Origin of the sequence: Arthrobacter sp. ov118, from assembly GCF_900116495.1 — a bacterium.
In the GTDB taxonomy this organism is placed as follows: Bacteria; Actinomycetota; Actinomycetes; order Actinomycetales; family Micrococcaceae; genus Arthrobacter.
In genome coordinates, this window is sequence record NZ_FPAY01000008.1 from 172,333 (window position 1) to 216,383 (window position 44,051).

Annotated in this window: 33 protein-coding genes, 1 rRNA gene and 2 pseudogenes (1 of these 36 running past the window's edge); 25 read left to right on the plus strand and 11 right to left on the minus strand. The window is 67.5% G+C overall.

Going from position 1 to position 44,051, the window contains the following annotated elements:
* Positions 1–453, plus strand: partial view of a PucR family transcriptional regulator gene (locus BM372_RS15210; protein WP_090956285.1) — the final stretch only. It extends 1,269 nt beyond the left edge of the window; only the last 453 of its 1,722 coding nucleotides appear in the window; the start codon falls outside the window, past its left edge; it ends in the stop codon at positions 451–453.
* On the opposite strand, the gene BM372_RS15215 is transcribed toward BM372_RS15210, so the two are convergent.
* Positions 432–1,253, minus strand: a complete 822-nt coding sequence (locus BM372_RS15215) for a nitrilase-related carbon-nitrogen hydrolase (protein WP_090956286.1) — start codon at positions 1,251–1,253, stop codon at positions 432–434. The two genes, BM372_RS15210 and BM372_RS15215, sit on opposite strands and share 22 nt — an antisense overlap.
* A gap of 239 nt (positions 1,254–1,492) precedes the next feature.
* Between BM372_RS15215 and BM372_RS15220 the strand changes: the two genes are divergently transcribed.
* The 10 genes from BM372_RS15220 (at position 1,493) to BM372_RS15265 (ending at position 14,225) form a co-directional block, all read left to right on the plus strand.
* A complete protein-coding gene (locus tag BM372_RS15220; protein WP_090956287.1) occupies positions 1,493–2,683 on the plus strand; it encodes an ROK family transcriptional regulator in 1,191 nt (396 codons plus the stop codon).
* 130 nt (positions 2,684–2,813) lie between these two features.
* Entirely contained in the window at positions 2,814–4,394 is a 1,581-nt protein-coding gene (mmsA, locus tag BM372_RS15225; protein WP_090956288.1) for a multiple monosaccharide ABC transporter ATP-binding protein, read from the plus strand.
* Between the two features lie 30 nt (positions 4,395–4,424).
* Entirely contained in the window at positions 4,425–5,693 is a 1,269-nt protein-coding gene (mmsB, locus tag BM372_RS15230; protein WP_090956289.1) for a multiple monosaccharide ABC transporter permease, read from the plus strand.
* 65 nt (positions 5,694–5,758) lie between these two features.
* The gene (locus BM372_RS15235) at positions 5,759–6,862 is read left to right on the plus strand and encodes a substrate-binding domain-containing protein (RefSeq protein ID WP_090956290.1); all 1,104 of its coding nucleotides are present in this window, start codon (positions 5,759–5,761) and stop codon (positions 6,860–6,862) included.
* Between the two features lie 234 nt (positions 6,863–7,096).
* Positions 7,097–8,521, plus strand: coding sequence for an ABC transporter permease (locus BM372_RS15240; protein ID WP_090956291.1), 1,425 nt, complete (start codon positions 7,097–7,099; stop codon positions 8,519–8,521).
* Between the two features lie 2 nt (positions 8,522–8,523).
* A complete protein-coding gene (locus BM372_RS15245) occupies positions 8,524–9,225 on the plus strand; it encodes an ABC transporter ATP-binding protein (RefSeq protein WP_090956292.1) in 702 nt (233 codons plus the stop codon).
* Between the two features lie 102 nt (positions 9,226–9,327).
* Entirely contained in the window at positions 9,328–10,398 is a 1,071-nt protein-coding gene (locus BM372_RS15250) for a Gfo/Idh/MocA family protein (protein WP_090956293.1), read from the plus strand.
* A 138-nt stretch (positions 10,399–10,536) separates the two neighbouring features.
* A complete protein-coding gene (locus BM372_RS15255) occupies positions 10,537–11,937 on the plus strand; it encodes a hypothetical protein (RefSeq protein ID WP_090956294.1) in 1,401 nt (466 codons plus the stop codon).
* Positions 11,938–12,384: 447 nt separating this feature from the next.
* Positions 12,385–13,674: a serine/threonine-protein kinase gene (locus tag BM372_RS15260; protein ID WP_090956295.1), complete on the plus strand. Its 1,290-nt coding sequence runs from the start codon at positions 12,385–12,387 to the stop codon at positions 13,672–13,674.
* The gene (locus BM372_RS15265; RefSeq protein ID WP_090956296.1) at positions 13,671–14,225 is read left to right on the plus strand and encodes a mucin-associated surface protein; all 555 of its coding nucleotides are present in this window, start codon (positions 13,671–13,673) and stop codon (positions 14,223–14,225) included. Before BM372_RS15260 ends, BM372_RS15265 begins: the two co-directional genes overlap by 4 nt.
* A 183-nt stretch (positions 14,226–14,408) precedes the next feature.
* On the opposite strand, the gene BM372_RS15270 is transcribed toward BM372_RS15265, so the two are convergent.
* On the minus strand, positions 14,409–16,622 hold the full coding sequence (locus BM372_RS15270) for a catalase (protein ID WP_090956297.1): 2,214 nt from the start codon (positions 16,620–16,622) through the stop codon (positions 14,409–14,411).
* A gap of 287 nt (positions 16,623–16,909) precedes the next feature.
* Between BM372_RS15270 and BM372_RS15275 the strand changes: the two genes are divergently transcribed.
* Complete coding sequence (locus tag BM372_RS15275) at positions 16,910–17,542, plus strand: SRPBCC family protein (RefSeq protein ID WP_090956298.1); 633 nt, start codon at positions 16,910–16,912, stop codon at positions 17,540–17,542.
* 151 nt (positions 17,543–17,693) lie between these two features.
* Here the strand turns inward: BM372_RS15275 and BM372_RS15280 are convergent, their stop codons facing one another.
* Positions 17,694–19,916 carry an NADP-dependent isocitrate dehydrogenase gene (locus BM372_RS15280; RefSeq protein WP_090956299.1) on the minus strand — a complete coding sequence of 741 codons (2,223 nt, stop codon included), beginning with the start codon at positions 19,914–19,916 and terminating at the stop codon, positions 17,694–17,696.
* A 246-nt stretch (positions 19,917–20,162) separates the two neighbouring features.
* On the opposite strand from BM372_RS15280, the gene BM372_RS15285 reads away from it, so the two are divergent.
* Complete coding sequence (locus tag BM372_RS15285; RefSeq protein ID WP_090956300.1) at positions 20,163–21,188, plus strand: trypsin-like serine peptidase; 1,026 nt, start codon at positions 20,163–20,165, stop codon at positions 21,186–21,188.
* Positions 21,189–21,852: 664 nt separating this feature from the next.
* On the opposite strand, the gene purH is transcribed toward BM372_RS15285, so the two are convergent.
* Entirely contained in the window at positions 21,853–23,550 is a 1,698-nt protein-coding gene (gene purH, locus BM372_RS15290; RefSeq protein WP_090956301.1) for a bifunctional phosphoribosylaminoimidazolecarboxamide formyltransferase/IMP cyclohydrolase, read from the minus strand.
* Positions 23,551–23,700: 150 nt separating this feature from the next.
* Here purH and BM372_RS15295 point away from each other — a divergent pair, with 150 nt between their 5' ends.
* Positions 23,701–25,053 (plus strand): MFS transporter, encoded by a 1,353-nt coding sequence (locus tag BM372_RS15295; RefSeq protein ID WP_090956302.1) that lies wholly within the window; start codon positions 23,701–23,703, stop codon positions 25,051–25,053.
* An 81-nt stretch (positions 25,054–25,134) separates the two neighbouring features.
* On the opposite strand, the gene purN is transcribed toward BM372_RS15295, so the two are convergent.
* Positions 25,135–25,719 (minus strand): phosphoribosylglycinamide formyltransferase, encoded by a 585-nt coding sequence (gene purN / locus BM372_RS15300; RefSeq protein WP_090956303.1) that lies wholly within the window; start codon positions 25,717–25,719, stop codon positions 25,135–25,137.
* Between the two features lie 39 nt (positions 25,720–25,758).
* On the opposite strand from purN, the gene BM372_RS15305 reads away from it, so the two are divergent.
* Positions 25,759–26,190 carry a hypothetical protein gene (locus BM372_RS15305; RefSeq protein ID WP_090956304.1) on the plus strand — a complete coding sequence of 144 codons (432 nt, stop codon included), beginning with the start codon at positions 25,759–25,761 and terminating at the stop codon, positions 26,188–26,190.
* A gap of 30 nt (positions 26,191–26,220) precedes the next feature.
* On the opposite strand, the gene BM372_RS15310 is transcribed toward BM372_RS15305, so the two are convergent.
* Positions 26,221–27,543, minus strand: a complete 1,323-nt coding sequence (locus BM372_RS15310) for a cell division protein PerM (RefSeq protein WP_090956305.1) — start codon at positions 27,541–27,543, stop codon at positions 26,221–26,223.
* A 248-nt stretch (positions 27,544–27,791) separates the two neighbouring features.
* Here BM372_RS15310 and BM372_RS15315 point away from each other — a divergent pair, with 248 nt between their 5' ends.
* From BM372_RS15315 to BM372_RS15325, 3 genes are all read left to right on the plus strand, one after another.
* Entirely contained in the window at positions 27,792–28,208 is a 417-nt protein-coding gene (locus BM372_RS15315) for a DUF4383 domain-containing protein (RefSeq protein ID WP_256214299.1), read from the plus strand.
* A gap of 167 nt (positions 28,209–28,375) precedes the next feature.
* On the plus strand, positions 28,376–28,693 hold the full coding sequence (fdxA, locus tag BM372_RS15320) for a ferredoxin (protein ID WP_090956307.1): 318 nt from the start codon (positions 28,376–28,378) through the stop codon (positions 28,691–28,693).
* A 140-nt stretch (positions 28,694–28,833) separates the two neighbouring features.
* Positions 28,834–30,042 carry a serine hydrolase domain-containing protein gene (locus tag BM372_RS15325; RefSeq protein ID WP_090956338.1) on the plus strand — a complete coding sequence of 403 codons (1,209 nt, stop codon included), beginning with the start codon at positions 28,834–28,836 and terminating at the stop codon, positions 30,040–30,042.
* Between the two features lie 12 nt (positions 30,043–30,054).
* Here BM372_RS15325 and BM372_RS15330 read toward each other — a convergent pair whose 3' ends face one another.
* On the minus strand, positions 30,055–30,243 hold the full coding sequence (locus BM372_RS15330; RefSeq protein ID WP_090956308.1) for a hypothetical protein: 189 nt from the start codon (positions 30,241–30,243) through the stop codon (positions 30,055–30,057).
* 158 nt (positions 30,244–30,401) lie between these two features.
* Between BM372_RS15330 and BM372_RS15335 the strand changes: the two genes are divergently transcribed.
* Positions 30,402–31,418 (plus strand): HNH endonuclease, encoded by a 1,017-nt coding sequence (locus tag BM372_RS15335; protein WP_090956309.1) that lies wholly within the window; start codon positions 30,402–30,404, stop codon positions 31,416–31,418.
* A gap of 58 nt (positions 31,419–31,476) precedes the next feature.
* Here the strand turns inward: BM372_RS15335 and BM372_RS15340 are convergent, their stop codons facing one another.
* Positions 31,477–32,892, minus strand: coding sequence for a phenylacetate--CoA ligase family protein (locus tag BM372_RS15340; protein ID WP_256214300.1), 1,416 nt, complete (start codon positions 32,890–32,892; stop codon positions 31,477–31,479).
* A gap of 410 nt (positions 32,893–33,302) precedes the next feature.
* Between BM372_RS15340 and BM372_RS15345 the strand changes: the two genes are divergently transcribed.
* From BM372_RS15345 to BM372_RS15370, 6 genes and pseudogenes are all read left to right on the plus strand, one after another.
* Positions 33,303–34,736, plus strand: a complete 1,434-nt coding sequence (locus BM372_RS15345) for a flotillin family protein (RefSeq protein WP_090956311.1) — start codon at positions 33,303–33,305, stop codon at positions 34,734–34,736.
* A 64-nt stretch (positions 34,737–34,800) separates the two neighbouring features.
* Positions 34,801–35,040 carry a hypothetical protein gene (locus BM372_RS15350; RefSeq protein ID WP_090956312.1) on the plus strand — a complete coding sequence of 80 codons (240 nt, stop codon included), beginning with the start codon at positions 34,801–34,803 and terminating at the stop codon, positions 35,038–35,040.
* Between the two features lie 460 nt (positions 35,041–35,500).
* Positions 35,501–35,686: pseudogene (locus BM372_RS21095) on the plus strand (alpha-mannosyltransferase); the annotation flags it as partial.
* 141 nt (positions 35,687–35,827) lie between these two features.
* Entirely contained in the window at positions 35,828–38,068 is a 2,241-nt protein-coding gene (locus BM372_RS15360) for an EAL domain-containing protein (protein WP_371261752.1), read from the plus strand.
* 133 nt (positions 38,069–38,201) lie between these two features.
* The gene (locus BM372_RS15365; RefSeq protein ID WP_256214301.1) at positions 38,202–40,304 is read left to right on the plus strand and encodes a putative bifunctional diguanylate cyclase/phosphodiesterase; all 2,103 of its coding nucleotides are present in this window, start codon (positions 38,202–38,204) and stop codon (positions 40,302–40,304) included.
* A gap of 182 nt (positions 40,305–40,486) precedes the next feature.
* Entirely contained in the window at positions 40,487–42,418 is a 1,932-nt protein-coding gene (locus tag BM372_RS15370; RefSeq protein WP_090956315.1) for a putative bifunctional diguanylate cyclase/phosphodiesterase, read from the plus strand.
* A gap of 176 nt (positions 42,419–42,594) precedes the next feature.
* On the opposite strand, the pseudogene BM372_RS21100 reads toward BM372_RS15370, so the two are convergent.
* The 3 genes and pseudogenes from BM372_RS21100 to rrf all read right to left on the minus strand — a co-directional run.
* Positions 42,595–42,639, minus strand: a pseudogene (locus BM372_RS21100) (excalibur calcium-binding domain-containing protein); the annotation flags it as partial.
* An 82-nt stretch (positions 42,640–42,721) separates the two neighbouring features.
* Positions 42,722–43,570, minus strand: coding sequence for an SDR family NAD(P)-dependent oxidoreductase (locus BM372_RS15380; protein WP_090956316.1), 849 nt, complete (start codon positions 43,568–43,570; stop codon positions 42,722–42,724).
* Between the two features lie 176 nt (positions 43,571–43,746).
* A 5S ribosomal RNA gene (gene rrf, locus BM372_RS15385) occupies positions 43,747–43,863 on the minus strand.
* Positions 43,864–44,051: the final 188 nt, after the last annotated feature.

Here is a 44,051-nt window from a genome sequence, read left to right on the forward strand (position 1 = left end):
TACCAACTCGCCTCCTCGCTGCGCAACCGCGTAATGACCAGCCGCCGGAGCGTCCGGGAAGAGGACATCACTTGGTCCGTGGCGGGCCTGCTGGGTTCCGAGGCCGGTACGATGCTGGCGGGCCGCCTGCTGGCGCCTTTGCTCGCTCTCGAGCCGGAGCGCCGCGATAACTCGCTGGGGATCCTACGGGCCTGGCTTGGCGAGAACGGCAGCTGGGACGCCACGTCGAAGGCCACGGGCCTGCATCGCAACAGCGTCCGCCGGCAGATCGGCGTCATCGCTGAACTGCTGGGCCAGGACCTCAATCAGGCCCAGGCCCGCGCGGAGCTTTGGATTGCGCTGCAGTACATCACCCTGCACGATCAGGGAGGCCCTGACATGCCCGGCGCTGCGGCGGCCGTTGCTTCACCGGAGACCGCGGCTCCCGCGGGTCAAATGCCCCAGGAACGGTAGACGTCCGGGCGGCGGTCCCGCAGGTAGGCCACGGCCTCGTCCGCGCTGGCAGCCCTGTCCGTCGCATCCGCGGCGTCCAGAGTCCGGCCCAGTTCGGCATAGAGCAATTCTGTCCCGGTCCCGCCCACGGCCAGCACCGAGCCCTCCGGGCCGGCAACAATGCTGCCGCCGAGAAAATCGTAGCCTTCCTCACCGCCGGTGTGGTTGGCGTACGCTACCGTCAGCTGGTTCTCCAGCGCCCTGGCCCGGACCAGCACCTGGGGCACAGCCTCGAACCCGCCGGCGAGTGCCGTCGGCACCAGCAGCAGTTCGGCGCCGCGCACGGCGGCGGCCCGCGCGGACTCGGGAAACTCTATGTCGTAGCAAATGACCAGCGCCGTCTTGATCCCTTGGAACTCAACGACACGGGGGGCCTCCGCGGCCGGCGCAAAGGCCCCGCGTTCCTCAGGGCCGAACAGGTGGACCTTGTCATAAGTGAGAAGTTCCCCGCCGGAGGCGTCAACCAGGGTGGCGGAGATATGCCAGTCCCCCGCGGGCGTCAGAGCTGGGAGACTGTAGACCAGTCCGATGTTGTGGCGCCGGGCGATACCCGCGAGGGTCTCCCGGAGTGCAGGCAGCGTTCCGGGATCGAATGTTGACCGCAGCCGGCGTGGGGCGTAGCCGACGGGGAAAAGCTCGGGCGTCAGAAGCAGCTGCGCTCCCGCGTCGGACGCCTTGGACGCCGCTTCCTCCACGGCGGCGCAGTTGGCCTTCACGTCTAGCACGACCGCACTCGCCTGCATCAGGGCCAGCAGCACCATTACCACCTCACGACTCGCCGGGTATCCGCACGGGCAACGCGGACTCTCAGGGTCCACAGTAGCCACCGCCCGGGAGGCCGAGGCTGGTGCATTTCCGCCCGTCTGCCCACCGAGCGGGGCAGAATATCCCGCTCAGGGAGAGGGAAGCGACCATCCCGGTACAGCCCGGGAACCGGCACGGCCGTTACCAATGCGTTAACTTCTTGACTACAAGGCCGGGATGAGTCACGCTTCATAGCATGCCCTCACCAACGAGCTCAACGAGGAGCCGAACCAAAAACCCCGGATCGCAGTCAGCCCTCCGGCATCTGAACCAGCAGCGGATCATCGAATGCCTCCTGACAGGTCCTTCCACCCAGGCGGAGCTGGCCCGCCAGACCGGTCTTTCGACGGCCACGGTCTCCAATATCGTCCGGATCATGCTGGCGGCCGGGCTGGCCTCGACCGAGCCGATCACCAGCTCCGGGCGGCGCGCCCTGAACGTCCGGCTCAACAGCAACGGAGCCGTCGCCGTCGGGATCGACTTCGGCCGCCGACACCTGCGCGTCGTGCTTGCCTCGCTGAGTTATCACGTGATCGCCGAGGACTCGGTCCTGCTTCCCCTGGGCCATCGGGCAGAGGAAGGCATCCAGGCCGCCGTCGGGGTGCTGGACCGGCTGCTGGCGGACAGCGGCGTGGAGCGCACCGCCCTGGTGGGTGCCGGCGTCGGGATTCCCGGCCCCATCGACCGGCGCACGGGAACGGTGGCGCAGGGCGCGATCCTGCCCGAATGGGTCGGCATCAATATCCTCACACGCCTCGAACAAGCGCTTGATCTGCCCGTCTTCGTTGACAATGACGCCAACCTGGGCGCCCTGTCCGAAGTCACGTGGGGGCCACACAGCGGCATCGACAACTTAATGTTCCTCAAGATCGGTTCGGGCATCGGCGCCGGGCTGATCCTCAATGGGGTCCCGTACTACGGCAACGTCGGCATCACCGGCGAAATCGGCCATGCCACCATCCACGAGCACGGGCTGATCTGCCGGTGCGGGAACCGGGGATGCCTGGAAACGATCGCCTCCACCACCACAATGATCGAACTTTTGAGCCGCGGCGAGGACCGTCCGCTATCGCCCGGCGACATCGTCCGCAAAACCCTGGAGCGCGACTCGGCAACCCTGCGCGTTGTGGACGACGCCGGCCTCGCCGTCGGACGCGCCCTGGGCAACGTGGCGAACTTGATCAATCCGGAAGTGATCGTGGTGGGCGGCCCGCTGGCCGGGCTCGGTGAGCTGCTTTTGGACCCCATCCGGCGCGGCTTGATCCGCCATGCCGTTCCGGTGATCGGCGAGACGACCACCCTCACGATGTCGTCCCTGGGCGACCGCGCGGAAGCCCTCGGGGCCACGGCGCTGGTGTTCCAGCATGCCGGGATCCGGCGAAATTGAGCATTCGTTATCGGGCCGTTGCGTTAAAGACTTGACGACAATGGCTGTGAGCTAGTTTACTTTTCCATCAGACGGCCCTGCGGTTTGCAGGGGCGGACAACGAAGTCATGCATTGGAGGCGTAAGGGCAGATGACGTCCCTCAACACGCACAGCGATCCGCTAATCCTCGAGATGCGCTCCATCACCAAGGAATTCCCCGGCGTTAAAGCTTTGGCCGATGTGAGCCTGCGGGTGAAGGCCGGCGAGATCCACGCCATCTGCGGTGAGAACGGCGCCGGGAAATCGACCCTGATGAAGGTGCTCTCGGGGGTCTACCCCTACGGCACCTACACCGGGGACATCGTTTACCAGAACGAGATCCAGCAGTTCAAGGACATCCGGGCCAGCGAGCACGCCGGGATCGTGATCATCCACCAAGAACTGGCACTCATTCCCGAACTGTCCATCACCGAGAACATCTTCCTGGGTAACGAACCCACCAAGCGCGGTGTGATCGACTGGGCCGAAGCCCGCACCAGAACCACCGAACTGCTGGCCCGGGTGGGGCTGCGGGAGGACCCGGACACCCCCATCAAGGAGATCGGCGTCGGCAAGCAGCAGCTCGTCGAGATTGCCAAGGCCCTGAACAAGTCGGTGAAGCTCCTGATCCTGGACGAGCCCACGGCGGCGCTGAACGAGTCCGATTCCCAGCACCTGCTGGACCTCATGCTGGGCCTGAAGGGCCGCGGCATCACCTCGATCATCATTTCGCACAAGCTCAACGAGATCGAGCAGATCGCGGATGAAATCACGATCATCCGCGACGGGAAGTCGATCGAGACGCTGAACGTCAAGGCCGACGGCGTCGACGAGGACCGCATCATCAAGGGCATGGTGGGCCGGACGCTGGAATCCCGGTTCCCGGACCACGAGCCGAAGATCGGCGAGGTGCTCTTCGAGGTGAAGAACTGGAACGTCGGCCACCCGCAGATCCAGGACCGCCTGGTGTGCAAGAACTCCAGCTTCTTCGTCCGCCGGGGCGAGATCGTCGGATTCGCCGGGCTGATGGGAGCCGGGCGTACCGAGCTGGCCCGGTCCGTGTTCGGGCGCTCCTACGGCCGCTTCATCTCGGGCCATGTCTACAAAGACGGCAAGGAGCTGCAGCTCAAAAGCGTCCGCCAGGCGATCGACGCCGGGCTGGGCTACGTCACGGAGGACCGCAAGTCCTTGGGCCTGAACCTGCTCGATGACATCAAGGCCACCACGGTCTCGGCCAACCTGCGCAAAATCAGCAGGCACTTCGTGGTGGACGCGAACAAGGAATACGCCGTCGCGGAGGAATACCGGAAGTCGCTGCGGACCAAGACGCCCTCCGTGGAGGAAGGTGTCGCGAAGCTCTCCGGCGGCAACCAGCAGAAGGTCGTGCTGGCGAAGTGGATGTTCACGGACCCGGACGTGCTGATCCTGGACGAGCCGACCCGCGGGATCGACGTCGGGGCCAAGTATGAGATCTACGGCATCATCCAGAAACTGGCCAACGAGGGCAAGGCCGTGATCGTCATCTCCTCGGAACTGCCCGAACTGCTGGGCCTCTCGGACCGCATCTACACGATCTTCGAAGGCGCCATCACCGGCGTGCTGAACAAGGACGAAGCCAGCCAGGAAAGCCTCATGAGGCTCATGACGTCCGCCCGCAAGACCGCCTCGCCCTCTGGGACGATCCAGAACTAGCCGAACTACCCGGAAACAAGGACTGAAACAATGAACGCGCTCAAGAAGCTCTTTGGCGGCAATACCCGCCAATTCGGCATGATCTTCGCCCTGGTGGCGCTGATCGTGTTCTTCGAGATTTTCACGGAGGGCCGCACGCTCACATCGGGCAACGTCATCAACCTCTTCAACGGCAACTCCTACATCCTGATCCTGGCCATCGGCATGGTGCTGGTCATCATCGCCGGCCACATCGACCTCTCCGTCGGTTCCGTCGCGGCCTTCGTGGGCGTGTGCGTGGCCCTCTTCATCCGCGACTGGGGACTGCCCTGGTATGTCGGCATCCTCATGGGGCTGCTGCTGGGCGTTGCCATCGGCGCCTGGCAGGGCTTCTGGGTGGCCTATGTCGGCATTCCGGCGTTCATCGTCACCCTCTCGGGCATGCTGATCTTCCGCGGGGCCAACCAGTTTGTCGGCAAATCCAACACCATCCCGGTCTCGACGGACTTCCAGTACATCGGTTCCGGCTACCTCCCCGAGATCGGCCCGCAGACCGGGTATAACAACCTCACCGTCCTGCTGGGCCTGGCCGCCGTCGCGTACGTGATCTTCAGCGAAATCCGTTCCCGCCGCACTGCCAAGGCCCTCGGGGCCGACGTCCCCGAAGCCTGGGTCATGGTCCTGAAGCTGGTCCTGATCTGCGGCGCCATCCTCTATGCGACCTACCTGTTCGCCACCGGCCGGCCGGGCACATCCTTCCCGATCCCGGGCCTGATCCTCGCCGTCCTGATCCTGATCTACGGCTTCATCTCCTCCAAGACCGTCATCGGCCGGCACATCTACGCCGTCGGCGGCAACCGGCACGCCGCCGAGCTCTCCGGCGTGCAGTCCAAGAAGGTCAACTTCCTGGTCATGATGAACATGTCCATCCTTGCCGGCCTGGCCGGCATGATCTTCGTGGGCCGTTCCACCGCCTCGGGCCCGTTCGACGGCGTCGGCTGGGAACTTGACGCCATCGCGGCCGTGTTTATCGGCGGCGCAGCAGTCACCGGCGGCGTGGGCACCGTGATCGGCTCGATCATCGGCGGCCTGGTCATGGCCGTGCTGAACAACGGCCTGCAGCTCCTCGGCGTCGGCGCCGACCTCACCCAGATCATCAAGGGCCTGGTCCTCCTGATCGCCGTCGCCTTCGACGTCTACAACAAGACCCAGGGCAAGAGATCGATCGTCGGCATGCTGATGAAGAACTTCGGCCGCAGCAGCGAGATCAAGGCCGACGAGACCACCCAAACCAAAGAGGTCATCTCCCGGGGGATCTGAGCCGCTACCCCTGTTCCCGACTTCCGCTATTTCCCCCACACCACCAAAAGAAAGAGAACCACGCAATGCGAATGATTGGTAAAGCAGGAAAGGCGGCAGCAATCGCTGCCATTGCGGCACTGGCGCTGACAGCCTGCGGCCGTTCCGACTCCGGAGCATCCGGCGGATCAACCACTGGAGGCGAGGCCTTCCCGAAGGGTTCCTCGATCGGCGTCGCACTCCCGCAGAAGACCTCGGAAAACTGGGTCCTGGCGGAAAAGCTGTTCAACGACGGCCTCACCGCGGCCGGTTACAAGCCGGATGTGCAGTTCGCCAACGGCGGCGTGTCGGACCAGCAGAACCAGATCAGCGCCATGATCACCAAGGGCGACAAGGTCATCATCGTCGGCGCCATCGACGGCGCGCAGCTGGGCACCCAGCTCAAGCAGGCCAAGGACGCCGGCGCCACGATCATCGCCTACGACCGTCTGCTCCTGAACACCCAGGACGTGGACTACTACGTGGCCTACGACAACTTCAAGGTCGGTGTCCTCCAGGGCCAGGCGCTGCTGGACGGGATGAAGGCCAAGAAGCCGTCAGGTCCGTACAACATCGAGCTCTTCGCCGGCTCCCCGGATGATGCCAACGCGAAGGTCTTCTTCGACGGTGCGATGAGCGTCCTGAAGCCGAAGATTGATGACGGCACCCTGAAGGTCCTCTCCGGCCAGACGTCCTTCGAGCAGGCCGTTACCCAGGGCTGGAAGGCAGAGAACGCCCAGAAGCGCATGGACACCCTGCTCGCCGGAACCTACGGCAGCGCCCCGCTTGACGGCGTGCTGTCCCCGAACGACACCCTGGCCCGCGCAATCATCACCTCCGTCAAGGCCGCCGGCAAGCCGATCCCGGTTGTCACCGGCCAGGACTCCGAGGTGGAGTCGGTCAAGTCCATCATGGCGGGCGAACAGTACTCCACCATCAACAAGGACACCCGCGCACTTGTTGAGCACTCGATCACCATGGTCAACGACATCCAGGCAGGCAAAAAGCCTGAGATCAACGACGACAAGTCCTACAACAACACGGTCAAGGTGGTTCCGGCCTACCTGCTGACGCCCGTCATCGTGACCAAGGAAAACGTCCACACGGCCTACGTCAACGATCCGGTACTCGGACCGATCACCAAGCAGTAGTTCCGGCCCCGGCGCACGCCGCGCAGGCGCCAGCCAGGCAGCAGAGCCCCGGTTCTCCCCGCAAGGGAGGGCCGGGGCTTTTGTGTTGCCGGCAAGGGCTTTACCGGCTTTGCGACACCGGCAACGCGCTTCACAGCCGAACCATAGCTTCACCGGGAGGTTCGCACAGCAGCCCGTACCACTGTGGGAGCAGCCGCCGGGCATTCCGCCCGGCAAGAGAAACCTAGGAGTACCGTGAGCGTTCTTGCCCGGAGTGTAGGCAACGCCTTTCGAAACAAGGTCAGGACCGCCGCCGTGGTGGCCGTGCTGGCCGTAGCCATCGGACTTGCCCTGGCCATGCTCGTGGCCAACCAGGCCGTCACCGGCAAGGTCGCCGAGCTGAATGCCTCAGTGGGCACGGTCCTGACCGTGAATCCGGCCGGCGGCCAGGGTTTCGAAGGCGGCGGCGAGCCGCTCACCGCAACGCAGGCCGCCACCGCGGCGGCCGTCCCCAATGTCACGAGCGTTGTCGGCACCAAGGCGCTGCGCCTCCGCAACGCCACTGAGGCCGCTGCCCAGTCCGCATCAGGTCAGGCCGGCCCGGGCGGAGGCGCCCCGGGCGGCCAGTCGGCCACCACCGTGAGCACGAGCCTCACTGCCGCCATCGACGCCGGAACCCTCGGCAACCGCAACCAGGCAGCCACCGGCACCACCGGCACCGGCACAGGTACAACGCAAGCCGCCCCGTCCTTCTCGCTGCCCGTCACCGCTACCGGGATCGGCGCCGAGGTGGACTCCACCGGCAAGGCTCTGGTACTGACGCAGGGAACCGGCTTGGGCGACTACACGGCTGAATCCACCGGCGCCCTGCTCGGCACCACGCTGGCCGAGAAGAACGGTCTCAAAATCGGATCGACCTTCACCATCGGGGACAAGACCTTTACCGTCAAGGGCCTCTTCGACGCCGGCACCGCCTTCGGCAACAACGCCCTTTACGTGACCCTCCCGACCGCCCAGACGCTTGCCGCCCTCCCCGGCGAGCTGTCCACCATGATCGTCACCGTCAACAGCATGGAAAATGTCGACGCTGCCAAGACCGCCCTCACGACGGCGCTCGGCGCCGACAAGGCGGACGTCACCCAGGGCCAGCGGAACCTTCAGACCGCCGTCAGCTCGCTGGACAGCGTCAAGAACATTTCCTTTGTCGCCTTCGCCGCGGCCCTCGCCACCGCCGGCCTGATCATCCTCCTGATCATGGTCATGCTGGTCCGCGAACGCCGCCGCGAGATCGGCGTCCTGAAAGCCATCGGCGCCCCCAACCGCACCATCGGCCTGCAGTTCGTGCTGGAAGCCCTCGTCCTGGTGGCCCTGGGCAGCGTGGTGGGCGCCGCCATTGCATCCTTTGCCAGCGGCGGCATCGCCAGCGCCCTCATCAGTTCAAGCAGCGCCACCAGCACCACGGGCGCGGCTGCCGGCCAGCGCGGCGGCGGCTTCCCCGGCGGCCAGGGCGGGCCCTTCGGCGGGGCCAGCCAGCTGCTGACCTCCGTGACGGCGAGCGCCTCCCCCGAAGTTATTGCCACGGGCATCGCCGCGGTCTTCGGCGTCGCCATCATCGGGGCACTCGTCCCGGCCCTGCTCACCGCACGCATCCGTCCCATCGAAGTCCTCCGAGGAGAATAGCCATGATCGAAGTCAAGAACCTGGTCCGCACCTTCAAGACCGGCGACCGGACCATCAAGCCCGTCAACGACGTCAGTTTCGAACTCGCTCAGGGCACGCTGGCCTCGATCGTCGGCAAGAGCGGCAGCGGCAAGAGCACCCTGCTGTCCCTGCTCGGCGCGCTGGACAAGCCCACCAGCGGCGATGTGGTGGTCAACGGCGTGAGCCTGGCCAGCATGCCGGACGCGAAGCTGACCCACTACCGGCGCCGGGACATCGGATTCGTGTTCCAGCAGTTCAACCTGATCCCGAACCTCTCGGCCGCGGACAACGTGATGCTGCCGATGGAATTTGCCGGAATGCGCAAGGGCGCCCGGCTGGAACGGGCCCGGCAGCTGCTCGAACAGGTCCAGCTCGACCCGGACAAGCACGTGCGGCGCATCAACCGGCTCTCCGGCGGCGAACAGCAGCGCGTGGCGATCGCCCGGGCACTGGCCAACGAGCCCAAGCTGATCCTGGCCGATGAACCCACCGGCAACCTCGACGAGCAGACCGGCGAGCACATCATCGAGCTGCTCAGCGCACTCAGCCGGGACCACAACACCACCATCCTCGTAGTCACCCACGACCGCACCCTGGCCGACAAGACCGACCGGCGCTTCCGGCTCCAGCAGGGGCGGCTGACCGAGGAAACAGTAAGGGCGGCCGCGGGCGTACCCGCCTAGCCGCCGTCCTGCGTCCGATGAGGTGGCTGAAGGGCGGGCCCCCGGGCCCGCCCGACCTCGGATGAGGGCCGGTGAAGGGCGGCCGGGTGAGAGGATGGCTGCATGACTGCCCCCATCGCCAAGCCGTGGCTGTTCAGCCAGACCGACCCGGATCCGCGCACCGCAACAGGCGCCCGGCTCCGCTGGGGGGTCATCGCGACCGGCGGCATCGCCGCCGCCGTCACCCGCGACCTCGAACTCCTCGCGGACGCCGAACTCTACGCGGTCAGCTCCAGAACGCAGGCGGCGGCGGACGCGTTCGCGGCCGACTACGGCTTCGCCCGCGCCTATGGCGACCAGGACGGCGTGACCGGCTACGCCCGGCTGCTCGCCAACGACGCCGTCGACGTCGTCTACGTCGCCACGCCCCACGCGCACCACCACGAAATTGCCCTGGCCGCCCTCAAGGCCGGCAAGCATGTGCTGTGTGAAAAGGCCCTGACCGTCAACGCCCGGGAGGCCATGGAGCTTGTGTCCGCCGCCCGGGCCAACGGCCTGTTCCTGATGGAGGCGATGTGGAGCCGCTTCCTCCCGAGCATGCAGCGGGCTTTCGAGATCGCCGCCTCTGGCGAGATCGGCGACGTCAAGTGGATTGGTGCGGATCTTGGCTTCCCGGCCCCCTACTCCCCTACCTCGCGGCTCTGGGCGCCGAGGGACGGCGGTGGCGCGCTGCTGGACCTGACGGTCTACCCGCTGCTCTGGGCCCTGGGCACCCTGGGGTTTCCCCAGACAGTCAGCGCGACCGGATGGCTCAACGATGACGGCGTGGATGCCCAGAACGCGCTGACCCTGGGCTACCACCATGGTGCCCAGGCCCAGCTGACCTCCTCGCTGCTCGCCCACGGCCCGCGCACGGCCACCGTCGCGGGCAGCAAGGGGTTCCTGCAGGCCTCAGGCTCCATCAACAACCCCAAGGAGCTGCTGGTCAGGATCGGCTTCGACGAGCCCCGCAGCGAGCAGTTCACGGTGATCGGCCGCGGCTACAGCTACGAACTCCGCGAGGTGACGCGGTGCATCCAGCAGGGACTCACCGAAAGCCCGGTCATGCCGCTGGAGGACTCCCTGAACACCATGCGGCTCTTCGACGGTGTACGCGCGCAACTTGGAGTGAGCTACCCGAACGACGCCCCCTGACCACCTCCCCCGGCCAGCAAATCGGCGGGTACTGAAGGGTCTCGGAATGCGTACAGTTTCCTCTCCTCTCTGGACTCGCCTGTTGGGGCCGACTTACCCTGTAGGCAACTGTCCAGTCGTCCGGGAGCGGGGGTGCGCATGGATCCTGCAGCATCGCCCTCCCGTGCGGGCCGCAACCTCCGCCCTCTGCGACGCGTCCTGTTAGCTGCCGTCGCCGGCGCCGCATGGTTGACGCTTTCCAGCACTGCCGCACAGGCGGATGACGCCTGCTCCTTCCATGGACGGGCCGACGACGCCGGTGAGACATTAGCGGCCACCGGCTGCGCCGATGCCGGCAACTTTGCCGTAACCACCCTCGACGGCGCCCAGGTGGCCCTCGACGCCGGCCCGGCTCCCACGTGGGCGGCAGGCGCCGTTCCGGCCCTGCCCACTTCGGCCCCTGACGGCGATGCTGCCTACCCGGCCGACGAGCCCGTTGCCGATGAGCCTCCTGATGCTGCAGAGGCTGCCGTGGACCCCCCTCCGGGTCCGGACACGCGGCCGCCCGCCGCTGATCCTGCGCCCCCTGTCTTGGATCCGGCGGCGCCCGATACACCGCTCCCCGCGCCGGACAGCACTCCGCCCGCCGCCGGACCGGTAGCGGATCCTGCCGCGCCCTCAGGAGACCCGGCTGTTCCCGACCCGGGTGTTCCGGTGGTGGATCCCAACGTTCCCGTGGTGCTTCCCGAACCCGTCGCGCCCGAACCCGCCGTTCCCGACCCTGCCGTTCCCGAACCCGCGGTTCCCGACCCTGCCGTTCCTGCCGTCCCCGAACCCGCGGTTCCCGACCCTGCCGTTCCTGCCGTCCCCGAACCCGCGGTTCCCGACCCTGCCGTCCCCGACCCTGCCGTTCCCGACCCGGCTGCGCCGCTTCCCGGTGACCCCGCTGCACCGCTGCCCGGCAATCCGGCGCCTGTTCCTCAGGACGACGCTGGTGCCGTCCTTCCGGGCGACGCCACAGCAGACGTGCCGGCAGCAAACACCGCCACGCCAGCCGACAGCGGCAAGGCAGCGCCCGCGGAACCGCCGACTCCCGCTCGCGTTCAGTCGCCCAGCGCTGAGACAACCACTGCAAAGACAACCACCGCAAAGACATCCGGTCCTCAGGCGGCCAGCCCGTTCGGGACAATCGCTTCCTCTGGTGCCCAAATCTTTTATGCCGGATACCTGTGGCCCGAATCCGCCGCGCGACCCGCCGGGCCTGCCGCCGTCGCACCAGCGCAACTCCCTGCCGGCACGCCCGAACCGCCGGCCGCGCCCGCTGCACCCAGCCCAAGTCCCTGGCACGGCGGCACAGGCCTGCCCGCGGCCGACGCGCTCCCGACCGCTCCGGGCTCAGGGTCCGGCAGCGGGCACTCGGGCAACGGGCCCGCCGGAACGGCCGCGTGGGTGCCCTACCTGCACTTCATCGTGCCCGCAGGCGGGGCCGACCGTATCGGCGGTCCGCTCCAACATGAGTACAACGCCGTTTGCGCTGACCCCGGTTCTTCTCCTGACTAGTCGGGCCGTCTCTGCCTCCACAGAGCACGGCCCGTCGGGCTGCCTTGGCCGCCCGTTATCAGTCACCCAGGAGATCTCCCAATGGACTCGACCGTCCGCCGCCGGGTTTCCGGCACCGCAACTGCCAACGCGCTGATCCGGTTAGCGTCACGGGCCGTCCTCGCTCGCCCGGAGCGTTCCGGTCCGCGTCCGCGCCCTGGCTGCGGGCCCAGGCCACCGTAAGGTGTGCCACCGCTCCCGTCGAGGTCCTGTCACCGCCGGAGCAAGGTCGTTGGGTCCGCTGGGGGACCGAACGCCCTGCATTCGCTCCGGCAGAAGGGCCCTGAGGAGGAGCGGCAAAACTGCGGTCCGTCTGCACGCTGTCGCGTCCGACACTGGTCGGATGCGGCAGCGTGCAGGTTACCGGCCCGTATCATTCTTTTAGGTGCGTTACCTTGGCGCACAGAAATGGAATACGGGGAGATCGTGGACAGTTCGCCCGGCAGCATCACGGACCAGCCCTTGGGCGGCCGCTATCAGCTCGGTGAAGTGATCGGCCGCGGCGGCATGGCCTCGGTCTACACCGCCAGGGACCTGAACCTGGGCCGGGACGTCGCGCTGAAACTTTTCGCTGCGCAGTCGGCCGACCCTGACGAACTGCGCCGTCAGGAGGCCGAGATCGAGTTGCTGTCCACCCTGAACCATCCCGGCCTGGTGACACTGTTCGACGCCGGGATTGACACCCGGATTGCCGATGAGCCGCGGCCCTTCCTGACCATGGAACTGGTGGGCGGCCAGGACCTGCGCGCCCGCATCCGTCAGAGCCCGCTGCCCCTGGGCGAAGCGGCCGTCGTCGGCGCGGGGATAGCCGATGCCCTCGCCTACGTCCATGCGCTGGGCATCATCCACCGGGACATCAAGCCAGCCAACGTCCTGCTCGTTCCAGTCCGGCCCGGGGAGCCGCTGCGGCCCAAGCTGACTGACTTTGGAATCGCCCGGATCATTGACGGGACCCGGCTCACTGCCACCGGCACGATGGTGGGCACTGCCGCCTACCTCAGCCCGGAACAGGCTCGCGGCGAAGACCTCGGCCCCTCGAGCGACGTCTATTCTCTCGGCCTGGTCCTGCTCGAATGCCTTAAAGGCGAAGTGGAGTATCCCGGGAGCGCAGTGGAATCCGCCGTCGCCCGGTTGCACCGCGACCCCGTCATCCCGGACGCAGTCCCGGACGAATGGGCTCGGCTCCTGCGTGCCATGACCGCTTCCGACCCCCTAGACCGGCCCGCGGCCGCCGACGTCGAGGCCGCACTGCGCCACGCCCTGGTGTCGCCTGAATTCCTCCCCGGCCCTGTGACAGAGGAGCACACCCGCGTCCTCCCCGCCCCGGTTGCCCCAACTGCCCTCTCTGCCGAAATGGTCCCGACCGCCCGGCCGGCCAGACCACCCAGGCCGCCCGGCGTCGGCTCGGGCTCCGGTTATGACTCGGGAAAGTCCGCGGGGCTTGTCCTGGATCCGGCCGCCCCGGGCCAAGCCGTCCGCCGCCCGCCAGTGTCCCGGGCAATGGCCTGGTTCCGGCAGGCCAGCCTGCGGACCCGCCTCGTGGTGGTGCTCACCGCGCTCACCGTCCTCACGGTCGCTGCCGCCATCGGCGTCGCCATCGCCGCGCCCGCAGTCCCCGCCGCCGTCGTCCCCTACCCCACCGTCACCGGACCGCTCGGCGAGCACCTGAAGGAACTCCAGAAGAGCGTGGAACCGTGAGAGCCTCCCGCGTCGGCAGCACCGCCGGGGCCGGCTTCGGCGTCCGGTTTCCGGCATGGGGGCTGGCAGGAGCCCTGCTCGCCGGCAGCCTGGCCGGTTGCGGCTCCCCGGCACCGGACCTTGACCGCGACACGGCCAGCCAGCTGCAGTCCCAAGTCCTGGCCGTCAGCGAGGCCGCTGCCGCCAACGACCCGGCGGGCTGCCTGAAGCTGCTCGACGAGCTCCAGGCCAGCTTGGATGCCGCCGCCACAAGCGGTCAAGTGTCCTTCAAGCGCCACCAGGGCATCAAGTCTTCGATCGACGCCGTACGGGCGGACCTTGCCGCGCAGCAGGCCGCCGCCGAGGCCGCCCGGGTCGCGGCGGAGAAGGCGGCCGCAGAAAAGGCAAAAGCACAGGCAGCTGCAGCCGCGGCTGCGAAAGCGGCGGCCGCAGCCGCGGCCACGGCAGCCGCCCCCGCCCCGGCAGCACCCGCCGTCGTCGCGCCCGCGCCGGCTCCGGCTGCCGGCAAAGCCAAGGGAAAGGACAAAGGTAAGGGCAAGGGCAACGGTTGAGGACGCACATCGGGGAGGACCCCGAAGGATCCTCCCCGACTCCCTGCCGCTTCCTCCCTGGCGTCCCTCCCGCGCCCGGCCGACGGCGGACGGCCAGGCCGGACGGCGTCCCTCCCGCGCCCGGCCGACGCCGGACGGCGGACGGCGGACGGCGGACGGCGGGCGGTTGGCGGTTGGCGGCGCCTAGGCGCCCATGGCGGGGAACCGTTCCCAGGCCCGATGCGCAGCCAGGAGCCCGATCAATTGCGCGACGACGTCCTCTGCTCCCTCCCCCTGCGCGATTCCGGCGGCGTCCTGCGGGATGCTTGCGCCGTCCAGGCACGTGAGGGCGTCACCGATGCCGCCAATCGCCTTGCCGTGGCGGAACATCTCCGAGAGCAGGAGCACCACCCGCGGATCAAGGGCGGCGCCGGGCTCCCCGGCCTTGGCGTCGCGCCCCTGCTCGGCATCTTTGGCCGGCGCGCCCGAGCCGGCGATCAGCACGGCGTCGAACTCGGTCGAGCGTGCCGTGAGGTACGTGCGCTGCACCGGAATCGCCTTGCTGTTCTCGCCCAGCATGCCCCCGGCTGGGGCGATGACGAGGGGCACGATTCCGGCGTCGTCAAGCGCTGTCCGGGCCGCCTTCACCAGGTCCAGGTCGCTGCCCTCGTCCGCGAGGATGCCGACGACCCGCCCGGCCACCGGCCAGCTGCCGCCGACCTGGGACAGGGCCGGGCTCGGCGCGGCATCCGGCACCTCCACGGTGGCGGCCGGTGCCGGCAGGCCGAGACCGGCCGCCACTGCGGCGCAGAGACCGGCGTCGATATTGGCCAGTGCGGCCAGTTGCCGCTCGCGGATGCTCTGTTCGTAGCACTTGCCCAGTTCGAACGTGTACGCCTGGATCACGTGGTCCTGCTCCACCGGTGTCAGGCTCCGGAAGAAGAGCCGCGCCTGGCTGTAGTGGTCATCGAACGACGCCGGCGACTTGCGTTCCTTCACCGCGGCGGCCAGTTCCTCGGGCACGTCGATGAAGGCGCCGACGTCGGCCCCGGCAAGGAAGGGGCAGCCGCCGTCGAGCGAGTTCGGGTGGTAGGGCGCCACTCCCGCGTGGACGGCCGTCTGGTGCATGCCGTCCCGCAGCAGGTCGTTGACGGGCGCCTGCGGCCGGTTGATCGGCAGCTGGCCGAAGTTGGGCCCGCCCAGCCGGCTGATCTGGGTGTCGATGTAGGAGAAGAGACGGACCTGGAGGAGCGGATCGTTGGTGACGTCGATGCCCGGCACCAGGTGACCGGGGTGGAAGGCCACCTGCTCGGTTTCGGCAAAGTAGTTCACCGGGTTGGCGGTCAGCGTCATGAGGCCGATCGGCTGCACGGGAGCCAGCTCCTCGGGGACGAACTTCGTGGGATCCAGCAGATCGATTCCCTCGAAGAACTCCTCCTCGGTGTCCGGAAACACCTGGATGCCTAGCTCCCACTGCGGGAAGGCCCCGGCTTCGATGGCGTCGGCGAGGTCCCTGCGGTGGAAATCCGGGTCCATGCCGTTGATCAGCTGGGCCTCCTCCCAGACCAGCGAATGGACGCCCTGCTTCGGCTTCCAGTGGAACTTGACCAGGGATGTGGCGCCTTCAGCGTTCACCAGCCGGAAGGTGTGCACCCCGAACCCCTCCATGGTGCGGTAGGAACGGGGCAGCCCCCGATCGGACATGTTCCACATGGTGTGGGCCTGGGCCTCGGTGTGCAGGGAAACGAAGTCCCAAAACGTGTCGTGGGCACTCTGGGCCTGCGGGATTTCGCGGTCCGGGCGCGGTTTTGCGGCATGGACGATGTCCGGGAACTTGATGCCGTCCTGGATGAAGAAGACCGGGATGTTGTTGCCTACCAGGTCGAAGGTGCCTTCGTCGGTGTAGAACTTGGTGGCGAAGCCGCGCGTGTCCCTGACGGTGTCCGCGGAGCCGCGCGAGCCCAGCACGGTAGAAAAGCGCACGAACACAGGCGTTTCGACGTCCCTGGCCAGAAAACCCGCCCGTGTGATGTTCGCCGCCGTTCCGTAGGAGCGGAAGGTGCCGTGCGCTCCGGCACCGCGGGCGTGGACCACCCGCTCCGGAATGCGTTCGTGGTCGAAGTGGGTGATCTTCTCCCGCAGGTGGTGGTCCTGCAGGAGCACCGGGCCTCGCCGGCCGGCCTTCAGCGAGTGGTCCGTGTCCGAGAGGCGCAGGCCCTGGGCCGTCGTGAGGTATGCCCCGGACTGGGCGCGCGACGTCTCCGGTGCCCCGGTCGGCGAACCCGTGGGCGAGACGGCCTCCGGTCCCTGCTGGTCCGGCTTCGGCGGAAGTGGGTCATGAGGCGCGGTAGGTTCCCCAATGGAAACCGGCGCCGTTGTTGGGGCGCCGGGGATGATGATGTCGCGATCAGATGGCATGCGGTGACTCCTCATGGTTGTACAGCCTTGGCCACGCCGGCCCCCGGGGTCAGCCGCGGAGGCGGCGGACGGCCCGAAAAACACTAAGCGTACTTAGCACACTAGTGACGGCAAACACCGCCCACAACCGGCCCGGCGCGCGAGTCGCCCGGCCCCCGTCGGAATCGCGCGCTCGTCAGCAAACTTACTAATTGCCGGAAGACACGTTAGCGTGGACGTGTGGTGCGAGCCGCTATGGCCATCAGAACCGCGGGCTCCGGCCCGCCAACTGCAGGAGTGATGTACGCATGGCAACTGTCCAGGAATCCATTGAAGTAAACGTCCCGCTAAGCCAGGCCTATAACCAGTGGACCCAGTTCGAGGACTTCCCGCACTTCATGAGCGGGGTCGATTCCGTCACCCAACTCGACGAAACCACTGTCCATTTCAAGACCAGCATCGGCGGCGTGAAGCGCGAATACGATGCCCGGATCACCGCCCAGGAACCGGACCGGCTGGTTTCATGGGCAAGCCTCGACGAGCCCCGCAATTCCGGCATAGTCCGGTTCGAACCGGCCAGCACCGGCGGAACGAGGGTCAGCGTCGAGCTTAGCTGGCATCCGGATACGGCGGCCGAGAAAGTCGGCGCCGCCGTCGGCCTCGATTCCAGGCAGGTTGCCTCTGACCTGAAAAAATTCAAGACGTTCATTGAGGAGCGCGACGCCGCCACCGGCGCCTGGCGCGGAACGGTGGAGGGCGGCGGGCGCGTGGCCGGCGCGGGCGGGGTGGGTGCCGCTGCCGGCGCCGTCAGTTCCGACGCGACGACGGCGGTGCCGCTAGAGGAGGAAGTGGACTACGGCGAAGTGCCGACCTTCCAGCACGTCGACGCCGACCCCGACCTCGCCCCGGAGCCGCCGTTCAAGCCGGAGAGCGACCGCTGAGCCGTCAACGCTGAACCAGCAGCAAACTCTGAGCGAGTAAACGCGCAACGCCCCGCCTCCCATCGGGAAGCGGGGCGTTGCGGTGTCCGGGCCAGGAGGGCCCGGGACAGGAGGCCAGTGGCGCTACATTGCCGGCGTCACGTTGCCAGCGTCACTTCGCCAGCGTCGCGAGGACTTCGCTGAACGTCGCCGAGGGGCGCATGACGGCGGAGGCCTTGGCCTCGTCCGGGCGGTAGTAGCCGCCGAGGTCCACCGGGGAACCCTGCACGGCCAGCAGTTCGCCGGTGATGGTCTCCTCGTTGGAGTTCAGCGCGTCCGAAACGGCGGTGAAAGCCGCGGCGAGCTCGGCGTCGTCGTTCTGGCGGGCCAGTTCCTGGGCCCAGAACTTGGCCAGGTAGAAGTGGCTGCCGCGGTTGTCCAGTTCGCCGGCCTTGCGCTTCGGGGACTTGTCCTCGAGCAGGAACGTGCCGGTGGCGCGGTCCAGGGTGTCGGCCAGGATCTGGGCGCGGGCGTTGCCGGTGCTGGTGGCGAGGTGCTCGAAGCTGACGGCCAGGGCGAGGAATTCGCCCAGGCTGTCCCAGCGCAGGTGGTTTTCGCTCAGCAGCTGCTGGACGTGCTTCGGGGCGGAGCCGCCGGCGCCGGTCTCGAACAGGCCGCCGCCGTTGATGAGCGGAACCACCGAGAGCATCTTGGCGCTGGTGCCGAGTTCCAGGATCGGGAACAGGTCCGTGAGGTAGTCGCGGAGCACGTTGCCGGTCACCGAGATGGTGTCCTCGCCCTTGCGGAGGCGTTCGATCGTGAAGGCCGTGGCCTTCTCCGGGGACATGATGGCGATTTCCAGGCCCTCGGTGTCGTGGTCCTTGAGGTATTCCTCCACCTTGGCGATCATCCGGGCATCGTGGGCGCGGCCCTTGTCCAGCCAGAAGATGGCGGGCGTGGCGGAAGCGCGGGCACGGGTGACGGCCAGCTTGACCCAGTCGCGGATCGGCACGTCCTTGGTCTGGCAGGCGCGCCAGATGTCGCCCGGGGCGACCTGGTGCTCGATCAGCACGGTGCCGGCGTCGTCGACGATCTGCACGGTGCCGGCGGACTGGATCTCGAACGTCTTGTCATGGCTGCCGTATTCCTCGGCGGCCTGGGCCATGAGGCCGACGTTCGGGACGGTTCCCATGGTGGTGGGGTCGAAGGCGCCGTGGGCGCGGCAGTCGTCGATGACAACCTGGTAGATGCCGGCGTAGCTGCTGTCCGGCAGGACGGCGAGCGTGTCGGCTTCCTGGCCGTCGCGGCCCCACATGTGGCCGGAGCTGCGGATCATGGCCGGCATCGAGGCGTCGACGATCACGTCGGAGGGCACGTGCAGGTTGGTGATGCCCTTGTCCGAATCGACCATGGCGAGTTCGGGGCCCTCGTTCAGGCCCTTCTCGATGGCTGCCTGGACGTCGCCGCGGATCTCTTCGGGGAGGTCCTCAAGGCCGTTGAGGATGGAGGCAAGGCCGTTGTTGGGGCTCAGGCCGGCGGCCGCGAGCTGCTCGCCGTAGGTGGCGAAGAGGTCCGCGAAGTAGGCCTTGACGACGTGGCCGAAGATGATGGGGTCCGAAACCTTCATCATGGTGGCCTTCAGGTGCGCGGAGAACAGCACGCCCTCTTCCTTGGCGCGGGCAACCTGGGCGGCCAGGAACGCGTCCAGGGCGGCCGCGCGCATCACGGTGCCGTCGATGACCTCGCCGGCCAGGACAGGGAAGGCACGCTTGAGTACCTTGACCGTGCCGTCTTCCTTGACGAGCTGGATCTTGAGGTTCGTGTCGGCGTCGATCACGACAGACAACTCGTTGGAGCGGAAGTCGTCGGCGTCCATGTGCGCCACGTTGGTCTTGGACTCCGGCGTCCAGGCGCCCATGCTGTGCGGGTTCTGGCGTGCGTAGTTCTTGACCGAAAGCGGTGCGCGGCGGTCCGAGTTGCCTTCACGCAGGACCGGGTTCACGGCCGAGCCCTTGATCTTGTCGTAGCGCGACCGGATGTCCGTTTCCTCATCCGAGGAGGGGTTGTCCGGGTAGTCCGGGAGTGCGTAACCGTGGCCCTGGAGTTCGGCGATTGCCGCCTTCAGCTGGGGCACGGAGGCGCTGATGTTGGGCAGCTTGATGATGTTGGCTTCGGGCGTCTTGGCGAGGGCGCCAAGCTCGGCCAGCGCGTCGCCGACGCGCTGCTCTTCGGTGAGGAAGTCACCGAATGCGGCGATGATGCGGCCGGCCAGCGAGATGTCACGGGTCTCCACTTCCACACCGGCCGTTGAGGCAAACGCCTCGATGATCGGCAAGAACGAATAGGTGGCCAGCATCGGCGCTTCGTCGGTGTGGGTATAGATAATCTTTGCCATTGCTCGGGCGTCTCCCTGAAGGTCTGGGTATTTCCGGAATCTTGTGTTATCTCAACACCCCTTAACTTACCTGAGGTGGCCTCGATGGTGCCTACCGGCGTCCGGCTGGGGCGGATGCATGACGCCGCAACGCGGCATAACAAGATTTGACAAATGACTTTACAGATTCGTCAACCTGCCGTAGCTTCATTCCATCCAACGGCCACCAACGGCGGCCGCCCAGCTTTTCCACCGGTTAGGACACCCATGAGAACACCCAAGACTCTGGCCACCAGCCTGCTCACCCTGTCGGCTGCCGCGCTGTTGGCTTTGAGCGCCGCGGGGGCAGCCGCGGCATCCCCCAACCCGGCCAAGACGCCGCTTTCTGCCTCCGATGTCGCAAGCCACACCGTTACTGAAGCGGGCGCGGCCGATTACTGGACCTCGGAGCGCATGCGAAATGCCGTCCCCGGTGATGTCCTGGCGGCCAAGGCGATGGCGCGGGGCGGCAAGTCCTCGAAGTCCGGGTCGGCGCTGCTGGAGGGCGCCGCCCCGAGCAAGGTCGAGGCGGCCGCACCGACGCAGCAACCCCGGACCCAGTCCCCGACCCAGTCCCCGACGATCCAGACGAAGGCGAATGCGAGCGAGTCCCCCGTCCCGCACATCGGCAAAGTGTTCTTCACCCTCGGCGGAACCAACTACGTCTGCTCCGGCAACTCGGTCTCCTCCGGCAACAAGAGCACGGTCTCCACGGCCGGGCACTGCGTGAACGAGGGCCCCGGCGCCTTTGCCACCAAGTTCACTTTCGTGCCGGCGTACCTCAACGGCGCGGCCCCCTACGGCAAGTGGACGGCCAAGGCCCTCTACACCACCACCCAGTGGAGCTCCGCGGGCGATATGACCTACGACACCGCCTTCGCCGTGATGTCCACACTCAACGGCCAGTATCTGAGCGACGTCGTTGGCGGTTCCGGGGTACAGTTCAACGCCGCCCGCGGCCTGAGCTACAAGTCATTCGGTTACCCTGCCGCTACGCCATTCAACGGCGAATCCCTCAAGAGCTGCTCCGGCACCGCGACCAACGACCCCTACAACCCGCAGTTCAACACCCAGGGCATCCCGTGCAACATGACCGGCGGATCCTCGGGCGGCCCGTGGTTCATCGGTACCAGCTCCTCCGGGTACCAGAACTCAATCAACAGCTACGGTTACGGCAGCAACTCCACCAAGATGTACGGCCCATACTGGGGCAGCGTCATCCAACAGGCCTACACCACGGCGGCCGCTTCCTAGCCCAGCCCGCGGACGTGTCCCCCCTGAGGCACGTCCGCCGGTCCGCCCCGGGGCCCCAACAACGAGCATGGTCCTCGAACCAGCCTCCTTGCCTGGGCCTGAGCCACTGCTCTCTGGACATGCCCTCCCCCAATGCCAAGGCCCGGACATATCCCCCATATGTCCGGGCGTTGGCCTGAAAAATGGGCATGTCCCGTCCAGACGCGTCGCCGGCCCAGGCCTCGGCCTGAAGAATGGGCATGTTCCCGCGCTACTGCCGTCGGCCTCCAGATAGGCCTTTGGTCCCGGGACATGCCCTCCTCTCACGCCGAGGCTTGGACATATTGCCCATATGTCCAGGTCTCGGACTGAAGAACGGGCATGTTCCCCGCGAGGGGCCCGGCAGCGCATCCCTCGCCACCAAGAATGGGCATGTTCCCCACGCTGGCCCGGCAGCACATCCTGCACCACGAAGAATGGGCACGTTCCCCACGCCGGCCCGGCAGCACATCCCTTGCCACGAAGAATGGGCATGTCCCGACGGCCGGGCAGCCGTTCAGGCCGCCGGTCGTCCCCTGGGAACAAAGAATGGACATGTCCTCGGGGCAAGTGCGGACATGTCCATTCTTTGGAGAGCTCTTTGCTGCGGTGCTTCTGCGGCACCGACCGGCAGGCCTAGTGGAACCTAGTGGAAGAAGTGGCGTGCTCCGGTGAAGTACATCGTGATGCCGGCTGCGTTCGCCGCGGCGATGACTTCCTCGTCCCGGACGGAGCCGCCGGGCTGCACCACGGCACGCACGCCGGCGTCGACCAGGATCTGCAGGCCGTCGGCGAACGGGAAGAACGCGTCCGACGCCGCCACCGCACCGCGGGCACGCTCGGGTGCTTCGCTGGCGTCGGTGCCGGCCGCGCCGCCGGGAGCATCGCTCCCAACAGCACTGTCGGACTCCACCGTGACTCCGAGCGTGTTGGCGCGCTCGACGGCAAGCTTGCAGGAATCGAGCCGGTTGACCTGGCCCATGCCGATGCCGACCGCCGCGCCGTTGTCCGCGAGCAGGATGGCGTTGGACTTGGCCGCACGGCAGGCGGTCCAGGCGAACGCGAGGTCCGCCAGGGTGGCGGCGTCGGCGGCGGCGCCCGCGGCGAGGGTCCAGTTGGCGGGGTTGTCGCCGTCGGCATCGACCTTGTCCGTGGCCTGGACCAACATGCCGCCGGACACCTGTCGGAACTCGGTCGGGTAGCGGCCGTATCCCTCGGGCAGGGCCAGGAGGCGGATGTTCTTCTTCTTAGACAGGATCTCCACGGCCTCGTCGTCGAAGCCCGGCGCGATGACGACCTCCGTGAAGATGCCCGCCACGGTCTGGGCCATGGCGGCCGTGACCGGGCGGTTTGCGGCGATGACGCCGCCGAATGCCGAGACGGGATCGCAGGCGTGGGCCTTGGCATGGGCGTCGGCGATGGGGTCCGCGGCGGAGGCAGAGCCCACAGCCACGCCGCAGGGGTTGGCGTGCTTGATGATGGCGACGGCGGGCTCGGCGAAGTCGAACGCGGCGCGCAGTGCGGCGTCGGCGTCGACGAAGTTGTTGTAGCTCATGGCCTTGCCGTGCAGCTGGTCGGCCTGGGCGATGCCGGCCGGGGCGGCCTTGTCCACGTAGAGCGCGGCCTGCTGGTGCGGGTTTTCGCCGTAGCGGAGCACCTCGGAGCGCTCCAGGGCCAGGCCGGCGTAGGCGGGCCAGTCGATGACGCCGTCGCCGTCCTCGTCCAGGAACTGGCTGGCGGTCCAGGTGGCCACCGCGGTGTCGTAGCTGGCGGTGTGCGCGAACGCCTTGGCGGCGAGCCGGCGCCGGGTCTTCAGGTCAAAGCCGCCCGAGGCCGCTGCTGCCACGACGGAGCCGTAAGATGCGGGGTCCACCACGATCGCGACGGCGGCGTGGTTCTTCGCGGCGGAGCGCACCATAGCGGGGCCGCCGATGTCGATCTGCTCGACGACGTCGTCCTGGGCGGCGCCGGACTTAACGGTCTCGACGAAGGGGTACAGGTTGACGACGACGAGGTCGAACGGCTCGATCTCCATGTCCACCAGCGTCTGCATGTGCGCCGGGACGCGGCGGTCGGCGAGGATGCCTCCGTGCACGCGCGGGTGCAGGGTCTTGACGCGGCCATCCAGCATCTCCGGGGAACCGGTGACTTCTTCGACTTCCTGCACGGGGATGCCCGCGGCGGCAATCTTCTTGGCCGTGGAGCCGGTGGAGACGATCTTGACGCCGGCTGCATGCAGGCCCTGCGCGAGCTCCTCCAGACCGGTCTTGTCGTAGACCGAGATCAGTGCCCGGCGGATGGGCACTCGGTCGATGGATACACGGTCAAGCTGCGTGAAGCTCACAAAAGTCTCCGTCTTATATCGCGGCGGGGCCGCGGGTGGTGGGGATGCGGCCAGTTTATCGCGTCGGCGCGCCGGCCCCTCCCGCGCGCCGGAGTGTGAAGCACACCCGGGCCGCGGCCGGGCCACGTAGAGTTTTCACAGGAGGCCAAGATGAACACGTACACCACTGTGCCCAGCGGCGAACAGGTGGTCCAGGAACTGCCGTGGCGGTGGAAGGTCCAAGGCCGGATTTTCCTGATCGGCGGACTGGGCTTCATGTTCGATGCCTGGGACGTCACCCTCAACGGCATCCTCATTCCGTTGCTGTCCAAGCACTGGTCGCTGAGCCCGGGCGATGCCGCCTGGATCGGCACCGCGAACCTGATCGGCATGGCCCTGGGCGCCTTCGTGTGGGGCACCGTCGCGGACACCATCGGGCGCAAAAAGGCCTTCACCGCGACACTGCTGATCTTTTCCATCTTCACGGTGTTCGGCGCCTTCGCCCCGGACTTCGTCTGGTTCTGTGTGTTCCGGTTCGTGGCCGGGTTCGGCCTGGGCGGCTGCATCCCGGTGGACTATGCCCTCGTGGGCGAGTTCACCCCCCGCAGGCAGCGCGGCCGCGTCTTGACGGCAATGGACGGCTGGTGGCCGGTCGGGGCCGCCCTCTGCGGTTTCGTCTCCGCCGGACTGATCGCCGCCTTCGCGGACTGGCGCCTGACCATGCTGGTCATGGTGCTCCCGGCGCTGCTGGTCTTCTGGATTCGCCGCAGCGTGCCGGAATCCCCGCTGTTCCTGATCCGCAAGGGCCGCCGCGACGAGGCCGCAAAGGTGATCGACAGCCTGGTCGACGCCACCGGCGCCGAACCGCGCGCCTACAGCCTGCCCGAGGCCCAGGACGCACCCCGGCTCTCCCCCGGCAGTGCCTGGACGCAGTTGCGTGCGCTCTGGCAGTTCAACTGGAAAATTACGACGGCGGCATGGGCCCTGTTCTTCAGCATCCTGCTGGTGTACTACCTGTCGCTGACCTGGATGCCGCGGATCCTGATCGGCGCCGGCTTCGAGGAGTACAAGGCCTTCCTCACGACGGCGTCCATGGCCGCCGTCGGGCTCCTCGGCGTGGTGGTGGCAGCCCTGCTGGTGGAACGGGTGGGCCGCAAGTGGATTCTGGCCATCACCGGCCCGCTGTCGGCCCTGACCCTGGTCATTGTGGCGATCGTGGTGGACATCCCGACGGCCGCCGTGTTCTGGCTCCTGGTCTTCGGCTTCGTGGTGCAGGTGGCCATTCCGGTGCTCTACGCCTACGTTTCCGAGCTCTACCCCACGGAGCTGCGAAGTTCCGGCTTCGGCTGGGCATCGACGTTTTCCCGGCTCGGCGCCGGCTTCGGCCCGCTGATCTTTGCCGCCGTCCTCTGGCCAGAACTGGGCCTCGCGACGTCGTTCGCGCTGGCCGGCGGGCTGGTGCTGCTCTCCGTGCTGTGGATGGCCTTCTTCGCCCCCGAAACCAAGCAGCGCCGGCTCGAGTAGGCCCCTCCCCCTCGATGCGCTATCACTTGTGGTGGTTCACAGCGCTCCAGAACCACCACAACTGATAGCGCAACGGGGAAATCAGGCGGGCTCGGGCGCGCGCTGGGCTGCGGCGAGGGAGGCCAGCGTGGATACCAGGAGCCGGCGCTCCACAACCTTGATGCGCTCGTGCAGGGAGTCCTCGGATTCGCCGTCCGCGATCGCCACGGCCTCCTGCGCAATGATGGGGCCGGTGTCCACCCCGGCGTCGGCCCAGTGCACCGTGCAGCCGGTGACCTTCACGCCGTAGGCCAGGGCATCCCGGACCCCGTGGGCGCCGGGGAAGGACGGCAGCAGGGCCGGGTGCGTGTTGAGGTATTTGCCGCCGAACGCGTCGATGAAGTCGGCGCTGACAATCCGCATGAAGCCCGAGGAAACCACCACATCCGGGTTGAATCCGGCCACGGTTTCGGTCAGCGTGGCGTTCCAGGCGGCCCGGTCCGGGTAGGCCTTGAAGTCCACCACAAACGTGGGAATGCCGGCGGCGGCGGAGCGCTCCACCCCGAAGGTCCCGGGCCGGTCGGCGCCGACGGCGGCGATCTCGACGTCGAGCGTGCCGGACGCCACGGCGTCGATCACCGCCTGGAGATTGGAGCCGGTGCCGGAAACTAGGACAACTATGCGCATGGTCCTAGCTTATGGGGCCGCTCGCGTAGGCTGGAAAACATGAATTCCCCCACGGACTCCGGCGGCGGCGAGCCTGACCGGCATCCGCGCGGCACGACCGGCAAGGCCTCCCCGCAGCTGACCCACACCCTGTTCCGGCTGTTTGTCGTCGCGGTCCTGGCCTCGTTCTTCGTCTTCCAGCTCGACGTCGGCTACCTGTGGCTGACCGCCCTCCTCACCGTGGCCGGGATGGTGCTGGGCATCATGCTGCTGATCCGGGCGGTGAAATACAAGGCACCGCGGCTGGTCCTGTACGGCACGCTGTCCGGGCTGGTGGTCTCAGCGGTGATGCTGCTGGTGATCCTGGCCTCGTCACTGTTCTTCAACCAGATCCGCGACTACCAGCAGTGCGTCCGCCACGCCCTGACCCAGCAGGCCACGTCGGCATGCCAGACTCAGCTCCAGAACTCCCTGCCCACGCAGCTGCGCTAGTCCAACAGCCGCGTTAGTCCAACAGCCGCGTTAGCGGCTGTTGTTGACCGCTTCGAGGTCCGCCTCGCGCAGCTTCTGCTGGCGTTCCAGCCAGGGGCCGGCCGCGTAGCCGATCACGACGCCGATCCCCACCTCCGCCGCCACGAACAGTGCCGTGCGGAGCGGGTCGGGGCCGATCTGCGTCAGCCTCCCGATCCCGGCCGAACCGCGGGCAAGCCAGGCGAGGCCCGCCGCGAGCAGCCCCGCGATGGAGCCGATCACCGCACCCAGCACGAGGGTGGACGCCGCGGCCGTGAACCAGCGGGCCCGGATCTTGATGGACAGCCATTCGTCGAAGTGGTTCTCGCCTTCGCGCAGGAACCACCAGCCGGCCAGCGCCCCGGCGAGCGCCGGCACCACGAGGGCCACGAAACCGAAGCCGAGCGAGCCGGACGGCAGCGCGGCCAACACGGGAATGGACGGCAGCGGCCCGACGGCGGTCCCCAGCGGGCCGGCCACCGAACCGACGCCCAGGTCGAACCCCGCACCGGAGATCCAGGCCAGGGCAAACACTAGAAGGTTGGGCAGGAAGCCCAGCTGCACAATGGTGAGGACACCGCCGCCCATGGCGCCGGCGTCGAGCCCTTCATAGACGGCGACTATAAGGTTCCAGTGGATGAAGAGGTCGACGGCGAGCAGCGCCGCGGACATCGCCAGGCTCGCCACCAGCGCCACCCAGCCGGCCTTGATGGCCGAGCCCAGGTAGGAGCCGGCCCAGCGCGAATGCTGGCTGGTCTTCGACAGCCAGGCCACAGCATCGACGCCGATCAGCCGGCTCCAGGATCCGGCCTCACGGCGCGCACCCACCACCATGCCGAGCCCGAACGGGATGAGCGGAATGAACGCGGCGGACCAGAGGCCGATGCCGACGTCGGACGTGCGGCACACGAAGCCCGTGGCCAGGCCGAAGCCGGCGTACGCCAGCCACGATCCCAGCAGCGGCTGCCAGAGCTGGTCGGTGTAGGAGGCGCGGGCGAGCTGGCGTCCCGCACGCCAGGCCAGCAGGAACGGGATGAGGGCCAGCCCCAGGGGAATGAGTGAGAGCGTCCCGGATTCCGGCTGCGCAGCGGACCCGGCGCCGGCGGTGTCCAGCAGCAGGGGCACGCCGTGGATCAGCAGCCAGGCCTGGCCGGCCAGGCGCGCCAGGACATCGAGCCCGTTGTTGTGGAATCCCGCCGTGGCCCAGACTGCGACGATCGGCACGGCCACGGCGAGGGCGGAGATGACGGCGGCCTGGGCGGACTCGAGGGCGCCCTGCAGCCACAGGGGCATGGGAAGGCCACGTTGTCCGGTCTGATCAGCGCGCAGTTTCATCGAGATCCATGGTGCCATGTGCCCGGCATCCCGCCGGTTTCCGACAGGCACAACGCGCGGATCCGCGAAATCCGGCTATTCCGCCCCCGGCGGCCGGCCTCACCGCTACCCAGCCCGCCGGAGCTTTTTCCATACCCCGGTCGTAAAATTAAATGTCCGCATTCAGTGGTTGGAGGCAGAACATGACTACCGCATCCCCCCATGCACACGGCGTTCATTTTGGTCGGACAGATGTACAGAACGTTGGCATGGGTGTAGGTATCGTCCTTATCATCGTGGGCATCCTCGGGTTCATCCCCGGCATCACCACGAACTACAGCGAGCTAAGGTTCTTCGGGCCTGATTCCCAGGCTCTGTTCCTGAACCTGTTCCAGGTATCGATGTTGCTGAACATTGTTCAGGTCGCGATCGGCGCGGCTGGTCTGAGCATGTCCCGTACCGCCCTGGGCGCCCGGAACTTCCTCATGGGCTCCGGCCTGCTGTACATCATCCTTAGCATTTACGGGCTCATCGTCGGTGTGGATTCGGCGGCCAACTTCCTGTCGCTGAATACCGCAGACAACTGGGCGTTCATGATCATGGGCATTGTCATGGCCGGCGCGGGCTGGCTGATGACAAGGCACCTAGAAGACTCAGAGACCCGGTCATCAACCCCCGGGACATAGGGAGCCGCGAATGAGTAACGTTTCATAGCATTCTGAAAATTCGTACTACCTGCTGGTGCAGTGGTTTAGCGGCAACGCGGCGGCTGCACCAGCTTTCCTTTTGCCCGGCGTCCGCGCTGGACTTCTTCACGTGGGGCAAGACCGTCTACACGGGTGTGTAGTCTTCCATGACGTACGTGATCGCGCAGCCCTGCGTGGATGTGAAGGACAAGGCCTGCATCGACGAATGCCCGGTGGACTGCATCTACGAGGGCGAACGCTCGCTCTACATCCACCCGGCCGAGTGCGTGGACTGCGGCGCCTGCGATCCGGTAGGCCCGGTCGAGGCCATCTACTACTCGGACGACGTCCCGGACGAATGGGCTGACTACGTGCGCGCCAACGTGGAGTTCTTCGACGAGCTCGGCTCGCCGCAGGGCGCCTCCGCCCTGGGAAACTTGCCCCGCGACCATCCCGTAGTAGTGGGGGCGCCGCCGGCCGTCTGATCACACTTCCTTTGGCCCTTGACGGCGGGTGGCCAGCTGAGGACTATCTCAAGGGTCAGGATTGTGCGCGGCCAGAAGGAGGGTTGGCCGGGGGCATCCTGCTCCCCGACTGCCTGCCCCAGCTGCAAGAAGGAACCGCCATGTCGGTGGCCTGGATCCGCGCCTCAACCCTCCGCTTCACGGCCGCAGTTGCCGCCGTCGTACTCACTGCGGCCCTGGGCGGATGCAGTCCCGGGCCGCGACCGCCGGCGCAGCCGCCGTCGTCCGAGCCCGGTTACCGGACCCAGCTGGAAGAGTTCAGCAGGAGAATGCTCGACGACGGCGCCCCCGCGGTACTCATCCAGGTCCGGGTCGGCGGGGACGAATGGTCCTTAGCCCACGGGGTGCGCGATCTGGAAAGCCGTTCCGGCGCCGACGTAACGGACCCCGTCCATATCGGGGGCATCACCAAGTCCATGGTGGCGGTGTCGGTGCTCAAACTCGTGGAGGAAGGCCGGCTCCAGCTGGAGGCGCCGGTCAGCACCTACCTGCCGGAGTTTGACCGGGTCATGCACCCGCCCGGACCTGTGACCGTCCGCCAGTTGCTGCAGCACCGCTCCGGCATGCCCTCGGTCAACGGGCCCCTGTTCGATCCTGCCACCGTGCGGCAGGCCCTGACCACCAGGGTAAGCCTGGCCGAGCTGCTGGCCATGGCGGGCCGGATATCCTGGCAGGCGAAGCTGGCCCAGGGATTTGCGTACTCCAACTCGAACTACATTGCCCTGGCCCTGATCGTCGAACGCCTGCGGGGCCGGCCGATCGGAGAGGTGATCCGCGCCGACATCATTGAGCCGCTCGGATTGACCAGGACCCTGATGACGGCGGCCGGGCCCCGGCCGCCGGATTTGGTCCACGGCTACATCACCTTGGACAACAAACGACTCGACGTCAGCTACCCGGCGGCCCAAATCGACAACGCCGCCGTCGGCATGGTGTCCTCCGTGGCGGACGTGAACGCTTTCTACCGCGCCTTGCTGCAGAACCGGCTGCTCAAGCCTGACACGATCACGCAGATGGAAAGCCCGCTCTACGCCAGGTACGCGCTCGGCATCGTCCGCTGGAACGACCTCTGCACCAACGACTTCTACTACGGTCATCCCGGCGAGGTGCCCGGCTATGGCACCATCTCCATGTCCAGCGCCGACGGCAGCCGGCAGCTCACCATTGCCGTGGCCTACCCGCCGGAACCGCTGGAGGTCCAGACCACCCGCATCCTGCTGGCAATGCAAGCCGTCGCAGAGGACACCCTCAACGCCACCTGCCCAGCCGGGTCGACGCAGCTTGTACAGGCCGCGGACCGGGCGGGCTGAAGGTGCGGAGTGCTAGAGGCGCACTTGGGAGTACGGCAGGCTTGGGAGGTTGCCCGCCGTCCAGGGCCGTTCCGTGGGCTCGAGCGGAATCCGCCCGTGCCCGTCCCGCCAGATGAGGACAAACGTGCCAACGATCGCCAGCAGTGAGACTGCGGCGAAGAAGAGCAAGAAGACGACGATGGGGTCGATGGATCCAAGCATTTCCCGAACACCTCTAACTCCAATTTTACCGCCGCAGGGTTCTCTTGGCCCCGCGGAACAGCGCCTCGGCACCGCGCGAAAGTCCGGGATTGCACCCCCGATGCCAGCGAGCCAAAACGCCAGACACACGGCCTCGCGGACACTGGGAGAATGGGCACATGACAGCCATCATCCTCGTCTGGAACCCCGACGAATGGAACGAGTGGACCTACCCGGCAGTCCTGGAAGAAGTCGCCGAAAAAGGCTGGTACTTGGCCAGCTGGGAGATCAGCGACCAGGCCGCGGGCGGCCAGGACGCTGGCCATCAGACCCCGGGCGGCCAGAGCGCCGGCAACCCGGCCGCTGCCTCCGGCGCGGAGGCGTGGCTCGTGCTCCAGGGCCGCCACGGGCGCGGGCTGATCGGTCACGGCGTGATCGTCTCGGAGCGACCGGCGCCCCGGTGGCAAACACCCACCGCGCAAGCACCAAGCCCCCAAACACCCACCGCGCAAGCACCAAGCCCGCAAACACCCGGCGCGCAAGCACCGGCGACCCAGGACGCTGGGAGCCACGTGCCGCCGGGTGCCCCGCTGTACGTCCGCGTAGCCTTCGATGCCCTCCTGCGGACCGGCGACCAGATCCCGCCCGGCGTCCTGACGGAGGCCGTGCCCGGCATCGGCTGGGAGGCGCTGCACGGCTCCGGGCTGGCGATTGACCCGGCCGACGAAGCGCTCCTGCGGGGGCTCTGGAGCGAATTCGGCCCGCAGCCGGCTGACCCCACCCAGCCGGTGCCCGGCACCGTCCCGGCGGCAGAGGTCAGCCGGGTTGAGGTGAACCGGTATGAGCACAGTCCGGACGCGCGGCGGATCTGCATTGCCCATCACGGGACCAGTTGTGCCGCGTGCGGGTTCTCGTTTGAAATCGCCTACGGGGACCTCGGCAGGGACTTCATTCCGGTCCATCATCTGGTCCCGGTGTCGCAGCTGGACAGCAACTACGTGCTCGATCCCGTCACGGATCTGGTGCCGCTGTGCGCCAACTGCCACGCCATGGCGCACCACGCCGTCGGGACGCCGCGCAGCGTCGCCGAGTTGCGCCGGATCATGGCCGCCGCGGGGTTCCTGGCCGGACAGGAGGTCACCCCGGAGCAGCTCCAGGCCCAGCGGGACGCCAGGCGGATCCTTAACCAGCAGTAAAAAGCTCCACAGCACGACAGGCAGTCACAGGCCTAATGTAGTCACGGCAGCCAGGTCGTCAGGCAGAAAATACCTCGCGGAACTTGCCGCTGCGGTCGGGCCGGGGCGGTTCATCCGAAAACCGGACGTCGACGCCGTCGGCGCCCTGGGCTGCCAAGAACGCACTGAGACGTTCCGTCACTGCAGCCCGCACTGCCGCCGTCGAGGCATCCGGCCAAAGCTCGAGCCGCACGGTCAGCTCCCGCATCCCCGTGCGGATCGCCTGGAACCTGCGGACGCCGGCGGTCTCCTCGATCACCGTCCCGAGCGCCAGCGGCAGCACCGTCACCACGGCCCCGGCGGCGGCACCAAAGGTTAAGACGTCACCGCTGCGGCCTTCGACTCGAAGCGCGGGAAACGGGCTGCCGCAAGCACACGGGGATGCCGCAAACTGCACGCGGTCGCCCAGGTTGTACCGGATAAGGGGCTGGACCCGGTTGGCCAGGTTGGTGACCAGCACCGTATGGGAGAGTTCCCCGGCCGGGACGGGACGGAAGTTCTCGTCCACCGGCTCCACGATGTGCCAGTCGGCGTTGACGTGGAACTGCCCCTGTGGGCACTGGCAGGTCAGCGCCGGCGCCTCCGAGGCAAGGTAGCGCACAGTGGCGCGGCAGCCGAGGGCCGCTTCGATCGCCGTCCCGTTATCGTCCGTCAAGGCCTCCCCCGAAGCGGCCGCCAGGACGGGCTGGATCCTGAGCCGTCCCGACTTTTGTTCCGCAGCCAGTTGCACCATGGCACTCGGATAGCCGTAGAGCACGGTCGGTTGGAACGCGTTGAGCTCGGCCACGAGTTCCGGGATCGGCCGGAGCACAGAGAACACCCGGACGCGGCGGGCGATCTGCGGACTGCGGCGCCGCGCCGTTTCAGTCAGCACGACGCCGGCAAAGTGGTCCCCGTCTGCGATCAGCGCCGCGGCCCGCAGTCCCTGGCGCAGGAAAGCCCGCGCTTCCGCAGCCGTCAGCAGGGTCCGCCGTGCGCGGATCGGAGCCAGGAGGTTCGCGACCTGCAACGAGTTCCGGTCATGGACCAGGACGGCCGGCTCCCCCGTGGACCCCGACGTCGTCATCACGAGGTACTGCCCGCGGTAGAAGCCGCCCACGTGCGCGGTGTCCCCGAGGAGGTCTTCCTTCAGTCCGGCGAGCGTAATGTGCGGATCGGTCACCCAGTCATCGAAGTTCGCCATGAGCTCGCGCTTGCCCACCGGAGGCAGCTCCCCCAAAACCGTGGCCAGATCCGTCACCGGGTCCGTTACCGTCTCCGGGATGTCCCGGTAGAGCCTGCGGTAGAAGGGCGAGGCGGACCGCGCGTGCTCAACCAGCGCCGCGAGCCGGTCCCGTTGCCGGCGGGCGATCGCGTTTTGACTGGAACGCTCCGCCCGCCAGATGTCCCACGCGGTCCCGGTCAGCTGTTTCAACCGAGGCGGAGAGTCCCGCATCGCCCACCAACCTTTCAGCAACGCGGGGTCAGATCGCGCCCATCCAGCGCTCCGGAATGGGCGCGTAATGACCCCGCGTTGCTATTCACGGGCGCCGTCGTCGGGCTGCCCGCCCTTCCGCGGCGGCACCACTTCCGCGCTGGCACCTCTTGCGCGCTGGCAAGGTCAGCCGCGCTCGCACGCCCTCCCACGTTGGCACGCCGGCGGCCGCCCCGACAGGGGCTTTCGGCACCCGGGCAGGCCCGGCATCGGCGAATTGCTGGACTTCCAAGCATGTAGGACCCCAGACTGTGTACAACGGTTGCCTGGTGGTGTTCCAATTCCCGCCTCCGGTCCGGCCGGGGACTGCCAGCAGCATCGTTTGGGGCTTTGCTTAATACCTTTTCCACCGCCGTGAAAGGACCTGGTTAATGCCGGACTTGTCAGCTTTCTATCCGCTCATCTCGATCGTCCTGGGGGCCGCCGTCGTCGTCGGCGTCATCTGGGTGGCAACGAAGCTGATGTGGAAGGTGGCTGAACCGAACGAGGCCCTGATCATCTCCGGCCTGACCCGCGGCACGCTGGAGACCCGGGAGGGAATGGACTTCAAGATTGTCACCGGCAAGGGAGCGCTGGTGCTGCCCGGTCTCCAGACCGTGCGGCCGCTGTCCCTGACGCTGAATGAAACCGAACTCAAGGTCTCCTGCGTGACCTCCCAGGGCATCCAGGTGATCGTCGAGGGCGTGGTGATCTATAAGATCGGGGACGCCCCGCCCTTCATTGCCAACGCGGCGCGGCGGTTCCTTGGCCAGCAGCCCAAGATGCAAAGCCAGGTCTACAACGTCTTCGAGGGCCACCTTCGCTCGATCATCGGCAGCATGACGGTCGAGGAAATCATCCGCGAGCGCGACAAGCTGGCCTCCCAGGTCCGCAGCGCCAGCGGCGTCGAGATGGAGAAGCTGGGGCTGGTGGTCGACTCGCTGCAGATCAAGGACCTCCAGGACCCCACGGGCTACATCCAGAACATCGCCAAGCCGCACATTGCCCTGGTCAAGATGGAGGCCCGCATCGCCGAGGCCACCCGGAACCGGGAGGCTGCGGAAAAGGAAGCCGAAGCGGAGGCGCTGATCGCCGACGCAAAGAGCGTGTCCGCGATCCGGCAGTCCGTGGCGCAGGCCAATGCCGAACGTGCCAAGGCGAACGCCGCCCAGGCCGGGCCGCTGGCCGATGCCTCGGCCCGGCAGCAAGTGGTGGTCCAGGAAACCGAGGTGGCCAAGCTCGAGGCCGACCGGGAAGAACAAAAGCTCCAGACCACCGTCCGCAAACCCGCCGACGCCCGGGCCTACGCCAAGCGCACCGATGCCGAGGGCCAGAAATCCGCGGACATCAGCGCCGCGGAAGCCTTGGCCCGGCGCACGGAACTCGAGGCCCAGGCCAACGCGCGGCGCACGGAGGTGCAGGCCCAGGCCAACGCGACGGCGGCAGCGGCGGCCGCAGGGGCCACCCGGCTCACCGGCGAAGCCGAGGCTGCCGCCACCAAGGCCCGCGGTGATGCTGCCGCCTCTGCCATCAAGGCCAAAGCGTTGGCCGAGGCGGAAGGCATCGCGGCCCGTGCCGAAGCGCTAGCAACCAACCAGGACGCGGTCATCTCCCAGCAGCTTGCCGAGAACATGCCGGCCATCGTGGCGGCGGCGGCCGAGCCGTTCGGGCACGTCGGCCAAATGACCGTCCTGAACGGCGGGGAGGGAGTCAACCAGATGATCGGCGGGATTTTGGCACAGGTGGGCGACTACCTTCCGGCGCTCTCCACCGCGCTGAAGAACGGCAGGGCCGGCAAACGGGATGCGAAGGCACCGGAGGCGTAGGGCCGCCATGCGCCCGCAAGACCGGGGAAACAAATGCGCCGGATACTGATGTGCTGGGATTTTGATGCATAGGGATGTTGACCGGAGCCTGACCGGCAAGATCGGGCGCGTCACCGGACGGATCGGTCCGGGCACCATCGGGGAGGTCATGCTGCCCTTCCGCGGCGGAACCAGCGCGTTCCATGCGCACCCGTTCGACAAGAACAGTGTCTTCGCCGTGGGCGAGCAGGTCCTGGTCATCTACTATGAACCGCCCCAAACCGTGTTCGTGGACGAACTCCCGGACGTGCTGAAGGCCGACTGACCGCCTCTGGACGCTAGGAACCGACGGGCGTATTCTGAAGTTCCGTAGCCTCTGGAGGGATTTCAGTTGGAAGGCAATATGCGCGCGCGTGGCGGTCCGGCTGCGAAGCCACCGAAAAATCTCGGCCCGGTCGGGAACTGGCCCGATCCGCTGTAGGCCGTCAATTTCGGCCATGTCGCCTGTCCTTGCGCTGAAGCGAGGCCCGGTACTGACGTTTCCCCCTGCTTTCCCGAATACTCCTGGCCCGGTTGTTTGCGCCGCTGGCTGCTCCGCCCTGACTCCCGTTCGGTCCTAAGCTCCCGTTCGGTCCTAAGCTCCCGTTCGGTCCTAAGCTCCCGTTCGGTCCTAAGCTCCCGTTCGGTCCTAAGCTCCCATTCGGTCCTAAGCTCCCATTCGGTCCTGAGCGCGCCCACCTGTTAACCCACTCTTCCCCTCCCGGCCACGCCCGCTCCCCGCGCACCTGATGGGCGACGACGCCAAGCGGCGCGCCTTCGCGGCGGCAGCACACGCCTCGGTCCAGGGCAGGACGTGGTCCGCGCTCCGGGCCGAACTCGTCGCCCACTACCAGGCCGTGACCGCGGAGCCCGCGATGGGCCACTCCCCCCTCGTTGCCCTATCACTTATGGCGGCCAAACCGGGGCTTTAAGCACCATAGGTGATAGGGCAACCGGGGGCGGGACCCGCCCCGGCCTCGTGGTGACCTCCAAGGGTCCTCGGGGCGCCTATGATTTCCCGGTGGGAGGTTCTAAGTGACTGGTTGGTCTCAGATGTACACGGCGTTGGGCGCGTGAGCACGCCGTCGTCCCCGGAGGGAGTCCCGGGCCCGGCAGCGGGCACGGTCCTCAGCTACAGCGAACTGGTGGAATCCAGCCCCGATGCCCTGCTGGTGGTGGCCGAGGACGGCACCATCAGAATGGTCAATGCCGCCGCGGAGCGCATGTTCGGGTACCTCCGTGACGAGCTCGTGGGCTCCGACCACCGCCTGCTGCTGGCCGAGGGATTCCAGAACGGGCTCCAGGGGCTGTTCTTCAACCTCCGCCGCGACGCAGCCCACCCGCAGGTGCACACACCTGCAACTCTCGACGATGACGCTGCCGCCGCTGGGACGGACACCGCTCCCGTGGAGGCCTACGGGCGGCGGCGGGACGGCACGGAGTTCCAGGCCGAAGTGGCCGGCGCCCTCCTCGTCACCGGTGCAGTCACCGGTGCAGGCAGCGGTTATGGCACCGCCAGTATGCTCGCCGCAATCCGGGACACCTCACACCGGCCGGCAACCGATGACGGCCTCCGCGCGGCCATGTCGCTGCTGAGCGCGACGCTCGAATCCACGGCGGACGGCATTCTGGTGGTCAGCAGCGCTGGTGAGATCGCCGGCGTCAACAACCAGTTCGTCTCCATGTGGGGCATCCCGCGGGAGCTGCTGGCCCGCCGGGACGATGCGGCCATCATGGCCTTTGTCCTGGATCAACTGCAGGATCCGGCCCGGTTCGTCGAAAAGGTCGAGGCCCTGTACGCCGATCCCGGAGCGGAAAGCCGTGATGCCCTGCACTTCCGCGACGGCCGGACGTTTGAACGTTACTCCCGTCCGCAGAAGGTCGCTGACGAGGTGGTCGGACGGGTGTGGAGCTTCAGGGATGTGACCGCGGCGAAGGTGGCCCAGGACCGGATTTCCAAGGCCATGGCGGACCTCGCCGAGCAGTCCGCCCAGCTCAAGGCGCTGGCTTTCCAGGACGGCTTAACCGGGCTGTCCAACCGCCAGCTGTTCAGCGACCGCCTCGCCGCTGCCCTCGCGGAACCGAGCGGCACCGCCGTCGACGTCCTGCTCCTGGACCTGGACGACTTCAAGGAGGTCAATGACATCCTTGGCCACCACGCCGGCGACCAGATGCTGATCGAGGTAGGGCGGCGGCTGCGCACGTGCGTCCGGCCCGGCGATGTCGTGGCCCGGCTGGGCGGGGACGAGTTCGTGGTGCTGCTGATCGGCTCGCTGGACCCCGACGCCGTCGCCGCCCGGATCGTCGACTCGCTGCGGGTTCCGGTGTGGATCGACGGCACCATGCTCCGGCCCAGCCTCAGCCTGGGACTCGCGTCGATCAGCGAGGACGCCGTGGACGCCTCCGAGCTCCTGCGGCGGGCCGACGTCGCGATGTATGCGGCCAAGGCCGCCGGCAAGAACCGGTACCTGCGCTTCCGTCCCGAAATGATGGAGGCCCTCGTGGACCGCAACAACCTGGAGGCTGGGCTGCGGCTGGCCGTGGACAACGGGCAGATCGCCGTGCACTACCAGCCGATCGTGTCCACGGCGCTCGGGAAGGTGGTCAAGGTCGAGGCCCTGGCGCGCTGGATCCGCGACGGCGCCCTCGTGCCCCCGAAACACTTCATTCCGGCCGCCGAACGCAGCGGCCTCATTGTCGAGATCGGCACCGAGGTCCTCCTGCGCGGCTGCACCGAGCTCAAGGCCTGGCTGCAGGAGGACGCCTCGCGGTCCCTGGCCGTGAACGTCTCCGGCGTCCAGCTCCAGCACGGGGATTTCGCCGAGCTGGTCCTGGCGGTGACGGAATCCTGCGGCGTGGACCCGCGGCAGCTGGTCCTGGAGGTCACCGAGAGCGTGTTCTTCGACGACGACTGCCACGTGATCAAGCAGCTCGTCAGCCTGCGCACGGCCGGCGTCCGGGTGGCCCTCGATGACTTCGGCACCGGATACTCCTCCCTCGGACGCCTCCAGGACCTGCCGGTGGACACGCTGAAAATCGACCAGTCGTTCGTGGCGATGATCAACACCGGCACGGAACAGCTGCCCATCCTGAGCGCCATGATCGACATGGCCCACGGACTGGGGCTGACCGTCACCGCCGAAGGCGTGGAAACTGCGGCGCAGGCCGGCCACCTCATGGACCTGAACTGCGATTCGCTGCAGGGTTTCCTGTTTGCCCGCCCCCAGCCGGAGACCGGACTGCAGCCGGCGCTGGATCAGGCGGCCCGGGCCATCAGCACGCTGCGGGGCGATCGGGTGCCCGGCAACCGGTGACTCGGCAAGTTCGGGGCCGATGTGCTGGACTGGGGCCCGAAGGACCCTATGATTCAGGAAACGCATTGCCGCGGCGTGTCAGCCGGCACTGCCGCACTGTCAACATTCCGTCGCTCTGGGGGCCGCAATAGTCGTGGGAACTGGGTTTGGTGAGGCCCTGCTGGAACAGGGTCCTGATGCACTTCTGCTGCTGACCTCGGACGGAACCATCGCCTTCGTCAATTCGGCCGCGGAACAGCTGTTCGGCTACCCCCGGGAAGAGCTCCTCGGCGTGCAGCACACCGTCCTGTTGTCGGAGGGGGAACGCGGCGGCTTCCTGCGGGTTTTTGGCCGGCTGGGCCGCAACAGCCGGGCCGGCAGCCGGCCGTTCCCCGCCGTCGGACGGCGCCGCGACGGTTCCGAGGCCGCCGTCGAGATCACGTGCTCGCTGGTGACACTCGACGCCGGCACGGCCATGGCGGTAGCCGTCCGGGACGCGGCGCACCGCACTGACTCGGACTCCGGGCGCCGGCTGGCCCTCTCCCTTCTGGACGCCACCCTGGAAACGACGTCGGACGGGATCGTGATGGTCTCGACCGAGGGGCACATCACGGGGATCAACGACCAGTTCCTCAAGCTGTGGTGCATGCCGCCGGAACTGATCGCTTCGGAGGACCCCACCGCGCTGGCCCGGTTCATCGCGGAACAACTGGCCGACCCGGACTACTTCCTGCAGAAGGTTTCGGCGCTTTACGCGGACACGGAACTGCAAAGCCACGACGTTCTGGAGTTCGCCGACGGCCGCACCGTGGAACTCTACTCCCGGCCGCAGAAGGTGGCAGACACGGTCGTGGGGCGCATCTGGAACTTCCGCGATACCACCTCCCGCCGTCGCGCCCAGGACCAGGCCCGCCGCGCCATGGAGGAACTGGCCGAGCAGGCGGACAAGCTTAAGGAACTGGCCTTCCAGGACCCGCTCACCGGACTGGCCAACCGGATGCTGTTCAATCAACGGGCAGCCGCCGCCCTCCTCACGCCGGAGCCCGTGCACGTGCTGCTTCTGGATCTGGACGACTTCAAGGAAGTCAACGACGTCCTGGGCCACCATGCCGGTGACCAGATGCTCGTCGAGGTCTCCCGCCGGCTGCGGAACTGCGTGGGCCCGCACGGCACCGTTGCCCGGCTGGGCGGGGACGAATTCGTGGTCCTGCTGGTCGGCTGCCGGGACGCCGACGGCGTGGCCCAGCGGGTGGTCAGCACCCTGAACGCCCCGGTCTCCATCGAGGGGACGCTCATGCGGCCGGGCCTGAGCCTGGGTGTGGCATCGCGCGACGCCGGAACGCAGACGTCCTCCGAGCTGCTGCGCCGGGCGGACTTGGCCATGTACGCCGCCAAGGAGGCCGGCAAGAACTGCTATGTGCACTTCCAACCTGAGATGCTGGCCGCGCTGCTGGAACGTACCCAGCTGACGGCCGGGCTGCGGCGGGCGGTGGAGCTGGGGCAGATCGCGGTCCACTACCAGCCCGTCATCTCCAGCGACCGGCTCGACGTGGTGCAGTTCGAGGCCCTGGCCCGGTGGGAGTGGAAAGGCACGGTGATCCCGCCTAACGATTTCATCCAGACGGCCGAACGCAGCGGCCTGATCCGGGAGATCGGGGCCGAGGTGCTGCGGCGCAGCTGCACCGAGCTCGCGCCCTGGCTTTCCGAGGATCCGTTCCGGAGCGTTGCCGTCAACGTTTCCGGTGTCCAGCTGCAGCATCAGGACTTCGCGGAGCGCGTCCTGGACATCGCGGCCTGGAGCGGCGTGGACCCGCGCCAGCTGGTGCTCGAAGTGACCGAGAGTGTCTTCTTCGATGCCCACTCCCACGTCATCGGCCAGCTCGAAACCCTGCGCGAGGCCGGCATCCGGGTGGCGCTGGACGATTTCGGGACGGGCTATTCCTCACTGGGCCGGCTGCAGGACCTGCCGGTGGACGTGGTGAAGATCGACAAGTCCTTTGTGTCCATGCTGCGCACCGGCGTCGAAAAGCTGCCGATCCTGACCTCGATGATCCACATGGCCCGCAGCCTGGGGCTGAAGGTCACGGCCGAGGGCATCGAGACGCCGGCCCAGGCCCGCTATCTCATGGACCACGGCTGCGATGCGCTGCAGGGCTTCCTCTTCTCCCCTCCGGAACCCGCGGAAGCCCGGCAGCAGGCCGTCCTCAACTCGGTGGCGGCCATCGCGGAACTGGAGGGCGTCCCGCTGCAGGGATAGCTTCCGCCTCGCTTCCCGCCTCAGTTCCCGTTTCGACACATTCGGGTGCGGCATGATGCCCATCACGGTCGGCGGGCCCGCACCACATATGATGCAGGGAGCGCAGCGGACTGTGTTCTCCATAGGGGTTCTCCACAGAGCGGCTGCACTCCGTATTCGTCGCCTGGGGGGCTGTCAAAATCGTGGAAGCTGGATTCGCACAATTATTGCTGGAGCACAGTCCTGACGCACTGCTGCTGGTCGGTCCAGACGGGTCCATTTCCTTCCTCAATACGGCTGCAGAGCGGCTCTTCGGCTACTCCAGCGCGCAACTCCTGGGCGCGGGCCACAGCATGCTCCTGGCGGAGTCCTCCCGGGAGGAATTCCACCGCGTGCTCGCCGGCCTGGGTGCTGCCGGCCTGGGCGCTCCCGGCCTGGGCACGGTTGCAGGCGCCCGCCGTCCCGGCCCCCACGCCCCGTTCGCCGGCACCGGCCGGAGGGCCGACGGCACCGAACTTCCCGTCGAAATCACGTGCTCGCTGGCACCCGCACCGGCAGGCGCGGCCGACGCCGGAACCTCCGTGGTGCTCTCGGTCCGGGACGCCGGCCACCGGAATGCCCGCCCGGCTGCAGACCGCAGTGCAGACCGCAGTTCAGACGGCAAGGATCACCGCGACGTCCGCCCCGTGCCCGCCGGCGCCGGTTTCTTCCCCGCTGCCGGCGGCGCCGGCCAACCCCTCGGCGGCGACATTCTCCGCCGTCGTACGCCTGGTGCCCCGGCTACGCCGCTTGCGGCGGGTGCCGCTCCCGCGGCGTTCACCGGGCACGACGACGAACTCAAGGCCGTCTCCCTCCGCGACCCCCTGACCGCGCTGCCCAACGGCCCGTTCTTCAACGAGCGGCTCGCCGCGGCCCTGCGCCGACCGGATCCGGTGGACATCCTGCTGCTGAACATCGATGACTTCAAGCACCTCAACGACATGCTGGGACGCTCCGCGGCCGATGAGCTGCTGGTGGAGGTGGCGAGCAGGCTGCGCAACTGCGTCCGCCCGCATGACACCGTTGCCCGGCTGGGCGGCGACGAGTTCGCGGTGCTGCTGACCGAATGCCTGAACGCGGATGCGGTGGCCAGGCGCATCTCGCAGGCCCTCTACGAACCCCTGCGTGTCGGCGGGACCATGGTCCGGCCCGGCGTGAGCATGGGCCTGGCGTCCAAGTCCGCGCACACGCTGGACGGCGCGGAACTGCTGCGGCAGGCCGATGCCGCCATGACCGCGGCCAAGGCGGCCGGTAAGAACCAGTGGCTGCGGTTCCGGCCGGAAATGCTGAACACCGCGGCGCACAAGGCCGACGGCGAAACCGGGCTCCGGCGCGCCGTCGAACTGGGCCAGATCTCGGTGCACTACCAGCCCGTGGTGTCCCCGGGCGTCGGCTCGGTGGTGCAGTTCGAGGCGTTCGCACGCTGGGAACGGCACGGCCGGCTGGTCCCGCCCAACCAGTTCCTGCCGGTGGCCGAGCAGAGCGGCCTGATCCGCGAGATCGGCGACGAAGTCCTGCGCCGCGCCTGCGCCGAGATCCGGCCCTGGCTGGCCGGCGACACCGCCTACAGCGTGGCCGTGAACATCTCGGGCCTGCAGTTCCAGCACCGCGACTTCGCCGCGGACGTCCTCGCGATCGCGGCCTCCACCGGCGTAGCCCCGCACCAACTGACGCTTGAGCTGACCGAAAGCGTGTTCTTCGACGCCTCCTCCGACGTGCTGGGCCAGCTGCGGCTGCTGCGGGAGGCCGGCGTCCGGATTGCCATGGACGACTTCGGCACCGGGTATTCCACCCTCGGCCGGCTCCAGGAACTGCCGCTGGACAAGGTCAAGATCGACCGTTCCTTCGTCGCCATGATCAAGACCGGCCAGGAACAGCTGCCGTTCTTCACCACCATGATCAACGCCGCGCACGCCCTGGGCCTAAAGGTCACGGCCGAGGGCATAGAGACCGCGGAGCAAGCCAAGTACCTGATGGAACGCGGCTGCGATTCCCTGCAGGGCTACCTGTTCGCCAAGCCCGCCCCTGCCAGCGAGCTCGCGGGCACCATGGAGAGCGCCCTAAACGCCCTGGACAAGGTCGACGCCGGGCGGTAGCCGTGGGTCGGCGCTGGCAGCCCCAGCTGGGCACCAGGTCGCCGGCTAGGCCGGGGCGTCAGCTAGCCGGTGGCCGGCGTCCGTAAGCGCCCGGGCATGTACATCGGCTCCACGGATTCCCGGCCAAGCACGCCGGGGTCCCGGCTGCGAGCCAGGACCCCGACATGCCACTCACCTCAGCGCTTTTCGCAGGCGATGCCGTCGTTGTCGCGGTCGAGGTCGTATTCGCGATAGTGCCGCGCGCCGCCTTCGTGCCCACGTTTTGGCTGTTCAGGGGCTGAATCACCGCTGCGAAACGGACTATCAGGCGCTTTGGTCCAACTTGTCGAGGTCTTGGGCCACCATCGCCTCGCTGCGCTGCCACAGCGCCTTGGCGAGGCCCGCGTTGTAGGCCTGCCGGTTGGCCTTGGCGAGCCTCCGTTTGGCGTAGTAGGCGCCGGAGACCCAGTCGTGGCCCGCGGTGGCGTTGGCGAGCCACACGAGGGTGTCCGCGCCCTCCTCCGGGGTCTTCATGAAGCGCTTGAGGAACGACTTGTACGCCAAGCGCATGTTGCTCGTGGAGTCGGCCGCGAAGTTAGTGGCCACGCCGCCGGGGTGGAACGCCGCCGTCGTGATTCCCTCGGTGTTGTAGCGGTTGTGGAGTTCGGCGGTGAAGAGGATGTTGGCTAGCTTGGCGTTGCCGTAGGCGCGGTTGGTGGAGTAGCTCCGGGCCGCGTCGAGGTCATCGATGTCCAGGTTGCCGAAGATCGAATTGGCGACGCTTGAGGTGTTGATGACGGTGGCCTGGCTGGCGGTGAGGACGTCGATCAGCTCGGTGGTGAGCAGGAAGGGGGCCAGGTGGTTGACCTGGAAGGTCTTCTCGTGGCCGTCTACAGTGAGCTCGCGGGGTCCCATGATGCCGCCGGCGTTGTTCGCCAGGACATCGATCCGCGGGTACTTTTCCTTCAGCTGCGCGGCCAGCGTGCGCACCTGGGCAAGCTCGGCGAAGTCGCTGACGAAGTAGTCGGCGCCGATCTCGTTCGCGACCTTCTCAGTCTTCTCGGCGGAACGCCCGACGACGATCACCCTCTCCCCCTGCTTCGCGAAGGTCCGCGCGGCGGAGGCGCCGATCCCGTCGCTGGCTCCGGTGATGACGATGGTGCGCTCAGTCATTGAGTGTCCTTAGAACGAAAGCGGTGGGCTGGCTTTTGGAATCCAGTCCCGTCGAATTCTAACGAGCACAACCAGGAGTTCGTTCCGCCTGGGCCGGTGTCCTAATAACTCTGTTAAATTCGGTTAAATGCGGGAGGACCCCAACCTGGTGGTTGGGGTCCTCGACCTGAATGGTGTTCCGGCGGTGACCTACTCTCCCACACCCTCCCGGGTGCAGTACCATCGGCGCTGCGGGTCTTAGCTTCCGGGTTCGGAATGGGACCGGGCGTTTCCCCCGCGCTATGACCGCCGTAACCCTTGCTCCGCACCCGTCCGCGCCTGGGCGTGGGGGTGGGAAATCTGTGGTGTTACAACACGTTATTCGGTTGTGGTTTGGTTCCTGTGCAACAGTGCCCTTGTGGGGGGTTTGTTGTTTGGGAACCACATAGTGGACGCAAGCAGTCTTGTTTCTTTGTACCCGCCCCGGGTGCGAACGGCTTTT

Excerpts from the sequence above, each read along its gene's own strand:
- BM372_RS15215 (WP_090956286.1), bottom strand. The coding sequence starts at position 1,253 with ATGGTGCTGCTGGCCCTGATGCAGGCGAGTGCGGTCGTGCTAGACGTG.
- BM372_RS15220 (WP_090956287.1), top strand. The coding sequence starts at position 1,493 with ATGCCCTCACCAACGAGCTCAACGAGGAGCCGAACCAAAAACCCCGGA.
- mmsA (WP_090956288.1), top strand. The coding sequence starts at position 2,814 with ATGACGTCCCTCAACACGCACAGCGATCCGCTAATCCTCGAGATGCGC.
- mmsB (WP_090956289.1), top strand. The coding sequence starts at position 4,425 with ATGAACGCGCTCAAGAAGCTCTTTGGCGGCAATACCCGCCAATTCGGC.
- BM372_RS15235 (WP_090956290.1), top strand. The coding sequence starts at position 5,759 with ATGCGAATGATTGGTAAAGCAGGAAAGGCGGCAGCAATCGCTGCCATT.
- BM372_RS15245 (WP_090956292.1), top strand. The coding sequence starts at position 8,524 with ATGATCGAAGTCAAGAACCTGGTCCGCACCTTCAAGACCGGCGACCGG.
- BM372_RS15250 (WP_090956293.1), top strand. The coding sequence starts at position 9,328 with ATGACTGCCCCCATCGCCAAGCCGTGGCTGTTCAGCCAGACCGACCCG.
- BM372_RS15255 (WP_090956294.1), top strand. The coding sequence starts at position 10,537 with ATGGATCCTGCAGCATCGCCCTCCCGTGCGGGCCGCAACCTCCGCCCT.
- BM372_RS15260 (WP_090956295.1), top strand. The coding sequence starts at position 12,385 with ATGGAATACGGGGAGATCGTGGACAGTTCGCCCGGCAGCATCACGGAC.
- BM372_RS15270 (WP_090956297.1), bottom strand. The coding sequence starts at position 16,622 with ATGCCATCTGATCGCGACATCATCATCCCCGGCGCCCCAACAACGGCG.
- BM372_RS15275 (WP_090956298.1), top strand. The coding sequence starts at position 16,910 with ATGGCAACTGTCCAGGAATCCATTGAAGTAAACGTCCCGCTAAGCCAG.
- BM372_RS15280 (WP_090956299.1), bottom strand. The coding sequence starts at position 19,916 with ATGGCAAAGATTATCTATACCCACACCGACGAAGCGCCGATGCTGGCC.
- BM372_RS15285 (WP_090956300.1), top strand. The coding sequence starts at position 20,163 with ATGAGAACACCCAAGACTCTGGCCACCAGCCTGCTCACCCTGTCGGCT.
- BM372_RS15295 (WP_090956302.1), top strand. The coding sequence starts at position 23,701 with ATGAACACGTACACCACTGTGCCCAGCGGCGAACAGGTGGTCCAGGAA.
- purN (WP_090956303.1), bottom strand. The coding sequence starts at position 25,719 with ATGCGCATAGTTGTCCTAGTTTCCGGCACCGGCTCCAATCTCCAGGCG.
- BM372_RS15305 (WP_090956304.1), top strand. The coding sequence starts at position 25,759 with ATGAATTCCCCCACGGACTCCGGCGGCGGCGAGCCTGACCGGCATCCG.
- BM372_RS15310 (WP_090956305.1), bottom strand. The coding sequence starts at position 27,543 with ATGAAACTGCGCGCTGATCAGACCGGACAACGTGGCCTTCCCATGCCC.
- BM372_RS15315 (WP_256214299.1), top strand. The coding sequence starts at position 27,792 with ATGGGTGTAGGTATCGTCCTTATCATCGTGGGCATCCTCGGGTTCATC.
- fdxA (WP_090956307.1), top strand. The coding sequence starts at position 28,376 with ATGACGTACGTGATCGCGCAGCCCTGCGTGGATGTGAAGGACAAGGCC.
- BM372_RS15325 (WP_090956338.1), top strand. The coding sequence starts at position 28,834 with ATGTCGGTGGCCTGGATCCGCGCCTCAACCCTCCGCTTCACGGCCGCA.
- BM372_RS15330 (WP_090956308.1), bottom strand. The coding sequence starts at position 30,243 with ATGCTTGGATCCATCGACCCCATCGTCGTCTTCTTGCTCTTCTTCGCC.
- BM372_RS15335 (WP_090956309.1), top strand. The coding sequence starts at position 30,402 with ATGACAGCCATCATCCTCGTCTGGAACCCCGACGAATGGAACGAGTGG.
- BM372_RS15340 (WP_256214300.1), bottom strand. The coding sequence starts at position 32,892 with ATGCGGGACTCTCCGCCTCGGTTGAAACAGCTGACCGGGACCGCGTGG.
- BM372_RS15345 (WP_090956311.1), top strand. The coding sequence starts at position 33,303 with ATGCCGGACTTGTCAGCTTTCTATCCGCTCATCTCGATCGTCCTGGGG.
- BM372_RS15350 (WP_090956312.1), top strand. The coding sequence starts at position 34,801 with ATGCATAGGGATGTTGACCGGAGCCTGACCGGCAAGATCGGGCGCGTC.
- BM372_RS15380 (WP_090956316.1), bottom strand. The coding sequence starts at position 43,570 with ATGACTGAGCGCACCATCGTCATCACCGGAGCCAGCGACGGGATCGGC.